This is a genomic window from Pseudomonas sp. FeS53a, from assembly GCF_000931385.1.
Taxonomy (GTDB): Bacteria; Pseudomonadota; Gammaproteobacteria; order Pseudomonadales; family Pseudomonadaceae; genus Metapseudomonas; species Metapseudomonas otitidis.
In genome coordinates this window covers 1-42,390 of sequence record NZ_JYFT01000017.1, presented here as the reverse complement: position 1 = coordinate 42,390, position 42,390 = coordinate 1, and the positions used below count along the sequence as shown (strand labels likewise).

General features: G+C 66.1%; 42 protein-coding genes. 19 read left to right on the top strand and 23 right to left on the bottom strand.

What is annotated here, in order from left to right; translation table 11 throughout:
- From SZ55_RS06870 to SZ55_RS06855, 4 genes are all read right to left on the bottom strand, one after another.
- A partial coding sequence (locus SZ55_RS06870) for a beta-ketoacyl synthase N-terminal-like domain-containing protein (RefSeq protein WP_044403359.1) occupies positions 1–345 on the bottom strand: 345 nt, incomplete at its 3' end.
- Between the two features lie 88 nt (positions 346–433).
- On the bottom strand, positions 434–1,309 hold the full coding sequence (locus SZ55_RS06865) for an oxygenase MpaB family protein (protein ID WP_044403357.1): 876 nt from the start codon (positions 1,307–1,309) through the stop codon (positions 434–436).
- A 117-nt stretch (positions 1,310–1,426) separates the two neighbouring features.
- Complete coding sequence (gene acs, locus SZ55_RS06860) at positions 1,427–3,364, bottom strand: acetate--CoA ligase (RefSeq protein ID WP_044403355.1); 1,938 nt, start codon at positions 3,362–3,364, stop codon at positions 1,427–1,429.
- Positions 3,365–3,427: 63 nt separating this feature from the next.
- The gene (locus SZ55_RS06855) at positions 3,428–4,492 is read right to left on the bottom strand and encodes a DJ-1/PfpI family protein (RefSeq protein ID WP_044403353.1); all 1,065 of its coding nucleotides are present in this window, start codon (positions 4,490–4,492) and stop codon (positions 3,428–3,430) included.
- 108 nt (positions 4,493–4,600) lie between these two features.
- Here SZ55_RS06855 and SZ55_RS06850 point away from each other — a divergent pair, with 108 nt between their 5' ends.
- The gene (locus tag SZ55_RS06850) at positions 4,601–5,566 is read left to right on the top strand and encodes a GlxA family transcriptional regulator (protein WP_044403352.1); all 966 of its coding nucleotides are present in this window, start codon (positions 4,601–4,603) and stop codon (positions 5,564–5,566) included.
- 33 nt (positions 5,567–5,599) lie between these two features.
- Here the strand turns inward: SZ55_RS06850 and pgi are convergent, their stop codons facing one another.
- The 11 genes from pgi to dksA form a co-directional block, all read right to left on the bottom strand.
- Positions 5,600–7,264 (bottom strand): glucose-6-phosphate isomerase, encoded by a 1,665-nt coding sequence (pgi, locus tag SZ55_RS06845; protein ID WP_044403350.1) that lies wholly within the window; start codon positions 7,262–7,264, stop codon positions 5,600–5,602.
- 82 nt (positions 7,265–7,346) lie between these two features.
- Positions 7,347–7,727, bottom strand: a complete 381-nt coding sequence (gene panD / locus SZ55_RS06840; RefSeq protein ID WP_003457244.1) for an aspartate 1-decarboxylase — start codon at positions 7,725–7,727, stop codon at positions 7,347–7,349.
- A gap of 50 nt (positions 7,728–7,777) precedes the next feature.
- Positions 7,778–8,638 (bottom strand): pantoate--beta-alanine ligase, encoded by an 861-nt coding sequence (panC, locus tag SZ55_RS06835; RefSeq protein WP_044403341.1) that lies wholly within the window; start codon positions 8,636–8,638, stop codon positions 7,778–7,780.
- Entirely contained in the window at positions 8,635–9,435 is an 801-nt protein-coding gene (gene panB / locus SZ55_RS06830; protein WP_044403339.1) for a 3-methyl-2-oxobutanoate hydroxymethyltransferase, read from the bottom strand. Before panB ends, panC begins: the two co-directional genes overlap by 4 nt.
- A 103-nt stretch (positions 9,436–9,538) precedes the next feature.
- On the bottom strand, positions 9,539–10,048 hold the full coding sequence (folK, locus tag SZ55_RS06825) for a 2-amino-4-hydroxy-6-hydroxymethyldihydropteridine diphosphokinase (protein WP_044403337.1): 510 nt from the start codon (positions 10,046–10,048) through the stop codon (positions 9,539–9,541).
- Position 10,049: 1 nt separating this feature from the next.
- Entirely contained in the window at positions 10,050–11,450 is a 1,401-nt protein-coding gene (locus SZ55_RS06820; protein ID WP_044403335.1) for a polynucleotide adenylyltransferase PcnB, read from the bottom strand.
- Positions 11,451–12,136: 686 nt separating this feature from the next.
- On the bottom strand, positions 12,137–13,555 hold the full coding sequence (locus SZ55_RS06815; protein ID WP_044403333.1) for a sigma-54-dependent transcriptional regulator: 1,419 nt from the start codon (positions 13,553–13,555) through the stop codon (positions 12,137–12,139).
- 23 nt (positions 13,556–13,578) lie between these two features.
- A complete protein-coding gene (locus SZ55_RS06810; RefSeq protein WP_044403331.1) occupies positions 13,579–16,533 on the bottom strand; it encodes a sensor histidine kinase in 2,955 nt (984 codons plus the stop codon).
- The gene (locus tag SZ55_RS27920) at positions 16,517–16,693 is read right to left on the bottom strand and encodes a hypothetical protein (protein WP_003095129.1); all 177 of its coding nucleotides are present in this window, start codon (positions 16,691–16,693) and stop codon (positions 16,517–16,519) included. Before SZ55_RS27920 ends, SZ55_RS06810 begins: the two co-directional genes overlap by 17 nt.
- A gap of 62 nt (positions 16,694–16,755) precedes the next feature.
- A complete protein-coding gene (gene gluQRS, locus SZ55_RS06800; RefSeq protein WP_044403329.1) occupies positions 16,756–17,643 on the bottom strand; it encodes a tRNA glutamyl-Q(34) synthetase GluQRS in 888 nt (295 codons plus the stop codon).
- Positions 17,644–17,697: 54 nt separating this feature from the next.
- On the bottom strand, positions 17,698–18,141 hold the full coding sequence (gene dksA / locus SZ55_RS06795; protein ID WP_044403327.1) for an RNA polymerase-binding protein DksA: 444 nt from the start codon (positions 18,139–18,141) through the stop codon (positions 17,698–17,700).
- Positions 18,142–18,335: 194 nt separating this feature from the next.
- On the opposite strand from dksA, the gene SZ55_RS06790 reads away from it, so the two are divergent.
- On the top strand, positions 18,336–19,514 hold the full coding sequence (locus SZ55_RS06790) for a pyridoxal phosphate-dependent aminotransferase (RefSeq protein ID WP_044403325.1): 1,179 nt from the start codon (positions 18,336–18,338) through the stop codon (positions 19,512–19,514).
- Complete coding sequence (sfsA, locus tag SZ55_RS06785) at positions 19,511–20,218, top strand: DNA/RNA nuclease SfsA (protein WP_044403323.1); 708 nt, start codon at positions 19,511–19,513, stop codon at positions 20,216–20,218. Before SZ55_RS06790 ends, sfsA begins: the two co-directional genes overlap by 4 nt.
- On the opposite strand, the gene SZ55_RS06780 is transcribed toward sfsA, so the two are convergent.
- The gene (locus SZ55_RS06780) at positions 20,202–20,537 is read right to left on the bottom strand and encodes a Rieske (2Fe-2S) protein (RefSeq protein WP_044403321.1); all 336 of its coding nucleotides are present in this window, start codon (positions 20,535–20,537) and stop codon (positions 20,202–20,204) included. The genes sfsA and SZ55_RS06780 overlap by 17 nt on opposite strands.
- A 264-nt stretch (positions 20,538–20,801) precedes the next feature.
- On the opposite strand from SZ55_RS06780, the gene SZ55_RS06775 reads away from it, so the two are divergent.
- Genes SZ55_RS06775 through deoD form a run of 7 tightly spaced genes read left to right on the top strand, consistent with a single transcriptional unit; the run spans position 20,802 to position 27,079 of the window.
- Complete coding sequence (locus SZ55_RS06775) at positions 20,802–21,860, top strand: hemin-degrading factor (RefSeq protein ID WP_442963692.1); 1,059 nt, start codon at positions 20,802–20,804, stop codon at positions 21,858–21,860.
- Positions 21,861–21,920: 60 nt separating this feature from the next.
- Positions 21,921–22,817 carry a heme/hemin ABC transporter substrate-binding protein gene (locus SZ55_RS06770; protein ID WP_044403319.1) on the top strand — a complete coding sequence of 299 codons (897 nt, stop codon included), beginning with the start codon at positions 21,921–21,923 and terminating at the stop codon, positions 22,815–22,817.
- 50 nt (positions 22,818–22,867) lie between these two features.
- Positions 22,868–23,851, top strand: coding sequence for a FecCD family ABC transporter permease (locus tag SZ55_RS06765; protein WP_162484933.1), 984 nt, complete (start codon positions 22,868–22,870; stop codon positions 23,849–23,851).
- A complete protein-coding gene (locus tag SZ55_RS06760; RefSeq protein ID WP_044403315.1) occupies positions 23,851–24,618 on the top strand; it encodes a heme ABC transporter ATP-binding protein in 768 nt (255 codons plus the stop codon). Before SZ55_RS06765 ends, SZ55_RS06760 begins: the two co-directional genes overlap by 1 nt.
- A 19-nt stretch (positions 24,619–24,637) precedes the next feature.
- Entirely contained in the window at positions 24,638–25,522 is an 885-nt protein-coding gene (locus tag SZ55_RS06755) for a ChaN family lipoprotein (protein WP_044403313.1), read from the top strand.
- 30 nt (positions 25,523–25,552) lie between these two features.
- Entirely contained in the window at positions 25,553–26,332 is a 780-nt protein-coding gene (gene deoC / locus SZ55_RS06750) for a deoxyribose-phosphate aldolase (RefSeq protein WP_044403311.1), read from the top strand.
- Positions 26,333–26,371: 39 nt separating this feature from the next.
- Positions 26,372–27,079, top strand: a complete 708-nt coding sequence (deoD, locus tag SZ55_RS06745; protein ID WP_044403310.1) for a purine-nucleoside phosphorylase — start codon at positions 26,372–26,374, stop codon at positions 27,077–27,079.
- A 292-nt stretch (positions 27,080–27,371) separates the two neighbouring features.
- Here deoD and SZ55_RS06740 read toward each other — a convergent pair whose 3' ends face one another.
- From SZ55_RS06740 to SZ55_RS06725, 4 genes are all read right to left on the bottom strand, one after another.
- Complete coding sequence (locus SZ55_RS06740; protein WP_044403309.1) at positions 27,372–28,172, bottom strand: Crp/Fnr family transcriptional regulator; 801 nt, start codon at positions 28,170–28,172, stop codon at positions 27,372–27,374.
- 103 nt (positions 28,173–28,275) lie between these two features.
- Positions 28,276–28,548, bottom strand: coding sequence for a TfoX/Sxy family protein (locus SZ55_RS06735; protein WP_044403307.1), 273 nt, complete (start codon positions 28,546–28,548; stop codon positions 28,276–28,278).
- Positions 28,549–28,661: 113 nt separating this feature from the next.
- The gene (locus SZ55_RS06730) at positions 28,662–29,009 is read right to left on the bottom strand and encodes a pentapeptide repeat-containing protein (protein WP_044403305.1); all 348 of its coding nucleotides are present in this window, start codon (positions 29,007–29,009) and stop codon (positions 28,662–28,664) included.
- Between the two features lie 78 nt (positions 29,010–29,087).
- The gene (locus SZ55_RS06725; RefSeq protein WP_044403303.1) at positions 29,088–30,647 is read right to left on the bottom strand and encodes a bifunctional aminoglycoside phosphotransferase/ATP-binding protein; all 1,560 of its coding nucleotides are present in this window, start codon (positions 30,645–30,647) and stop codon (positions 29,088–29,090) included.
- A gap of 115 nt (positions 30,648–30,762) precedes the next feature.
- Here SZ55_RS06725 and mrcB point away from each other — a divergent pair, with 115 nt between their 5' ends.
- From mrcB to SZ55_RS06710, 3 genes are read left to right on the top strand one after another with little or no spacing between them, the layout of a single operon-like run.
- A complete protein-coding gene (gene mrcB, locus SZ55_RS06720) occupies positions 30,763–33,081 on the top strand; it encodes a penicillin-binding protein 1B (RefSeq protein ID WP_107330811.1) in 2,319 nt (772 codons plus the stop codon).
- A 16-nt stretch (positions 33,082–33,097) separates the two neighbouring features.
- On the top strand, positions 33,098–33,853 hold the full coding sequence (locus SZ55_RS06715) for a tetratricopeptide repeat protein (RefSeq protein WP_082078160.1): 756 nt from the start codon (positions 33,098–33,100) through the stop codon (positions 33,851–33,853).
- A complete protein-coding gene (locus SZ55_RS06710; protein WP_044403298.1) occupies positions 33,853–34,182 on the top strand; it encodes a YqcC family protein in 330 nt (109 codons plus the stop codon). Before SZ55_RS06715 ends, SZ55_RS06710 begins: the two co-directional genes overlap by 1 nt.
- A gap of 17 nt (positions 34,183–34,199) precedes the next feature.
- Here SZ55_RS06710 and SZ55_RS06705 read toward each other — a convergent pair whose 3' ends face one another.
- Positions 34,200–34,679 (bottom strand): DUF4124 domain-containing protein, encoded by a 480-nt coding sequence (locus SZ55_RS06705; protein ID WP_044403296.1) that lies wholly within the window; start codon positions 34,677–34,679, stop codon positions 34,200–34,202.
- 408 nt (positions 34,680–35,087) lie between these two features.
- On the opposite strand from SZ55_RS06705, the gene SZ55_RS06700 reads away from it, so the two are divergent.
- Both SZ55_RS06700 and ilvN read left to right on the top strand, forming a co-directional pair.
- Complete coding sequence (locus SZ55_RS06700) at positions 35,088–36,812, top strand: acetolactate synthase 3 large subunit (RefSeq protein WP_044403294.1); 1,725 nt, start codon at positions 35,088–35,090, stop codon at positions 36,810–36,812.
- Positions 36,813–36,814: 2 nt separating this feature from the next.
- A complete protein-coding gene (ilvN, locus tag SZ55_RS06695; protein WP_044403291.1) occupies positions 36,815–37,306 on the top strand; it encodes an acetolactate synthase small subunit in 492 nt (163 codons plus the stop codon).
- A 52-nt stretch (positions 37,307–37,358) separates the two neighbouring features.
- On the opposite strand, the gene ilvY is transcribed toward ilvN, so the two are convergent.
- On the bottom strand, positions 37,359–38,240 hold the full coding sequence (ilvY, locus tag SZ55_RS06690) for an HTH-type transcriptional activator IlvY (RefSeq protein ID WP_044403290.1): 882 nt from the start codon (positions 38,238–38,240) through the stop codon (positions 37,359–37,361).
- 123 nt (positions 38,241–38,363) lie between these two features.
- On the opposite strand from ilvY, the gene ilvC reads away from it, so the two are divergent.
- The 4 genes from ilvC to msrQ all read left to right on the top strand — a co-directional run bounded on the left by ilvC (position 38,364) and on the right by msrQ (position 42,036).
- Positions 38,364–39,380 (top strand): ketol-acid reductoisomerase, encoded by a 1,017-nt coding sequence (gene ilvC / locus SZ55_RS06685; protein ID WP_044403288.1) that lies wholly within the window; start codon positions 38,364–38,366, stop codon positions 39,378–39,380.
- Between the two features lie 147 nt (positions 39,381–39,527).
- Positions 39,528–40,343: a CDP-diacylglycerol--serine O-phosphatidyltransferase gene (pssA, locus tag SZ55_RS06680; RefSeq protein WP_044403286.1), complete on the top strand. Its 816-nt coding sequence runs from the start codon at positions 39,528–39,530 to the stop codon at positions 40,341–40,343.
- A gap of 62 nt (positions 40,344–40,405) precedes the next feature.
- The gene (msrP, locus tag SZ55_RS06675) at positions 40,406–41,410 is read left to right on the top strand and encodes a protein-methionine-sulfoxide reductase catalytic subunit MsrP (RefSeq protein WP_044403283.1); all 1,005 of its coding nucleotides are present in this window, start codon (positions 40,406–40,408) and stop codon (positions 41,408–41,410) included.
- Positions 41,410–42,036, top strand: coding sequence for a protein-methionine-sulfoxide reductase heme-binding subunit MsrQ (gene msrQ, locus SZ55_RS06670; RefSeq protein ID WP_044403281.1), 627 nt, complete (start codon positions 41,410–41,412; stop codon positions 42,034–42,036). Before msrP ends, msrQ begins: the two co-directional genes overlap by 1 nt.
- Before the next feature lie 80 nt (positions 42,037–42,116).
- Here the strand turns inward: msrQ and SZ55_RS28620 are convergent.
- On the bottom strand, positions 42,117–42,390 hold a 274-nt coding region (locus SZ55_RS28620; RefSeq protein WP_236692398.1), incomplete at its 5' end, for a hypothetical protein.

The window sequence follows — 42,390 nt, the reverse complement described above, 5'->3', positions numbered from 1 at the left end:
CTGGCCGCCGGCGATCACCACCTCGGCATCGCCGCAGCGAATGGCCTGGGCCGCGAGGTKCAGGGCCTTGAGGCCGGAGCCGCAGACCTTGTTCAGGGTCAGGGCCGGCACCGCGTGGGGCAGCCCGGCGAGGATGGCGGCCTGGCGGGCGGGGTTCTGGCCGGAGCCTGCGGTGAGCACCTGGCCGAGGATGACCTCGTCGACCTGGGCCCCGTCGAGGCCGGTCTGGGCCAGCAACTGGCGGATCACGGCGGCGCCCAGCTCCGGCGCGGGGATGTTGGCCAGCGAGCCCTGGAAGCTGCCGACGGCGGTACGGGTGGCGGCAACGATGACGACGTCTTGCATGTATCAAGTCCTCGAATCAGCGGAGCAGATCAGTCTGTGACCGGAAGGGTTGCAATGGTCGCACAGCGAACGTGCGCCAACCAGTCACTCAGTACGTGGGCAGCCCCATGCGCCGTCGGGCCTTGTGCGCGGCGCTGTCGCGCATGGCCCAGCGCACCATGGAGGCGGTGCGTTGCACGCCGCTGTGCACCAGCGGTCGCTGCCAGGCGGGCAGTTCCAGGCCCAGCAGCCTTTGTGCCCAGTCGGGCAGCAGGGCGATCCCGCCCTGCATCATCAGGTGGCCGACCGGCTTGGCCAGGGCGCTGGGGGCCGGGGCGTTGCGCAGCAGGCGGACCACCTCGCGGGTGCGGTCGTCGCACAGCAGCTGCGGGCGCATCCGCTCCAGGTAGGCGGCGATGGCCTGGCGCGAGCGCGGCACGTCGCGGGCGCCCAGGCGTTCGGCCACCAGGGCGATCTCGTCGTAGTAGCGGTCCTGGTCGGTCGGGGAGAGGGTCGGGTCGAGGTAGGCCAGGTAGCCCTGGAGGAAGCAGCTGACTTCCGCCACGTGCACCCAGGTCAGCAGGTCGGGATCGCTGGCGGCATAGGGCCGACCATCCGGGGCGGTGCCCGTCACCTGCAGGTGGATGGTCTTCACCTTCTCGATCAGCCGCTCGGCATCCTCGCGGCCGGCATAGGTGGTACCGGAGATGAACAGGCTGGTGCGGCGCAGGCGGCCGAGCATGTCCTCGCGGAAGTTGGAGTGGTCCCACACGCCGGCCAGCGCCAGGGGGTGCAGCATCTGCAGCAGCAGGGCACTGATGCCGCCGGTCATCATCGAGGTGAAGTCGCCGTGTACCCGCCAGACCACGGAGTCGGGGCCGAACAGGCCGGGGTCGCCCCTGGGGTTCTCCAGGTCGAGCAGGCCGAGGGAGGCGCCGGTGAGGCTGTGGATCTGGCGTTCGATGCGGGTGCGTATGAGGTTCATGGCGGGCAACGCTACAGCGTACTCGCGCTCCGCTACAAGCAGCGGCATCTCGCAGGCCCGGTGCCGGAATGAAAACGCCCGACCGCCTTGCGACGGCCGGGCGCGGGTGGAGCGCGGTCAGCGGTGGAGGCGGGCGTCGATCAGGTTCTGCACGACCGAAGGGTCGGCCAAGGTCGAGGTGTCGCCCAGGTTCTCCAGCTCGTTGCAGGCGATCTTGCGCAGGATGCGCCGCATGATCTTGCCGGAGCGGGTCTTCGGCAGGCCGGGGGCCCACTGGATCAGCTCGGGCTTGGCGAAGCTGCCGATCTCCTTGCTGACCAGGGCGAGCAGTTCTTTCTTCAACTCCTCGCTGGGCTCCAGCCCCTTCATCGGGGTGACGAAGGCGTAGATGCCCTGGCCCTTGAGGTCGTGGGGGTAGCCCACCACGGCGGCTTCGGCCACGGCATCGTGCAGCACCAGGGCGCTTTCCACTTCGGCGGTGCCGATGCGGTGGCCGGAGACGTTGATCACGTCGTCGACGCGGCCGGTGATCCAGTAGTAGCCGTCCTCGTCGCGGCGGGCGCCGTCGCCGGTGAAGTAGTAGCCGGGGTAGGCGGAGAAGTAGGTCTCGATCATCCGCTTGTGGTCGCCGTAGACGGTGCGGATCTGGCTCGGCCAGCTGGCCTTGATGGCCAGGACGCCGGAGCCGGGGCCTTCGATCTCGTGGCCCTTCTCATCCAGCAGCACCGGCTGCACGCCGAAGAACGGCCGGGTGGCGGAACCGGGCTTGAGGGCAGTGGCGCCGGGCAGGGGGGTGATGAGGATGCTGCCGGTCTCGGTCTGCCACCAGGTGTCGACGATGGGGCAGCGGCGCTCGCCGACCACGTTGTAGTACCACTCCCAGGCTTCCGGGTTGATCGGCTCGCCGACGCTGCCGAGCAGGCGCAGGCTGCTGCGGTCGGTGCGGCGCACCGGCTCCTCGCCTTCGCGCATGAGGGCGCGCAGGGCGGTGGGCGCGGTGTAGAAGATGTTGACCTTGTGCTTGTCGATCACCTGCCAGAAGCGCGAGGCATCCGGGTAGCTGGGCACGCCCTCGAACACCAGGGTGGTGGCGCCGTTGGCCAGCGGGCCGTAGACGATGTAGCTGTGGCCGGTGACCCAGCCGACGTCGGCGGTGCACCAGTAGATGTCACCCTCGTGGTAGTCGAACACGTACTTGTGGGTCATCGCCGCGCCCAGCAGGTAGCCGCCGGTGGTGTGCAGCACGCCCTTGGGTTTGCCGGTGGAGCCGGAGGTGTAGAGGATGAACAGCGGGTCTTCGGCGTCCATCCATTCCGGTTCGCAGGCCTCGGCGGCGCCTTGCAGGGCCTCGTGGTACCAGAGGTCGCGGCCTTCCACCCAGCCCACCTCGCCCTGGGTGCGTTGCACCACGACCACGGTGGACACGTCCGGGCACTCCTTCAGCGCCTTGTCGACGTTCTGCTTCAGCGGCACGTACTTGCCGCCGCGCACGCCTTCGTCGGCGGTGATCACGGCACGGCAGTCGGCATCGAGGATGCGGTCGCGCAGGGAGTCCGGGGAGAAGCCGCCGAACACCACCGAGTGCACGGCACCGATGCGGGCGCAGGCCAGCATGGCGTAGGCGGCCTCGGGCACCATCGGCATGTAGATGCACACCCGGTCACCCTTCTTCACGCCCCGCGCCTTGAGCACGTTGGCCAGGCGGCAGACGTTGCTGTGCAGCTTGCGGTAGGTGATGTGGGCGGATTCGGTGGGGTTGTCGCCTTCCCAGATGATCGCGATCTGCTCGGCGCGGGTGTCCAGGTGGCGGTCGATGCAGTTGTAGGCGACGTTCAGCTTGCCGCCCTTGAACCAGCGCGCTTCGCCCTTGGCGAGGTCGCTGTGGTGCAGCTCGTCCCAGGGTTTGAACCAGTGGAGGAAGCGGGTGGCCTGCTCGCTCCAGAAGGTCTGGGGCTCATCCACGGATTGGCGATAGAGGCGCTGGTAGGTGTCGTTGTCGATATGGGCGCGTTGGCGCACGTCTTCAGGCACGGGGTGAAGGCTGATCTCGTACATGGCGAATTCCTTGTTGTTGTTTGCCGAGATGGCGACAAGGTTGCCTGCAACGCCGGGCCGCCTTCAAGGGGCGCGAAGGGGCTTGTAGGGATATTCCAGCTGGGCTGCGACCACGTCTGCAGTGGCGCTGCCGTAGCGTGCGTCGATGGCCTGCAGGGCTTCGTCCAGTACGGCACCGGGCAGGGCCTGGGGGGCAGGCAGTTCGACGGTGTCCTCGGCTTCGGCGGCATCGGGCAGCAGCTCCAGGCCGTGGAGGCTGGTGACGGGCGTGCTGGCGCTGCCCACCACGCGGGTGCGGAAGGTCCGGGCCCAGGCATCCACCTGCAGTGCCAGGGCCGCTTCGTCCATCCCGGGGGCCAGCGTCACGGCCAGGGTCTCCTGGCGCCAGGGCAGCAGCCAGTTGCCGGCGGCGGTCAGGTAGCCCCGGGGGCCGAGGGCGAAGCCGAGGCTGTGGTGCTCGGCGGACCAGCGCTCCACACCGATCTCGCGGCCGACGGCGTGGGCCTTTTCGTCCCCGGCGATGGCCGCCACCAGGGCCAGGGAGGCGGGCAGTGCAGCGCTGACGCCGGAGGTGGTGACGAGGTTGCCGTCGGCCAGGTAGCGGCGGTCCTCCTGCCACTGGGTGCGCGGGTAGTCGGCCTGCCGTTCGTCGCGGGAGTACCAGTGCCCGGTGGCCCGGCGGCCGTCCAGCAGGCCGGCCTGGCCCAGCACCAGCACGCCATCGCAGATGCCGACAACGGTGGCGCCCCGTGCCGCCTGTTCGGCGACGAAGCGGGTGAGGCGCGGGTCGTCGCTGTGGTGCACGGCAGGGACGATGAGATAGTCCGCCCCGTCCGGGTAGCGCTGTTCGAAGGCATCGACGGTTGCCTGGGCGCGCATCCGCAGTGCCGGCATCAGCTGCACGGGGCCGGGCTGGGTGGACAGGGCGATCACCTCGCCCACCTGGGCGCGGCTGAGTACCGAGAAGGGCACGAGGAGATCCACCAGTTCGGTCATGCCGTTCTCGGCGACCACAGCGATCACCGGCTGCGTCCGCCCGAAGCGGGGGTGGTAGGGCGGCAGGGCGTCGTCCGCCAGGGCCGGGGTGGTTAACAGCAGGCTTGCGAGGATCAGCAGCAGGGTGCGCATGGGTGTTCTCCGTCAGTGGGTCACAGTCTGCGGATCGGCAGACTGTCGTGAATGACGTCGATGGGTGAATATCTGCCAACTTTTTCCGTCTGTTCCGAGGGGTGTGGCATGGCCGGCCATCAGGTGGTGCTCGTGGTGTTTCCGGACTTCCAGCTGCTCGATGCGACCGGGCCGGCGGAGGTGTTCGCGGCGGCCAGCGAGGCACTGCCCAAGGGCGAGGGCTATGCCCTCAGGCTGCTGTCGCCCGAGGGTGGGCTGGTGCGCTCCAGCACGGGCCTGGCGCTGATGACGGAGCCCCTGCCGGCCGCCGATGAGCTGGCCGGGGCAACGCTGCTGGTGGCGGGTGGGCATGGCGTGCAGCGTGCGATGGGTGGGGGCGCGCTGGCGCGCTGGTTGGCCGCTGTGGCGCCTGCCGCCGCACGTTGCGGCTCGGTGTGCACCGGGGCCTTCCTCTTGGCCCAGGCAGGCTTGCTGGACGGGCGGCCGGTGGTGACCCACTGGCGCTATGCCGAGCTGCTGCAGCGCCTGTTCCCTCGGCTGCAGGTGCTGCAGGAGTCCCTCTTCGTGGAGGCGGGCCGCATCTACAGCTCGGCTGGCGTCACGGCGGGCATGGACCTGTGCCTGGCCCTGGTGGAGGCGGATCACGGCCGTGAGCTGTCATTGCAGGTGGCCAAGGGGCTGGTGATGTACCTGCGGCGCCCGGGTGGCCAGCGCCAGTTCAGTGCGGAGCTGCTGGCCCAGCAGGCCCGGCAGGGCAGCCTGGCGGAGCGGCTGGCGGACTGGGTGCGGGGGCACCTGCGGGAGGCGCTGGATGTGGAGACGCTGGCGGCGCAGATGGCGGTGTCGTCCCGCACGCTGCACCGGCATTGCCTGGATGAGCTGGGGATAACGCCGGCGCGGCTGGTGCTGCAGCTGCGGCTGGAGAAGGCCTGTCGGTTGCTGGAGGCGGGAGAGGGGGCGTTGAAGCGGGTGGCGCTGGAAACCGGCTTCGGCAGTGAGTACAACCTGCGCCGCGCCTTCGTCCAGGCTCTGGGGGTAACGCCCAGCGAGTACCGCGAGCGCTTTTGCCGCTGACACCCCGCCGCGCTGGGCGGCGGGGTGCTTCGATCAACCGCGGTGACGGCCGCGGAAGAAGTCGATCAGGCCCTGGGTGGAGCCGTCTTCGGCGGGGTTCTCTTCGCTGCCCACCAGGCGCGAGTAGACCGCCTTGCCCAGCTCCTTGCCCAGCTCCACGCCCCACTGGTCGAAGGCGTTGATGCCCCACAGCACGCTCTGCACGTACACCTTGTGCTCGTACATGGCGATCAGCGCGCCCAGGCGACGGGGGCTGATGCGCTCCATCACCAGGGTGTTGCTGGGGCGGTTGCCGGGGATGACCTTGTGCGGCGCCAGGCGCTGCACTTCGGCTTCGTCCAGGCCCTTGGCGCGCAGTTCGTTCTCGGCCTCCTCGCGGGATTTGCCGAGCATCATCGCCTGGCTCTGGGACAGGCAGTTGGCGAACAGCCACTGGTGGTGGTCGGCCACCGGGTTGTAGCTGGACACCGGGACGATGAAGTCCGCCGGGATCAGGTGGGTGCCCTGGTGCAGCAGCTGGTGGTAGGCGTGCTGGCCGTTGCAGCCGACGCCACCCCAGATCACCGGGCCGGTGCCGGCGGTCACCGGGGTGCCGTCCTGGCGCACGCTCTTGCCGTTGGACTCCATGTCCAGCTGCTGCAGGTGGTCGGTGAAGTTGCGCAGGTAGTAGTCATAGGGCAGGACCGCATGGCTGCGGGCGCCCCAGAAGTCGTTGTACCAGACGCCGAGCAGGCCGAGGATGACCGGAATGTTGCGTTCGAAGGGGGCGGTCTGGAAGTGCTGGTCCATGCTGTAGGCGCCGGACAGCAGCTCCTTGAAGTTGGAGATGCCGATGGACATGGCGATCGGCAGGCCGATGGCCGACCACAGCGAGTAGCGCCCGCCGACCCAGTCCCACATCGGGAAGATGTTCTCTTCGCGGATGCCGAAGGCCAGCGCGGCCTCCTTGTTGCTGGAGACGGCGATGAAGTGGCGGTACAGCTCCTGCTCACTGCCGCCCTGGGCCAGGTACCAGGCGCGGGCGGCCTGGGCGTTCTTCAGGGTCTCCAGGGTGCCGAAGGACTTGCTGGAGACGATGAACAGGGTGGTCTCGGCGTTGAGCTTGCAGGCCAGCTCGCGGAATTCGCTGCCGTCGACGTTGGCCAGGTAGTGGCAGCGCACGCCCTTCTGGGCGAACGGCAGCAGCGCTTCGGACACCAGCTGCGGGCCGAGGAAGGAGCCACCGATGCCGATGTTCACCACGTCGGTGATGGGCTTCTCGGTGTAGCCGCGCCACAGGCCGTTGTGCACGTAGCCGACCAGCTCGGTCATCTGGTGCAGCACGCGGTGCACCTCGGGCATCACGTCCTTGCCGTCCACCCGCACCTTGTCGCCGATGGGCCGGCGCAGCGCGGTGTGCAGCACCGGGCGTCGCTCGGAGGCGTTGATCATCTCGCCGCGGAACATGGCCTGGATGGCTTCGCCCAGCTGGGCCTCCTCGGCGAGCTTCACCAGCAGGGCGAGGGTGTCGGGGCGCAGCAGGTTCTTCGAGTAGTCCAGCAGCAGGCCGCAGGCGCTGAGGCTGAAGCGCTTGAAGCGCTCGGCGTCGTCCTGGAAGGCCTGGCGCATGCTGAACCCGGCGAGCTCCTCGCGGTGCGCGCGCAGGGCGCTCCAGCTGTCCAGGCGGGTGACGTCGAGCGGTGTCAGGTGGTGGTTCATGAGGTGCCTTTCAAACAGTGATCGAGGGTATGAACACTAAAAAGCCCGGAGTGTTCCGGGCTTGGAGTCTAGCGTGTGGGCGTCAGGCCACCTGGACGGGAATCGCATTGCTGGTGTGGCTGAGCTCGTTGCCCGGGGCCATGTACAGCATGCGCGGCTTGAAGTTGGCCAGCTCGGCCTCGCTGTAGTGGGCGTAGGCGCAGATGATGACGCGGTCGCCCACCTTAGCCTTGTGCGCGGCGGCGCCGTTGACCGAGATCATCCGCGAGCCGTTCTCGCCACGGATGGCGTAGGTGGTGAAGCGCTCGCCGTTGTCGACGTTGTAGATCTGGATCTGTTCGTACTCGCGGATGCCGGCGAGGTCGAGCCACTCGCCGTCGATGGCGCAGGAGCCTTCGTAGTCGAGGACGGCATGGGTGACTTCGGCACGGTGCAGCTTGGCCTTGAGCATGATGGCGTGCATGGCGTTTTCCTTGTTTATCCGGTGGGCCCTCGGGCGGGGCCCTGCACGGGTCAGGCGTTGTCGTCGAGGTTGAAGGCGAGGTTGTCGATCAGCCGGGTGTTACCGAGGTAGGCCGCGGCGAGGAGCACCAGGTGACGGTCGCCGGGCTGGGCGGTGCGCAGGGTATGCGATTCGCGCAGCTCCAGGTAGTCGGGACGCAGACCGGCGCCGGCGAGGGCGCTACGGCCTTCCTCCAGCAGGGCGGCATGGTCGCTGCGACCGGCGCGGACGCCCTCGGCCAGCTGGCGCAGGGTGGCGTAGAGGGTCGGGGCGATGGCGCGCTGGGCGGCGTCCAGGTAGCCGTTGCGAGAGGACAGCGCGAGGCCGTCCTCGGCACGGACGGTGGGCTCGCCGATGATCTGGATGGGCATGTTCAGGTCGCGCACCAGCTTGCGGATCACCGCCAGCTGCTGGAAGTCCTTCTCGCCGAACACGGCCAGGTCCGGCTGGACCATGTTGAACAGCTTGCTGACCACCGTGGCGACGCCTTCGAAGTGGCCCGGGCGACTGGCGCCACACAGGCCCTCGGAAACGAGGGGGACGTTGACGCGGGTCTGGCCGTCCATGCCGTCGGGGTACATCTCTTCCACGTCGGGGTGGAACAGCAGGTGGCAACCGGCGGCCACCAGCTTCTCCTGGTCGGCGGCGAGGGTGCGCGGGTATTTGGCGAGGTCTTCGCTGGGGCCGAACTGCAGCGGGTTGACGAAGATGCTGGCGATCACGAAGTCGGCGCGCTGGCTGGCCTTCTCCACCAGGGCGACGTGGCCCGAGTGCAGGTTGCCCATGGTGGGCACGAAGCCGATGCGCTTGCCTTCGCTGCGGGCACGGGCAACGGCCGCGCGCAGTTCACGGACGGTCTTGACGGTGATCATGCGGCGAATCCGTGCTCGGCGGCGGGGAAGGTGACGTCCTTGACGGCGCGTACATAGGCGGCGAGGGCGCCCTGGATGCTGGTCTGGCCTTCCATGAAGTTCTTCACGAACTTGGGCGTGCGGCCGGTGAGGGACAGGCCGAGCATGTCGTGCAGGACCAGCACCTGGCCGTCGGTGGCGCTGCCGGCGCCGATGCCGATGACCGGGATCTTCACCGACTGGGTGATTTCAGCGGCCAGTTCGCTGGGCACGCATTCCAGCAGCAGCATGGCGGCACCGGCCTGTTCCAGGGCCATGGCGTCGGCACGCAGCTGGCGCGCCTGGGCTTCCTGGCGGCCCTGCACCTTGTAGCCACCGAGGATGTTCACCGCCTGGGGGGTGAGGCCGAGGTGGGCGCAGACCGGGATGCCGCGTTCGGCCAGCAGGCGGATGGGCTCGGCGAGCCAGGCGGCGCCTTCGAGCTTGACCATGTGCGCACCGGCCTGCATCAGCGCGGCGCAGTTGGCGAAGGTCTGCTCCAGGGTGGCGTAGGCCATGAACGGCAGGTCGGTGATGATCAGCGAGCCCTGGTTGCCACGCTTCACGGCGGCGGTGTGGTAGGCCATGTCGGCGACGCTGACGGGCAGGGTGCTGTCATGGCCCTGCAGGACCATGCCGAGGGAATCGCCCACCAGCAGGACGTCGGCGCCCGCCTGGCTGGCGGCCTGGGCGAAGGTCGCGTCGTAGGCCGTGAGCATGGCGATTTTCTCGCCTTTCTGCTTCAGCTCTTGAAGGGTGGTCAGGGTCACATCAGGCATGAAAACGTCCTCATCGGTACCGATTCTGCACCGGTACGGGGCAACGGGACGCTTATAGTCCCGATGGGGGGGCATGGTGTCAATTGCAGGTGTTACCGAGCTGTTACGGCGTTACCGCCAGCGCGGAAAGGCCCTCGATGCGCTCCAGCCCGGCGTAGGGGCAGGCGTCCAGCAGGGCCTGGAGCGGCCGGCCGTCGGGCAGTTGCAGGTCGGGTGCGATCTCGGCCAGGGGATACAGCACGAAGGCGCGGGCGTGCATGTGGTAGTGGGGGACCTGCAGGCGCGGCTCGTCGATCTGCCGCTGGCCGAACAGCAGGATGTCCAAGTCGAGGGTGCGCGGGCCCCAGCGCTCGTCCTTGCGTACGCGCCCCTGGGACAGTTCGATGGCCTGCAGGGCGTCGAGCAGGTCCAGGGGGGCGAGGTCGGTGTCCAGCGCGGCAACGGCATTGCTGTAGCGGGGCTGGTCCGGTGGGCCGAGGGGGTCGCTGCTGTAGAGGGACGACACGGCGCTGAGCTGCGTGCCGGGGAGGGCGGCCAGGCCCGCCAGGGCATTGCGCAGCTGGCTGGCCGGGTCCGACAGGTTGCTGCCCAGCCCGATGTAGACGCGCTCCATCTTATTCGCCAGCCGGGGCGCTGCCTTCGCTGCGGGGGCCGCGCTTGCGACGGCCGCCGCCACGGCGACGCTTGCGCGGTGCGGCACCGCCTTCGTCGCGGCTGCTGAGGTCGCGGATCATGGCGCGGCGTTCGCTGTCGCTGGCGTCCTGGTAGTCGGTCCACCAGTCGCCCAGGCCGCCGGTTTCCTCGCCCGCGCTTTCACGCAGCAGGAGGAAGTCGTAGCCGGCGCGGAAGCGGGGGTTCTCCAGCAGCAGGTCGGCACGCTTGCCGCTGCGGCGGGGCAGGCGCTCCTGCATGTCCCAGATCTCGCGGATCGGGATAGTGAAACGCTTGGGAATGGCGGTGCGCTGGCACTGCTCGAGGATCAGGCCGTGGGCGGCTTCCTGGATCGCCGGGATCGGCGGCATGCCCTTTTCCTGCAGCAGGGCGGCACGGACGGGCAGGGCCGGCCAGAGCAGGGCGGCGAAGAGGAAGGCCGGGGTGACCGGCTTGCCGAGGCGGATGCGCTCGTCGGTGTTGGCCAGGGCCTGGCGGATCAGGGCGCCAGCGTACTCGGGGTCGCGCTCCAGGGAGGCGGCGGCCGCCGGGAACAGCGGGGCGAAGAGGTCGTACTCCAGCAGCAGTTCGAAGGTGCGCTCGGCCTTGCCGCCGAGGAACAGCTTGAGGACTTCGTCGAACAGGCGTGCGGAGGGGATGTCCCGCAGCATGGGGGCCAGGCGACGGATCGGTGCGGCGCTGTGCTTCTCGATCTCGAAGCCCAGCTTGGCGGCGAAGCGTACGGCTCGCAGCATGCGCACCGGGTCTTCCAAGTAGCGCTGTTCGGGGTCGCCGATCAGGCGGATCAGGCGGTTGCGGATGTCGTGCACGCCGTGGGCGTAGTCGAGCACGCGCTCGGTGACCGGGTCGTAATAGAGGGCATTGATGGTGAAGTCGCGGCGTTGCGCGTCTTCTTCCTGGTTGCCGTAGACGTTGTCACGCAGGATGCGGCCGCTTTCGTTGCGCGAGGACTGGTTGCTGTCTTCGTCATCACCCTGGGGGTGGTTGGCGCGGAAGGTCGCGGTCTCGATGATTTCCCGGCCGAAATGCACATGGACCAGCTTGAAGCGGCGGCCGATCACCCGGGCATTGCGGAACTCGGCACGCACCTGCTCGGGGGTCGCGTTGGTGGCGACATCGAAGTCTTTAGGGTCCAGGCCCAGCATGAGGTCACGGACGCAGCCGCCGACCAGGTAGGCCTGGTAGCCCGCCTTCTGCAGGCGTTCCACGACGTTCACCGCGTTACGGCTGATGTCCGCGCGGTCCAGCGCGTGCTGGCGGTTGCTCAGGACTTCAGGTGTGCTGCGGGGATGCTGGGTGCGGCGCAGGGGAGAGCGAAAGGACTGGATCAGCTTCTTCAGCATGGGAGGCACTGTGTGTGGGATGGGCGGCCGGAACGAATGAGAGACCGCACGATGGGCGCGGATTCTAGCACTGGGCGGGGGGATGGTGAAGGAAGCGGCGGGAGTGTGTCAAAGCTACTGGGGGAGCCGAAGCTCCCCCCCAAACTGGTGCGTGCTTTGTTTTTATTATTGAGCCGGGCTTGCTGTTCTTTTTGTTTGACCCGTACCAGCAGATTCGTGATCTCTGGATATGCCCTCGAATCGAGGGTCAAGAGCAAACGGATTGCTTTGGATGCTGATGGTGCCGTGATCATTCGATCCAACCAGTTCGGGTGCTGCCTGAGTAAGCAGTTTTATTGTTCTCGGCCTGGTCGTGGGGCGAGCCCCAATGGCAACTCCTCTCCAAAAGAATCAGTTAGCTGCGCCTCCGCGGTTTTGTTCTTGTTGTGCTGGAGTCGGTGCGTATTGTTCTTGTTGTGGGGTTACTACGGTTTTTATTGTTGTTGTGCCAGAGATAAAGCAGTTGCCGTGCCAACTTTTGAAAATCCTTTAAAATCAACGAATTGCGTAAAACAGGGCATGGCGGTGAGGTACAAAAAAGCCGGGTTTCCGTTACCGACTCACCCGGCTTTTGTTACGAGAGGTTTTTGCGGTAACAGCCTGGGGAACTCCTAACCGTTCCCACGGTCACGCGCAACCTCGGGCGGTCAGGAGGTGGCAGCCCCCGATTTGCGCCGGGGGATGCCCAGGCGCTGGCGGCGTTCCCACAGGCATTTGCGGCTGATGCCCAGCTTGCGGGCCAGTTCGGTCTCGGTCATGTGGTCCTGATGCTCGAGGACGAAATGCTGGAAGTAGTCCTCGAGGGACAGGTCTTCCGTGGGTTCGTGGGTGCTGGCGGCCGTGGCCTGGGTGGGGCCGTCGAGGAAGTCGTCGTCCTCCAGGTCGGCCAGCTCGATGTCGATGCCCAGCAGGTCTGCCGAGATATCCGGGCTCTCGCAGAGAATCACCGCACGCTCGATGGCGTTCTCCAGTTCACGCACGTTACCGGGCCAGGAGTAGTGGCGGATGGCTTGTTCCGCGTCGTGGGCGAAGCGCAGCTCTTCGCGCCCCATGCGGGTGCACTGGCGCGCCAGGAAGGCGCGGGCGATTTCGATCACGTCGTTACCGCGTTCGCGCAGCGCGGGCAGCTTCAGGGAGATGACGTGGAGGCGGTAATAGAGGTCTTCGCGGAACTGGCCGGTCTTGGCCAGCGTCTTGAGGTCGCGGTGGGTGGCGGCAATCAGGCGCACATCTACCTTCTGCGACTGGACCGAGCCGACACGGCGGATCTCGCCTTCCTGCAACACCCGCAGCAGGCGCGCCTGGGCTTCCAGGGGCAACTCGCCGATTTCGTCGAGGAACAGCGTGCCGCCGTCGGCCGCTTCGACCAGGCCAGCGCGGCCGGCGGTGGCGCCGGTGAAGGCGCCCTTCTCGTGACCGAAGAGTTCGGATTCGATCAGGGTTTCGGGAATGGCTGCGCAGTTCACCGAGATCATCGGCGCCTTGGCACGGCGGGAGAGGTTGTGCAGGGCACGGGCCACCAGTTCCTTGCCGGTCCCGGATTCGCCCTGGATGAGCACCGTGGAGTCGGTGGGGGCGACCTTGCGGATCTTACTGTAGAGCTCCTGCATGGCGGAGCAGGAGCCGATGATGCCGATTTCGCCATCGGCCTGAGGCGCGCTGCTCTTCTCCTGGGTGTGGGCCGGGGCACGTTCGGCTGGGGCCGCCTTGTTCTCCTGGCGGTCCTTGATGATGCGGGCGACGGCCTGGAGCATTTCGTCGTGGTCGAAGGGCTTGGCGATGTAATCCACCGCGCCCATCTTCATCGAGTCCACCGCCGAGCGCAGGCTGGCGTAGCTGGTCATGATCAGCACCGGGGTGCCCTGGGCCAGCTTGATCAGTTCGGTACCGGGGGCGCCGGGCAGGCGCAGGTCGCTGACGATGAGGTCGAAACCGGGGATGCTGTAGCGCTCCTGGGCCTCCTGGACAGACCCGGCTTCACTGACCTGGTACTGGTTGCGCTCGAGCAGGCGGCGCAAGGCGGAACGGATGATGGTTTCGTCTTCGACGATCAGGATATGTGGCATTCGGTTCAGCTCTCTCGACAGTCTCAGATGGCAGCGCTGGGCGCTTCGGCGAAGCGTGGCAGTGTCACCCTGAAACGGGTGCCGCGCTGCTGCTCGGGGTCGGCCGGGCTTTCTATGGTGATGTGGCCATAATGCTCTTCCACGATTGAATAGACCAGCGCAAGCCCCAGCCCGGTCCCCTTGCCGGGGTCCTTGGTGGTGAAGAAGGGCTCGAACAGCCGGTCCATGATCGCCTTGGGAATCCCGCTGCCTTCGTCCTCCACGATCAGCTCCACGGCATGGTCGGAGATGGCGCTGCGCACGCGGATCGCACCGCCCTCGGGCGAGGCGTCGCGGGCGTTGGACAGCAGGTTGATCAGCACCTGGGCCAGGCGCTGGGGGTCACCCTCGACGATGTGGTGCGGGTCGCAGAGGTTGAAGAACTGCACATCGACGCTGCGCCTGTTCAGGGACAGCAGGCCGATGGCTTCCTGGGCGACGTCCGCCAGGCACACCGGTTCCGTGGCCTGCTGGCGGGCGCCGGCGTGGGCGAAGCTCATGAGCGACTGCACGATGCGCGACACCCGTTTGGTCTGCTCGAGGATCTGCCCGCTGATCTCGGTCAGCTCGGCGTCGCCCTCGCGCTCTTCCCGCAGGTTCTGCGCCAGGCAGGCGATGCCGGTGATGGGGTTGCCGATCTCGTGGGCGACCCCGGCGGCCAGGCGGCCGATGGACGCCAGCCGCTCGGAGTGCACCAGCTTGTCTTCCAGCAGCAGCGTGTCGGTCACGTCTTCCACCAGCACCACCAGGCCACTGTTACCGGGGGCCAGTGGCTCGTCGATGGCGGCCTTGTGCAGGTTCAGCGAGCGCACCTGGCCTTCCAGCGGCAGGCGCTGCTTGTGCAGGTGTTCGTCGGGCTGGCTGATGAAGCTTTCCAGCAGGCCCCGCCAGGGATCGCTGATGGCGGAGAGCCGCGAGCCGACCACGCGCTGCGCGGGAATCTCGGTCAGCTCCTCCATGGCGCGGTTCCACATGAGGATTTCCTGGTCCTTGGCCAGCGAGCACACCCCCATCGGCAGCTCCTGCAGCGTGCGGCGGTGGTAGCGGCGCAAGGCGTCGAGCTCGGCGGCCAGGCCGGTGAGCCGGGAGTGGTAGTCCTCCAGGCGGCTCTCGATGAAGTGGATGTCCTCGGTGACGTAGCCCTCGCTGCCGGATTTGTACGGCAGGAAGGTCTCCACGATGTCCTGTGCCACGCTCGGCCCCATCAGCCCGGAGAGGTTGGCTTCGATGCGGTCGCGCAGGCGGCGCAGGGCGTAGGGGCGGCGTTCGTCGAACGGCAGGTGAAGGTCGCGCAGGGCCTGCTCCACCTCCTTCTGTGCGGTCTTCGCACCCAGCGGCTTGGCCAGTTGCTCGGAGAACTCCTGGGGTGAGGCTGCCACCAGTTCGCGGCGTTGCGGTCGGCGCACGTTGTCCACGGCGCAGGCCTCGGCGGCACCACGTTCCTCGGGGCTGGCCTCGGTGAACAGCGAGACCAGGGTGAACACCAGCACGTTGGCCGCCAGCGAGGCGATGGCCGCGATGTGCCAGCTGGTGTCGTCGAGCACGTAGATGGCGTTGAACAGCGGCACGTAGATGCCCTGCAGGTTGCCCAGCAGGGGCAGCAGCATGGAGAACATCCACACGCCGATGCCCGCCATCAAGCCGGCGATGAAGCCCCGGCGGTTGGCGGTCGGCCAGTACAGCACCGAGAGCGCGCCGGGAAGGAACTGCAGGGTGGCGACGAAGGCGACGATGCCCAGGTTCGACAGGTCCTGCTCGGCGCCGAGCAATAGATAGAAGCCGTAGCCGGCCATGATGATGGCGACGATCAGCGCCCGGCGGGTCCACTTCAGCCAGCGGTAGATGTTGCCTTCCGACGGCGGTTGGTAGAGCGGCAGCACCAGGTGGTTCAGTGCCATGCCGGAGAGCGCCAGGGTCAGCACGATGATCAGGCCGCTGGCGGCAGAGAGCCCGCCGATGTAGGCCAGCAAGGCGAGGGCATCGCTGTTCACTGCAATGCCCAGGCCCAGGGTGAAGTATTCCGGGTTGGTGGTGGCGCCGAGCTTGAGGCCGGCCCAGAGGATCAGCGGTACCGCCAGGCTCATCAGCAGCAGGAACAGTGGCAGCCCCCAGCTGGCGCTGACCATGGCGCGGGGATTGAGGTTCTCGGTGAAGGTCATGTGGTACATGTGCGGCATGACGATGGCCGAGGCAAAGAACACCAGCAGCAGCGTGCGCCACGGGCCTTCCTGCAGGGGGGTGTGCAGCGTCGAGAGCGCCGCCTGGTTCTGCAGCAGCCACAGCTCCAGTTCGTGAGGTCCGCCGAACACGCCGTAGAGCGCATAGAGGCCGATGCCGCCGAGGGCGGTCAGCTTCACCAGTGACTCGAAGGCGATGGCGAACACCAGCCCCTCGTGCTTCTCCCGCGTGGCGATGTGGCGCGCGCCGAAGAGGATGGTGAACAGCGTGATCAGCGCGCAGAAGCCCAGGGCGACCCTGTCGTGCACCGGCTCGCGGGTGAGGATGCCGATGGAGTCGGCCACCGCCTGGATCTGCAGGGCCAGCAGGGGCAGTACGCCGATCAGCATGAACAGGGTGGTCAGTGCCCCGGCCCAGGTGCTGCGGAAGCGGAAGGCGAACAGGTCGGCCAGGGACGAGAGCTGGTAGGTGCGGGTGATCCGCAGGATCGGGTAGAGCAGCACCGGCGCCAGCAGGAAGGCCCCGGAGATGCCCAGGTAGCTGGCCAAGAAGCCGTAGCCGTACTGGTAGGCCAGCCCCACCGTGCCGTAGAAGGCCCAGGCACTGGCGTACACGCCGAGGGACAGGGTGTAGGTGAGCGGGTGGCGGACGATGCGACGCGGAACGAAACCGCGATCGCTCAACCAGGCGACTCCGAACAGGGCAAAGAGGTAGGCCGCGCTGATGAGGATCAGCTGGCTCAGGCTAAAGCTCGTCAGCATCGCGTTGACTCTGCAGGATGAAGGTCACCACGATCAGGATCAGCCAGAGCAGGTAGGGGCGATACCAGGCCCCGTTGGGGTCGATCCACCAGTCCATGATGGCCGGGGAAAACAGGTAGATCCCCACCACCAGGAGCAGTACCAGTCGGTAGATATACATGCCGCATCTCACATCGAGGGTGCGGCGATGGTAGCGAATGCCCCGTGCCGGTGCGAGTGCGCTCAGCGCAGCTGGGCTTCGGCCAGGGTGCGGGTGCGGGGGATGCGCGTGGCGTCCCAGTGGGCGATGCCCCAGTCCAGGGCTTCGCGGGGCGTGCCGCCGGCGAGGTCTTCCGGTGGCTGCTGGCCGAGGGCACGCAGGGCGCGGGCCAGCAGTGGTGCGGCACGGTCGGCCGGCAGGGGCGGCGAGCGGTAGGACTTGCCGAGCTTGTGGCCGTCCGGCTGGATGATCAGCGGCACGTGCAGGTAGCGTGGCTGCGACAGGCCCAGCAGCTCCTGCAGGTACAGCTGGCGTGGCGTTGAGTCCAGCAGGTCGGCGCCGCGCACCACGTCGGTGATGCCTTGCCAGGCATCGTCCAGCACCACGGCCAACTGGTAGGCATAGAGGCCGTCGCGACGGCGGATGACGAAGTCCCCCACCTCGCGGCCCAGTTGCTGCTGGTACAGGCCCTGCACCCGGTCGGTGAAGCGGTAGACCAGCTCCGGTACGCGCAGGCGTATGGCCGCATCGGCCTGGGCGTGGCAGGCGTTGCGGCAGAAGCCGGGGTAGATGCCGTGATGGCCTTCGAGCTGCTTGCGCGAGCAGGTGCAGGCGTAGGCCAGCCCCTGGGCGAAGAGCCGGTCGATCACCTGGGCGTAGGCGTCGTGGCGGTCGCTCTGGCGCACCAGCTCACCGTCCCATTCGAAACCGTAGGCCTCCAGCGTGGAGAGGATTGCCACCTGGGCACCCGGCATCTCGCGGGGCGGGTCCAGGTCTTCCATGCGCAGCAGCCAGCGACCGCCGACAGCGCGGGCATCGAGGTAGGAGGCGAGGGCGGCAACCAGGGAGCCGAAGTGCAGGTAGCCGCTGGGGGTTGGAGCGAAGCGGCCGACGTAGGAAGACGGAGGCATGCGGGCGTGAGCCTGTTGAAACGAAACGGGGCGCCGTAGCGCCCCGTTCTGGGATCAGGAACCGAGTTGCTTTTCCTTGATTTCCGCCAGGGTCTTGCAATCGATGCAGAGGGTGGCGGTGGGGCGCGCTTCGAGGCGGCGGATGCCGATCTCGACGCCGCAGGAATCGCACCAGCCGTACTCGTTGTCTTCGATCAGCTGGAGGGTCTCGTCGATCTTCTTGATCAGCTTGCGCTCGCGGTCACGGGCACGCAGTTCCAGGCTGAATTCTTCTTCCTGGCTGGCGCGGTCGGCCGGATCGGGGAAGTTGGCCGCTTCGTCCTGCATGTGGTGGACGGTGCGGTCGACCTCTTCCATCAACTCGACCTTCCACCTGTTGAGGATATTGGTGAAGTGAGCGCGCATGCGGTCGCTCATGTACTCCTCACCCTTGGTTTCCTGATAGGGCTCGAAACCACGGATCAGTTGGCTGCTCGTTTGCTTAGCTTTGGTGGGCATGAATGGCCGCCTCTCACTTTCTCTAATCCATTTCGCAGGAAGCTGGTCCGTCGCCGACACTGCCGGCCCTGCGGCTGCAAGCGGGCGAACTTACCAGAACGGTTCAGGCCACGCCACTCCCAGTTATCGCGGTTGCTGCGGGCGTCCCGAAGCATTGGTTAGAATCCGCGCTTTGTGTCGATGAGGGAAGGCCGATGGCCCAGTCATACAGTGCACGCAGCCGTGCCATAGAACCCTTCCACGTCATGGCGCTGCTGGCCCGCGCCAACGAGTTGCAGGCCGAAGGGCACGACGTGATCCACCTGGAGATCGGCGAACCGGACTTCACCACCGCCGCCCCCATCGTCGAGGCCGGGCAGGCCGCGCTGGCCGCCGGGCATACGAGGTACACCGCGGCCCGTGGCCTGCCGGAGCTGCGCCGCGCCATCGCTGGCTTCTACGGGCAGCGCTACGGGCTGGACATCGACCCCGAGCGCATCCTCATCACCCCCGGCGGCTCGGGCGCGCTGCTGCTGGCTTCGAGCCTGCTGGTCGACCCGGGCCGGCACTGGCTGCTGGCCGACCCCGGCTACCCCTGCAACCGGCACTTCCTGCGCCTAGTGGAGGGCGCGGCCCAGCTGGTGCCGGTGGGCCCCGAGACCCGTTACCAACTGACCCCGCACCTGGTGGAGCGCCACTGGGATGCCCAGAGCGTCGGCGCCCTGGTGGCCTCGCCGGCCAACCCCACCGGCACACTGCTGCACCGGGACGAGCTGGCGGCACTGTCCGACAGCCTCCGGGGATTGGGCGGACACCTCGTGGTGGACGAGATCTACCACGGCCTCACCTATGGCGTGGACGCCGCCAGCGTGCTGGAGGTGGATGACGACGCCTTCGTGCTCAACAGCTTCTCCAAGTACTTCGGCATGACCGGTTGGCGCCTGGGTTGGCTGGTCGCCCCGCGGGAAGCGGTACCGGAGCTGGAAAAGCTGGCGCAGAACCTCTACATCAGCGCACCCTCGATGGCCCAGCACGCCGCGCTGGCCTGCTTCCGCGAGGACACCCTGGCGATCCTGGAGGCGCGTCGCGCCGAGTTCGCCCGCCGCCGCGACTACCTGCTGCCCGCCCTGCGCGAGCTGGGCTTCGGGATCGCCGTCGAGCCGGAAGGGGCCTTCTATCTATATGCAGACGTTTCGGCCTTCACCCAGGACGCCTATGCGTTCTGCCAGCACTTCATCGAGACCGAGCATGTCGCCTTCACCCCCGGCCTGGATTTCGGCCGGCACCTGGCCGGCCAGCACGTGCGCTTCGCCTACACCCAGAGCCTGCCGCGCCTGGAAGAGGCGGTCGCGCGCATCGCCCGTGGCCTGCAGAGCTGGGCGGCGCGAGCGTGAGGTTCGATCCGCCGCTTGAAGAGGGCCGGCTGCTGCGGCGCTACAAGCGCTTCCTGGCCGACATCGAGACCGCCCAGGGGGAGCAGTTGACGATCCACTGCCCGAACACCGGTTCGATGCTCAATTGCATGAGCGAAGGCTGTCGGGTGTGGTTCAGCCGTTCCAACGATCCCCGGCGCAAGTTGCCCGGGACCTGGGAGCTGGTGGAGACGCCACAGGGCCGCCTGGCCTGCATCAACACCGCGCGGGCCAACCCGCTGGTGGAGGAGGCCTTGCTGGCGGGGCGGATCCCCGAACTGGCGGGGTTCACTGCGCTGAAGCGGGAAGTCGCTTATGGCGTGGAGAACAGCCGTGCCGACTTCCGCCTCGACTACCCCACGGGTGCGCTCTACGTCGAGGTGAAGAGCGTCACCCTCGGCTTCGAGGGCACGCCCGTCGCGGCCTTCCCCGATGCAGTAACCACCCGGGGTGCCAAGCACCTGCGGGAGCTGGCGCACCTAGCGCGGGAGGGGACCCGTGCCGTGCAGCTGTATTGCGTGAACCTCTCCGGCATCGACGCCGTGCGGCCGGCACGGGAGATCGACCCGCACTACGCCCAGGCCCTGGCTGATGCCCACGAGGCCGGGGTGGAGGTACTGGCCTACGGCGCGGAGTTGAGCCCCGAAGGCATGGTGTTGACCCGCCGCCTCAGCCTGCAGCTGTAGGCGTAGCCTCCAGCCAGATGCCCTGTCCGTCCTCCCGGCAGGGCAGGGCGCGCAACGCCTGGCCCACGCAGGGGCCGGTAACGCATTCACCGGTCTCGATCAGGAACAGCGCACCGTGGGTGGCGCACTGGATCAGGCTGCCGCTGGCATCGAGGAACTGGTCCGGCTGCCATTCCAGCGGGATCCCCCGATGCGGGCAGCGATTCTCGTAGGCGTAGACCTGCCCGTCCCGGCGTACCAGCAGCAGCTTCCTATCGTCCACCGTCATCCCGCGGCTCTGGCCTTCCGCCAGGGCGCCGGGTTCGCACAGCCATTTCATCAAGGGCACCTCCATCACGGGGAGGCATTATCCCGCACCGCCGGAAGTCGCCAAGAGGGGAGCGCGTCCTTGCGCTTGAAAGGAAAGGGACACGGATTCTTTACCGTCGGCAGCCTGCTCGTTCGTCATGTCACTGCAGAAGGCGTCGAAGTCAGGTCGGGGCGCACCTTACGTCCCTTGACTTGCAAATGCAAATAATTATCAATTTGTGCGCGGTGCCCATCTTTCGCCGCCCGGTTGATCCGTGATTAGAGGAGCCCTTCGATGATGCCGTCCGTTGCCCCCACGCGTTCTCCCCTCTACCAGGCCTGGCAGGCGCTGCGCGGGGAGCAGCCCCACCTGCGCGCCCGCGATGCCGCTCGCCAGCTGGGCGTCAGCGAGGCCGAACTGGTCGCCGCGCGCCTGGGTGTCGACGCGGTGCGCCTGCGCCCGGAGTGGCCGGTGCTGCTGCCGGCCCTGGAAGCCTTGGGTCCGGTGATGGCGCTGACCCGCAATGAGCACTGCGTCCACGAGCGCCATGGCCCGTACCGCGAGGTGACGATCAGCGGCAATGGCCAGATGGGGCTGGTGGTGTCGCCCGATATCGACCTGCGGCTGTTCCTGGCGGGCTGGGCCAGTGTGTTCGCCATCGCCGAGGACACCCCGCGCGGCACCCAGCGCAGCCTGCAGGTGTTCGACAGGCAGGGCATGGCGGTGCACAAGGTCTTCCTGACCGAGCGCAGCGAAGTTTCTGCCTGGGCGCCGCTGGTGGAGCGCTTCCGTGCCGAGGCGCAGTGCGCCGAGCTGGACCTGCAGCCGCTGCCGGAGGCCGAGCCGCCCCGGCCCGATGCGGCGATCGACGTCGCCAGCCTGCAGGCGGGCTGGGCCAACCTGAAGGACACCCATCACTTCTTCGCCCTGCTCAAGCAGCACGGCGCCGCGCGCACCCAGGCCCTGCGCCTGGCGGGCGCCGAATGGGCCGAGCCGCTGGCCCCGGCCGAGTTGCCGCGCCTGCTGGAGCGGGTCGCCGAGCAGGCGGTACCGGTGATGGTGTTCGTCGGTAACCGCCACTGCATCCAGATCCACACCGGCCCGGTGCAGAACCTGCGCTGGATGGACAGCTGGTTCAACGTCCTCGACGCGGATTTCAACCTGCACCTGCAAACCACCGGTGTCATCGAACTGTGGCGGGTGCGCAAGCCCAGCAGCGACGGTGTGATCACCAGTTGGGAAGCCTTCGACGCCGGGGGCGAGCTGGTGCTGCAACTGTTCGGCGCCCGCAAGCCTGGCCAGCCCGAGCGCCCGGACTGGCGCGCCCTCGCCGAGTCGGTGCCGGCGCGCTGACCCGGCCCTCTTTCATGACGCCCCGGGTCCGGGGCCTGCACTGCTACATAAGGAGTCGATATGCCCGCCCCGAGACACCTCGCCGGCCTTTGTGCCGGCCTGCTTTTCTGTTCCCTGGCGTCGGCCGATGCCCTGCCCCAGCGCTGGGTGAGCGCGGGAGGGGCGGTCAGCGAATGGGTGGTGGCGCTGGGGGGCGAACCGCGGCTGGTCGGCGTCGACACCACCAGCCAGCACCCGGAGCGCCTCAAGCGCCTGCCCAGCGTCGGCTACCAGCGGCAGCTGGCGGCGGAAGGGCTGCTGTCCCTGCGCCCCGAGCTGCTGGTGGGCACCGAAGAAATGGGGCCGCCGCCGGTGCTGGCGCAGGTGAAGGCGGCCGGGGTGCAGGTAGAGCAGCTGTCCTCGCAGCCGGAACTGGCGGCTCTGGCCCACACCCTCGAACGCCTGGGCGCGTTGCTCGGTGACTCTGCACGGGCTGAGCAAGCCCGGATCGACTATGTGGCGCGGCTGGACAGCCTGGCGGCCCATGTCCGCGAGGCCCAGGGAAAACAGACTGCGCCACGCGTGCTGCTGCTGGTGGGGCATGCCGGCAGCAACCCGCTGGCGGCTGGCAAGGGCACCTCGGGCGCCTGGATGATCGAGCGCGCCGGTGGCTTCAACGTGGCCGATCATTCCGGCTACAAGGCCCTGTCCAACGAGGCATTGGCGGCCCTCGACCCGGAGGTGGTCGTCGTGGCCGACCGGGCGCTGGTGGGCGAAGCCGCGCGGGAGGCGCTGCTGCGCCAGAACCCCACCCTGGCGCTCACCCGGGCCGGGCGCGCGGGCCGCTTCCTGATGCTGGACCCGACCTTGCTGGTGGGCGGACTGGGCCCCCGGCTGCCGGATGCGCTGGCGGCGTTGTCCGCCGGCTTTTATCCTCAGGCCCCCGCCCCGGATGCTGAGCACCGAGCCACCCCATGAAGCCCGTGTTGTCGCCACGCCTGCTGTTCATCGGCCTGTCCCTGCTGCTGCTGGTGGCGCTGTGGCTGTCCCTCGCCCTGGGGCCGGTGAGCCTGCCGCTGGATGCGACCCTGCGGGCGCTGCTGCGCCTGGTGGGCGTGCCGCTGGACGGTGACGGGCTGGAGCAGGCCGAACTGATCCTGGCGCAGATCCGCCTGCCGCGAACCCTGCTGGGGCTGGCGGTGGGGGCCGTCCTGGCGGTGTCCGGGGTGGCGATGCAGGGGCTGTTCCGCAACCCCCTGGCCGACCCAGGCCTGGTGGGCGTCTCCAGTGGCGCGGGGCTGGGCGCGGCCGTGGCCATCGTCGGTGGCGCGGCGCTGGGCGGTCTGCCGGAGGCTCTGGCGCCGTACCTGCTGTCCATCAGTGCGTTCGCCGGCGGTTTCCTGATTACCGCTCTGGTCTATCGCCTCGGTCGGCGCGACGGGCAGACCAGCGTGGTGACCATGCTGCTGGCCGGCATCGCCCTCAACGCCCTGGCCTTCGCCACCATCGGCCTGTTCACCTACCTGGCCGACGACGCCACCCTGCGCACGCTGACCTTCTGGAACCTGGGCAGCCTGAACGGCGCCAGCTACGCACGCTTGTGGCCGCTGTTGGTGGTGGTGCTGGCGGTGATCGCCTGGCTGCCGCGCCGGGCCAGCGCATTGAATGCGTTGCTGCTGGGCGAGTCGGAGGCGCGGCACCTGGGGTTCGATGTGGAGCGCCTCAAGGGCGAGCTGGTGTTCTGCACCGCGCTGGGCGTCGGTGCGGCCGTGGCCGCCTCGGGGCTGATCGGCTTCATCGGGCTGGTCGTGCCGCACCTGGTGCGCCTGCTGGCCGGGCCGGACCATCGTGTGCTGCTGCCGGCTTCTGCCCTGGCGGGGGCCAGCCTGATCCTGTTCTCCGACCTGGCCGCGCGACTGGTGCTGTCGCCGGCGGAGCTGCCCATCGGCATTGTCACTGCCCTGGTGGGGGCGCCGCTCTTCCTTTACCTGCTGCTGCGAGGGCGCGCGTGATGCTACGTGCCGAAGGGCTGTCGATCCGGCGAGGCCATACGGTGGTGCTGGAGGGAGTTGACCTGGCCGTCCGGCCGGGCGAGGTGCTGGGTGTGCTCGGCCCCAACGGGGCAGGCAAGAGCACCCTGCTTGGCGCGCTGTGCGGCGAACTGACGCCGGCGAGCGGGCAAATGCTGCTGGCGGGCCGCCCGCTGGCTGGCTGGAAGGGCCCCGAGCGGGCTCGGCAACTGGCGGTATTGCCGCAGAGCTCCAGCCTGGGCTTTGCCTTCTCCGTCGAGGACGTGGTGGCCATGGGGCGCCTGCCCCACGCCACCGGCCGCGCGAGGGATGCGGAAATCGTCGGCGAGACCCTGCACGCGGTGGATGCCGCTCACCTGGCGGGGCGCAGCTACCTGGCCCTGTCCGGCGGTGAGCGCCAGCGTGTGCACTTGGCCCGGGTGCTGGCGCAGCTCTGGCCGGGCGGGGAGGGGCAGGTGCTGTTGCTGGACGAGCCGACCTCGGCGCTCGACCCCCTGCACCAGCACACCACCCTGCAGGCGGCCCGGGCATTCGCCCGGCGCGGCGTGGCGGTGCTGGTGATCCTGCATGACCTCAACCTGGCGGCGCGCTACTGTGATCGCCTGTTGCTGCTGGCCGAAGGGCGTCCCCAGGTGCTGGGAACCCCGGAGGAGGTGCTTCGGGCCGACACGCTGGAGGCGGTGTTCGGGCTGGAGGTGCTGGTGCAGCGCCACCCGGAGCGCGGGCATCCCCTGATCGTTGCGCGCTGAGCATGCTTGCGAGGTCGACATGAGGTTCATCCTGGTCTGCGGTTTTCTCCTGCTGGCGGCCTGCCAGTCGCTCCCTCCCGTGCCGGCCTGGCAGAGCCCGGAGGGGCGGCAGCACCCGGACCTGGGCGTCATCCTCGACCTGCGTGACGGGCGCCGCCTCTCCCCGGACGAACTGGTGGACGCCCTGGCGCCGGTGCCCCGGGTGCTGGTGGGTGAGCAGCACGACAACCCGGACCACCACGCCCTGGAGCTGTGGCTGCTGCAGGCGCTGGAGCAGCGTCGGTCCCAGGGCAGCCTGCTGATGGAGATGCTCACGCCGTCGCAGCAGGCCAGGGTCGATGCCGTTCGCGGTCAGTCGGTGGCGGACCTGCCCAAGGCCCTGGATTGGGAAGGCGGATGGGACTGGTCGCTCTACGGGCCGCTGGTGCGCCATGGGGTGGCCCAGCCCTATCCACTACTGGCGGCCAATCTGGATCGTGATGAGATCCTTGCCATCTACCGGCAGCCGCCGCGCCTCGAGGGCGCTGCTGCGACGGCGCCGGCCGTGCAGGCCAAGCTGACGGAGCAGGTGCGCCAGTCTCATTGCGGGTTGCTGCCGGAGAGCCAGTTCCCACCCATGGTGGCGGTGCAGCAGCAGCGGGACCGGCGCATGGCCGAGCGCCTGCTGGCCGCCCCGGCGCCGGCGCTGCTGGTGGCCGGCAGCTACCATGCCCGGCGCGATCTTGGGGCGCCGCTGCACCTGGCGGACCTCGGGCTGGAGCCTGACCAGGCGCGGGTGGTGATCCTCGCCGAGGCCGGCAAGGCCGTTGATGCCGCCGAGGCGGATTTCGTCTGGTACACCGCTGCCGTCACCCCGATGGACCACTGCGCCGAGATGCGCAAGCAGATGCACACGCGCCCTTGAATCCACCCTGTTGGCGATCCCGGAGCCCGTATGGCTGAACTGAACGACCCTGAGCTGGCCACCCTGGCGGTCCGCCTGCTCGACCTGACCTCCCTCAACGACACGGATGACGAGGCGACCATCGCGGCTCTTTGCGCCCGTGCGCTGACGCCCGTTGGGGCGGTGGCTGCCGTCTGCATCTACCCGCGCTTCATCGGCTTCGCCCGGCGGCGCCTTGATGCGCTGGGTGCCGAAGCCGTGCGCGTGGCCACCGTGGCCAACTTTCCCCAGGGTGGCGTCGATGTACGGCGAGCACTGGAGGAAACCCGGGCGGCCGTGGCCGATGGGGCGGACGAGGTGGACCTGGTCTATCCCTATGCCGCATTGCTGGCGGGCGATGCCCAGCCGGGGCGCGATCTGGTGGCGGCGTGCCGGGAGGCCTGCGGGGATCGGGCGTTGCTCAAGGTGATTCTCGAGACCGGGGCGCTGGCGCGGCCGGAGCTGATCCGCCAGGCCAGCCGTGATGCGATCACGGCGGGTGCCCAGTTCATCAAGACCAGCACCGGCAAGGTGCCGGTCAACGCCACGCCGGAGGCGGCATCGCTGATGCTCGGGGTCATTGCCGAGCACGGCGGTATGGTGGGCTTCAAGGCGGCCGGCGGCTTGCGGACCCTGGCGGATGCGCGCTGCTACATCGAGCTGGCACGGGCGACGCTCGGCGCGCAGTGGGTAACGCCCGGGCATTTGCGGCTCGGTGCCTCGGGCCTGCTGGCCGAGTTGCTGAAGAGCCTGGGTGAAGCGGGCGAAGCCGGAACAGGCGCTGGCTACTGAGTCATTCCCACCTTCCCAACGTTCCCGAGCGAGGCTGTCATGACCACACCCCACATCAACGCCCGGCCGGGTGACTTTGCCGAGACCGTGCTCATGCCCGGTGACCCGCTGCGGGCCCGGGCCATCGCCGAAACCTTTCTGGAAGACGTGCTAGAGGTGAACGCGGTGCGCAACATGCTCGGCTATACCGGCCGCTACCGAGGGCAGCGTGTTTCGGTGATGGGGTCGGGCATGGGCATCCCCTCCATCTCGCTCTACGCCCATGAGCTGTTCAGCCAGTTCGGCGTGCAGCGAATCATCCGCGTGGGCAGTTGCGGGGCCTTGCAGCCGGACGTCCACCTGTACGACCTGGTGATTGCTCAGGGCGCGTCCACCGATTCCGGCGTCAACCGCAAGCGCTTCGGCGGCTTCGACTTCGCCGCGCTGGCGGATTACCGCTTGCTGGCGCGTGCCGTGAATCGAGCCGATGAAATGGGAATGACCGTGCACGTGGGCAATGTGTTTTCCGCCGACCTGTTCTACGAGCCGGCGGCCGACTGGATGGTGCCCATAAGCCGGATGGGCATCCTCGCCGTGGAGATGGAGGCGGCGGGGTTGTATGGCGTGGCCGCGGAACTGGGGCGTGAGGCCTTGGCCGTGCTGACAGTGAGCGACCAGCTGCTGACGGGGGAGCGCCTCGGGGCTCAGGCGCGCCAGGAAGGGCTCCACGACATGACCCGGCTGGTGCTTGAAGGCGTGATCGTCTGAGGGCGGTAAACCCAGGTGGGGCGAGGCTTCCAGCGGTTTTCTGCAGGCAAAAAAAGACCCGGCAAACTGCCGGGTCAATAACCGTGATTAGCCTGATGAGGAGATAATCTGAAGAGTCCGACTGCTTGGTCTCTCAGCTTACCGGCTGATCTCGCGACCAGTTGTGGTAATAATAACAATTCTCATTTCGTGGTCAAGCGCAGGATGTAAAAAAATTCGTCAGAACAGGATGAACGGTCATCAGCCATGAAAAAGCCCGGCATGTGCCGGGCTTATTGTAGGGCTCTGTGGATCAGCCTTCCGGGTTCGCCTGGCGCTGCTGGGTGATTTCCTTGTTCAGCAGGTCGATGCGCCGGGCCATGCTCTCGATGAGGCTGTGGGCGATGCGCGGGTTGCTCTGCATCAGGCTGAGGAACTGGTCCTTGGGGATCACCATCACGGTGCAGGGCTCGCTGGCGATGACGGTGGCGCTGCGCTTCTCGCGGGTGAACACCGCCATGGCGCCGAAGATCTCGTCCTTCTGCACGTCGCCGACCTTCTGGCCGTCGACGAAGGCTTCGGCATGGCCTTCGATGATGATGAAGACGTGGTCGGCCTCGTCGCCCTGATGGATCAGTTCTTCGCCGGCGGCGAAGTGCTGGAAGCCGGTGGAGGGGCGGATTTCCGGCTGTTTCAGTCGGGCCAGAGCATCCGAAAGCAGGGCGGTGTGACCGATCAGGTACTGGATGAAGAGTTCCTGGCGCTGCTCATCGGCATAGATGTGCTTGAACACAGCGCTGCGGGAATAGGGGATGAGGCTGACGGGCTCGTCGCTGCGGTAGCGGCAGCTGGGCAGTTCGATGCCTTGGCGCAGGCCCACCAGATCGCCCTCCTGGAGGTAGAACAGCGGACGTTCGTCGACCAGGGCGTGCAGCAGGCCATTCTCGATGATGAACAGCTGATTGCCGGGCAGCTCCCGGTTCAGGTCCTCGACCGACTCGAAGGAGAGCGGGGGGCCGGAAGGTTCAAGCCCGTCGAGCAGCTGGCTGGGAATGCTTTGCAGTCGGTTGATCAGCTGGTCGGCGTAAGCAGGTTGCTCCCCGAGTAGGTACATGTCGGTAAATTCCTTGGACTGACTGGACTTGGACGCACGAACGTCCCTGAAACAATAGGGCGCATCGGTACGAACGTAAATCACCGAACGCCGGTGTTGTGAGCTAGCTCCTGTTGTTTTGCGGGAAAGACTCGAGCTCTCCGTTGAGCTGGGCCTTGTGGCCCGGGGGCAGCTCGTTCCAGTGCACGTCCAGCAGGGCTCCTTCGATGGCGTAGAGGAGCACTTTGGAGGCGCGGAAGCCACGGGCCTTTACCGCCCGATAGGCGCCCACGGCACCCAGGCGGCGAAGGTCGGACGCGTTATGGATGCCTACCGCGTGCAGCCACTGCGCCGAGGTCTTGCCCAGGTTCTTCAGGTTCTGCAATTCATCGTTCATCGAGCCTCCTTGCAATGGGTGCGCGAGAGGACAGGTTTCCCGGTGTCGCGCCCAAGAGTGTAGCGGGCGGTCAGGCGGACGTGGCCGCATGACATCACCCGCTCGACGGTTGGTCAGCGGTGGGTGTTGTAGCGCAGGCGGGTGCCGAAATTCACCGACATGAGCAGCTCGTCCGCCGCCAGTTCGGTGGGGAAGTAGGCGCCCGAGATCTGTGCGTGAGCGATGCTGGCGCCCTGCAGCTGGGATTCGCGGAAGTCGATGCCGCGCAGGTCGGCACCTCGGAAGTAGGCGTCGGTGAAGTCGACGCCACGGGCATCCAGGCCGCGCAGGTCGACGCCGCGGAAGTCACCGCCGCGCATGTCGACGGTGCCGTCGGCTGGTTTCTGGGCGTTGAAGCCCGCGATGTCGTCGTTGCGGAGGAGGAGGTAGAGAGGCGAGTCGAGCTGATGGGGAAGTGTCATGGCGGGGCTCGTCCGTTGAGGGTTCCCCGGGAGTATAGAAGGTGCGGCAGGAATTCCCTGCCGCACCTTGGGAGGGGCTCAGAGCCCCGGCAGGAACTGGCGGATGCGCTCGACGAGGGTGTCCAGGCTCTTGGCCTGGTGGGTGTCGACGCGGGTGCTGTGGGCTTGCTCTTCGCTGTCGAGGGCCTCGCGACTGGCGTGCTGTGCCTGTACCACCTCCAGGGTGGCGTCGGACGGGTCGGTGCCCTGCTGGCGACGCTGCTCCAGCCAGCCGCCAATGACCGCGTCCGGGGCCTGGCAGTCGAGGATCAGGAACGCGGTGCCGGCCTTCTCGGCCACGGCGCGAGCGCCCTGGCGCTGGGCGCGCTTGAGGTAGGCGGCGTCGAGCACCACCGGGAAGCCGGCGCTCAGTACCTGCTCGGCCAGCTCGTGCAGGCGCTGGTAGGTGGCCTCGGTGGATTCGGGGCTGTAGATGCCGCTGTTCAGTTCGCCGTCTTTCCCCGGCTGCTCGCCGAACAGGCGCTTGCGCTCCACGTCCGAACGCAGGCGGATGGCACCCAGGGCTTCCACCAGACGCAGGGCGACGTGGCTCTTGCCGACCGCAGAGACGCCGTGGGTGATAGCGAGGAAGCGCAGCGGGATGGCGCTATAGCTCTCTGCCAGGTTGGCGTAGTTGCGGTACTGGCGCAGGGTGGCGGCGCGCTGCACGGCATCGGTCTGGTGGGCGAGGCTGAACAGGGCGACCTTGGCGCGCACCAGGGCGCGGTAGGCCTTGTAGAAGTTGAGCAGGGCCAGGCCGCGGTAGTCGCCGGTTTCCTCGAGGTAGCGGCTGACCAGGCGGCGGGAGAGCGACTTGAGGCCACGGTCTTCGAGGTCCATCGCCAGGAAACCGATGTCGGCATAGACGTCGGTGAAGCGGAAGGGCTCGTTGAACTCGATGCAGTCGAACAGCACCACTTCGCCATTGATGAGGGTGGCATTGCCCAGGTGGATATCGCCGTGGCACTCACGGATGAAACCGTCGCGCTTGCGCTCGGCCAGCAGCGGCTTGAGGCGCTCGAAGCTGCTCTGCGCCCAGGCTTCCAGGGCGTCGAGTTGCTGCAGGTCGGCCTTGGCCTCGAGCATCGGGCGGATCTGGTCGAAGTTCTGCTGCACCGGCTGCATCACGGCTTCGGGCGTGCCCAGCGGGTGCTTCTCGTCCACGCGGGGGGCTTCGAGGTGGAACCGGGCGATCTGCTCGGCCAGGGCATCGACGTGGGCCGGGCTCAGTTCACCGCGGGACTGGATCTCGCTCAGCAGGTTGCTTTGCGGGAACTGCGCCATGCGGATGGCGTACTCGATCACCGGGCCTTCGCCTCCCAGGCGGGGGGCCGACTCGCTGCCGGTGATGGCCACTACATCCAGGTAAAGGTCATGGGTCAGGCGCTGGTTGAGGCGGACTTCCTCGGTGCAGAAGTGCTGGCGGTCTTCCAGACGGGTGAAGTCGAGGAAGCCGAAATTCACCGGCTTCTTGATCTTGTAGACGTAGGGACCGGTGAGCAGCACCCAGGAGATATGGGTTTCGATGACGCTGAAGGCTTCCACCGGATGGGGGTAGAGGCTCGGGTCCTGAAGGGCTTGGATCAATTGTTGGCTCACGGTCGTTCCTTGTTCTGGCACGTGCAGAGGCGGGCATTATGGGTGCTGTGCGCCACTCTGCAAACCGTCAGGGGGCGCCTTCTGGCGCTGGGCAAAGTGCGTATAATGCGCCGCCATGACTCGTTCCCGATCCCCCCGCTCCCGTAAGAAACCCCGTTCCAGTGGCTTGCGCAGGCTCTTCGGCTGGGCTTTCAAGCTCAGCCTGGTGGGCCTGGTCGTCCTGGCGGGCTTCGCCGTCTATCTGGATGCCATCGTCCAGGAAAAATTCTCCGGCAAGCGCTGGACCGTGCCGGCGAAGGTCTATGCACGGCCCCTTGAGTTGTTCGTCGGGCTGAAGCTGGCCAAGGACGACTTCCTCAAGGAGCTCGACGCCCTCGGCTACCGTCGGGAGAGCGCTTCCAACGGGCCGGGTTCGGCCTCGGTGGCCGGCTCGACGGTGGAGTTGAACACCCGTGGCTTCCAGTTCTACGAGGGGGCTGAGCCTGCGCGGCTGATCAAGGTGCGCTTCTCAGGTGACTACGTGGCAGGGCTCAGCCAGGGCAGCGGTGCCAACCTGGCGGTCGCGCGCTTGGAGCCGCTGCTGATCGGCGGCCTCTATCCCGCCCACCACGAAGACCGGATTCTCATCAAGCTGGACCAGGCGCCGCCCTACCTGGTGGATACGCTGGTTGCGGTGGAGGACCGAGAGTTCTTCAACCACTGGGGCGTCTCGCTGAAGTCCATCGCGCGGGCCATCTGGGTCAACGCCACCGCCGGCCAGTTGCGTCAGGGCGGCAGCACCCTGACCCAGCAGTTGGTGAAGAACTTCTACCTGACCAACGAGCGCAGCATCACCCGCAAGGCCACTGAGGCGATGATGGCCGTGTTGCTGGAGATGCATTACGACAAGCGCGAGATCCTCGAGGCTTACCTGAACGAGGTGTTCCTCGGTCAGGACGGCCAGCGCGCGGTACACGGTTTCGGCCTCGCCAGCCAGTATTTCTTCAGCCAGCCGCTTTCCGAGCTCAAGCTGCATCAGGTGGCGCTGCTGGTGGGGATGGTCAAGGGTCCGTCCCAGTTCAACCCGCGCCGCAACCCCGAGCGCGCGCTTGAGCGCCGGAACCTGGTGCTGGACCTGCTCGCCGAGCAGGGCGTGGTCACGGCCGAGGAGGCTGCAGCGGCGAAGGCCAAGCCCCTGGGCGTGACGCCGCGCGGCAGCATGGCCGACAGCTCCTATCCGGCGTTCCTCGATCTGGTCAAGCGCCAGCTGCGGGAGGACTACCGAGACGAGGACCTGACCGAGGAAGGGCTGCGCATCTTCACCAGCTTCGACCCCATCCTCCAGTCCAAGGCCGAGACGGCCCTGGAAGAGACGCTCAAGCGCCTGGCAGGCCGCAAGGGCGTGGACGAGGTGGAGTCCGCGATGGTGGTGAGCAATCCGGAGACCGGCGAAATCCAGGCCCTGATCGGCAGCCGCCAGCCCCGCTTCGCAGGCTTCAACCGGGCCATTGATGCGGTGCGCCCGGTCGGCTCGCTGATCAAGCCCGCTGTCTACCTGACGGCGCTGGAGCGGCCCAGCCAGTACACCCTGACCAGTTGGGTGCAGGATGAGCCCTTCTCGGTGAAGGGGCAGGACGGCCAGGTCTGGACGCCGCAGAACTACGATCGCCAGGCCCACGGCACGATCTTCCTCTACCAGGGGCTGGCCAACTCCTACAACCTCTCCACGGCCAAGCTCGGCCTGGACATCGGTGTGCCGAATGTCCTGAAGACCCTGGAGCGCCTGGGCGTGTCCCGCGAGTGGCCGGCGTATCCGTCCATGCTGCTGGGCGCTGGTGCGCTCAGTCCGATGGAAGTGGCGACGATGTACCAGACCCTGGCCAGCGGCGGTTTCAATACCCCGCTGCGGGGCATTCGCAGTGTGCTGACGGCGGAGGGTGAACCGCTCAAGCGCTACCCCTTCCAGATTCAGCAACGCTTCGATCCGGGTGCCATCTACCTGGTGCAGAACGCCATGCAGCGTGTGATGCGCGAAGGTACGGGGCGCTCCGTCTACAGCCAGTTGCCGGCGTCCCTGACCCTGGCGGGCAAGACCGGCACCACCAACGATTCGCGTGACAGCTGGTTCGCCGGTTTCAGCCAGGACCTGCTGGCAGTGGTGTGGCTTGGCCGCGACGACAACGGCAAGACGCCGCTGACCGGTGCCACGGGTGCGCTGCAGGTGTGGACCAGCTTCATGCGCAAGGCCGATCCGCTGCCGCTCGACATGCCCATGCCGGAGAACGTCGTCCAGGCATGGATCGATCCGCGTACCGGCCAGGGCTCCGATTCGAGCTGCCCGGGTGCGGTGCAGATGCCTTATATTCGCGGCAGTGAGCCCGCCCCTGGCCAGGCCTGTGGAGCGGGTGCGCCGGTGGACTCGGTGATGGACTGGGTCCGCGGCTGGATGCAATGAACCAAGAGGACCTGATGTGAACAAAGGCTGGATTCCTGCGGTTACCGTCGCACTCATGCTCGGTGGTTGCGCCACCCCTCAGCGCAATGCCATTCCTGTCGTCGACTCCGGTGGCCCGATGTCCGAGCAGGAAGAGGGCGCGGGCGGTTACCGTGCGCCCGTGCAGGCTGCCCAGCCTCGCTATGAGCCGCAGGATGCGGGCGTCGTGGTGATGGTTCCGGGGGCCGCTTCCGGCTCGTCCGCACAGGCCATGCCGGCACCGAGTGCGCCCATCAGTGGTTCGGTGACCTCTGGCCCGATCACTCCGGGGCCGCTCGTCACTGGCCCTGCAGCAGGCGTTTCGGCACCTGCCGCCAGCCCCAATTACGGCAGCACCTATTCCGCCCCGAGCGCGCCGTCCATGCCGAGCGGCATCCCCTCCAGTGGTGGCCTGGCTGCCGACGAGCAGCTGGATGGCCCGGTGCTGGCCTTGCTGACCACTGCCCAGCAGCAACAGGGTGGCGGTGATCTCAACGGTGCTGCGTCCAGTCTCGAACGTGCACAGCGCATCGCTCCTCGTGAGCCTCAGGTGCTCTACCGCCTGGCGGAGGTCCGCCTCGCCCAGGGGGACGCTGCCCAGGCCGAGCAGCTGGCACGGCGTGGTCTGAGCCTGTCCAACGGGCGTCCTTCCCTCCAGGCGGGCCTTTGGGAGCTGGTGGCCAAGTCTCGCGAGCGTCAGGGTGATCCGGCAGGTGCTGCCCAGGCACGTCAGCGCGCTCGGGTCAGCTCCTGATGGACGTGCGCCTGGCCGAGGTGGCTGATCAGCTGCTGCTGATCGAGCGTGAGCTCCGCTTGCTCGGCTGGTGGGCGGAGCAGCCGCCCAGTGCCGAGGCGCTGGCGAGCCAGGCGCCGTTCTGCGTCGACACGATGGCGTTCGAAGAGTGGCTGCAGTGGATCTTCCTGCCGAGGATGAAGGTGATCCTCGAGGCCGGTGCCGAATTGCCTCGGGTATCCGGCATCCTGCCCATGGCCGAGATGGCCTATCAGGAACGTGCAGGGAACGTGCGGGGGCTTCTCGAAGCGCTCGGCGCTTTCGATCGGTTGATCGGCAGCGCCGGCTGAGCAGGTCGGGCGGTGCGTTACTGGCAGTTCTCGGCGATGGCCTTCTGTGTTTCCTTGAGGCGGGACTGACGCTCTTCTTCAGTCAGGCGGCGAACCTCTCCCTTGTCTTCCACGCGCAGGCGCGGGTTGTTCTGCATCTGTGCCAGGTTGGTGCGCAGCTGGGTGCAGTATTCTTTGCGCTCGGCTTCCTGCTTGGCGACGTCCTTCTTCACTTTCTCGTCGATGGCTTTTTGCTCGTCCTCGCTGGCAGGCTTGGCCTGAGTGGGCGCCTTGGCCGGCTCTTCGGCTTTGTTGAGAACCGGGTAGGGGTTCTCGAAGCTCGCCTTCGGCTCCTTGGGCTCGGCCTTGCCGGTGGAGACCTGGGTCGAATCCTGGCCTTGCGGAGGTTGTGCGCCGAAATGCGTGACACCCTGGGCATCGACCCACTTGTAGACCTGGCCGGCCATGGCCGAGGTGCTGAGGGCGAGAACCAGGCCTGCGAAAATCATGCGATGCATGGGGGTTCCTTAATAAGAAGGGGAGTCCGGCGGTAACTATAACCAAAGTCCCGTGGCTGTGATCCAGCGTGTGTCACAGCATTTCGCGCGATATTCCGTTAGGGATGACTTGACTTGCGGGGCCCTAATCCGAAGAATCCAGGGTTCGCTGTTCCAGTGGGCCGGCCGCAAGTCGGAAGCTGTAGCAGTCGATGAGGTGCACACCCGCGCCGACCCGCATCACCCTGCAACGCGTTACCTCGCGCTGGGTGGGAAAGCCCCGCAACAACTCTCAGGGGCCGCCCCAATGCTTGTTCTGCCAGTGGCTGACGTAGTCGGCGACCACCAGTCGCTCATGCCCTGTAGACGAGCAATCCTTTCAGGCTGTCCGGTCGCGGGCAGTATTCTGGCGTTCTAGAGGTGATAAACGTGGAGCTCTTATCTGGCGCTGAAATGGTCGTCCGCTCCCTGCGTGACGAAGGCGTTAAGTACATTTACGGGTACCCGGGCGGTGCCCTCCTGCATATCTACGATGCCCTGTTCAAGGAAAGCGACGTGACCCACATCCTGGTCCGTCACGAGCAGGCTGCTACTCATATGGCTGACGGTTACGCCCGTGCCACCGGCAAGGCCGGTGTGGTGCTGGTGACTTCCGGCCCCGGTGCCACCAACGCCGTTACCGGCATCGCCACCGCGTACATGGACTCCATCCCGATGGTGATCCTGTCCGGCCAGGTGCCAAGCAACATGGTGGGTACCGACGCGTTCCAGGAGACCGACATGGTCGGTATCTCCCGCCCGATCGTGAAGCACAGCTTCATCATCAAGCACCCGTCCGAAATCCCCGAGGTGATCAAGAAGGCGTTCTACATCGCCCAGTCGGGTCGTCCGGGACCTGTAGTGGTCGACATTCCCAAGGACATGGGCGACCCGACCCAGAAGTTCGAGTACAGCTACCCGAAGAAAGTGAAGCTGCGCTCCTACAGCCCGGCCGTTCGGGGGCACTCGGGGCAGATCCGCAAGGCTGCCGAGCTGCTGCTGGCTGCCAAGCGCCCGATCCTTTATTCGGGCGGCGGCGTCATCATGGGCGGCGCATCCGAGTCGCTGACCGAGCTGGCCAAGATGCTCAACCTGCCGGTGACCAACACCCTGATGGGGCTGGGCGCGTTCCCGGGCATGGATCGTCAGTTCGTCGGCATGCTCGGCATGCACGGCAGCTACACCGCTAACCTGGCGATGCACCATGCGGACGTCATCCTGGCCGTGGGTGCCCGTTTCGATGATCGCGTGATCAACGGTGCGAGCAAGTTCTGCCCGAACGCCAAGATCATTCACATCGACATCGATCCGGCGTCCATCTCCAAGACCATCAAGGCCGACATCCCGATCGTGGGGCCGGTCGACAGCGTGCTGACCGAGATGGTCGCGATCCTCAAGGAAATCGGCGAGACGCCGAACCGCGAGACCGTTGCCAGCTGGTGGAAGCAGATCGACGAGTGGCGTGGTGACCGTGGCCTGTTCCCCTATGACAAGGGCGACGGCAGCATCATCAAGCCGCAGACCGTCATCGAGACGCTGTGCGAAGTCACCAAGGGCGATGCCTACGTCGCATCCGACGTGGGTCAGCACCAGATGTTCGCGGCCCAGTACTACCGCTTCAACAAGCCCAACCGCTGGATCAACTCCGGTGGCCTCGGCACCATGGGCTTCGGCTTCCCCGCTGCGATGGGCGTGAAGCTGAACTTCCCGGATGCCGACGTGGCGTGCGTGACCGGTGAGGGCAGCATCCAGATGAACATCCAGGAGCTGTCGACCTGCCTGCAGTACGACCTGCCGGTGAAGATCGTCAACCTCAACAACGGTGCGCTGGGCATGGTCCGCCAATGGCAGGACATGCAGTACAACAGCCGCTATTCCCATTCCTACATGGAATCGCTGCCGGACTTCGTCAAGCTGGTCGAGGCCTACGGCCACGTGGGCATGCGTATCACCGATCTCAAGGACCTGAAACCGAAGATGGAGGAGGCGTTCGCACTGAAGAATCGCCTGGTGTTCCTCGATATCCAGGTGGATCCGAGCGAGCACGTCTATCCGATGCAGATCCGGGATGGCGCCATGCGTGATATGTGGCTGAGCAAGACGGAGCGGACCTGACCATGCGACACATCATTTCCCTGTTGCTTGAGAACGAACCCGGAGCCCTGTCCCGCGTCGTCGGCCTGTTCTCCCAGCGCAACTACAACATCGAAAGCCTGACCGTAGCGCCGACCGAAGACCCGACCCTGTCTCGTCTTACCCTGACGACCGTGGGCCAGGACGACGTGATCGAGCAGATCACCAAGAACCTCAACAAGCTGATCGAGGTGGTGAAGCTGGTCGACCTGTCGGAGAGCGCGCACATCGAGCGCGAGCTGATGTTGGTTAAGGTGAAGGCCACTGGCGCCCAGCGCGCCGAGGTCAAGCGCACCACCGATATCTTCCGTGGGCAGATCGTCGACGTGACCAGCAGCGTCTACACGATCCAGCTCGCCGGTACCAGCGACAAGCTCGATAGCTTCATCCAGGCGATCGGCACCAGTTCGATCCTCGAAACCGTGCGCAGTGGCGTGACGGGCATTGCCCGCGGCGACAAGGTGCTGAGCATCTGATTGCTGTTGAATGGAAAACCCCGCCTTGTGCGGGGTTTTTTATTGCCTGGATTTATTGGCGGCGATTCCAGAAGGCGGCGATAAGCGGATCCTTCAGGCGCTTTTCCAGGGCGAACAGGCCGATGTCGTAGGCGGCCAATGGCGGTTGGATATCGTAGAGGCGTATGCGTCCGGCCAAAGGGCTGTTGTCGAGGACGATCTGCGGGACCACGCCAATCCCGAACCCAAGGCTCACCATGCTGACGATGGCTTCGTTGCCGCTGACCTGAGCATAGATGTTGGGCTTGATGCCATGACTTTTCAGCCAGCGGTCGGTACGGGTCCGGGCGAGGCCCTCTTCCGAGAGAATCATCGGCACGTCCTTCCAGCTTTGCGCCGTAGGCTGATGCAGTTGTTCCTCGGTCAGCAATTGGGGTGATTGCGGGCCGATGAAGCGCAACTCGGAGCGGGTGATCGACTGGAAGTCGATGCCGGCTGGCAGGTTGTCGGGCCGGGCGCCGATGGCGAGGTCTTCCAGCCCCTGTTGCACCCGTTCGACGGCCTTTGCCGGGTCGCCGGTGTGCAGCTTCATCTCGATGCGCGGGTAGTCCTGGCGGAAGCTGCTGAGGATGTCGTAGAGGAAGCTGTAGCTCGCCGTCACCGAGCAATACAACGACAGCTCGCCGTGCAGGTCCTGCTGGTCCTGCATGAGACGTTGGCGGATGGCATGCCAGCCACTCATGACCTCGCTGGCGTATTCGCGGAACTGCTGGCCCTCGCGAGTCAGCTGCACCGAACGGCTGTCGCGCACGAACAGGGGGGCACCCAGTTCCTCTTCGAGCTGCTTGATGCTGCGGCTGAGTGCTGAGGGGCTGACATGCTGCTCCCGGCTGGTCTTGCCAAAGTGCAGGTTGTCTGCCAGGGAGAGAAAGAGCCTGAGAGCGTGGCTGTCCATGTATATTTCATTTATCGGCACGTTGCGTTGCGAATATATCATTTTACGCAATGAGACGGATCGCTTAATGTGCCCTTGTCGCGGTGTGCGCACCCCATTCCTTTCGTTATAAGAGCCAGAAACATGAAAGTTTATTACGACAAAGATTGCGATCTCTCCATCATTCAGGGCAAGAAAGTCGCCATCATCGGTTACGGCTCCCAGGGCCATGCCCAGGCTTGCAACCTGAAAGACTCCGGCGTCGACGTCACCATCGGCCTGCGCAAGGGTTCCGCCACCGTCGCCAAGGCCGAAGCCCATGGCCTGAAGGTCACCGACGTTGCCAGCGCTGTTGCTGCGGCCGACCTGGTGATGATCCTGACCCCGGACGAATTCCAGGGCCAGCTGTACAAGAACGAGATCGAGCCGAACATCAAGAAAGGCGCCACCCTGGCCTTCTCCCACGGCTTCGCCATCCACTACAACCAAGTCGTACCGCGTGCCGACCTCGACGTGATCATGATCGCGCCGAAAGCTCCGGGTCACACCGTGCGCTCCGAATTCGTGAAGGGCGGTGGTATCCCTGACCTGATCGCCATCTACCAGGACGCTTCCGGCAATGCCAAGAACGTTGCCCTGTCCTACGCCTGTGGCGTGGGCGGCGGCCGCACCGGCATCATCGAAACCACCTTCAAGGACGAAACCGAAACCGACCTGTTCGGTGAGCAGGCCGTTCTGTGCGGTGGCTGCGTCGAGCTGGTCAAGGCCGGCTTCGAAACCCTCGTCGAAGCGGGCTATGCCCCCGAGATGGCCTATTTCGAGTGCCTGCACGAGCTGAAGCTGATCGTTGACCTCATGTACGAAGGCGGTATCGCCAACATGAACTACTCGATCTCCAACAACGCCGAATACGGTGAGTACGTGACCGGTCCGGAGGTCATCAACGCCGAATCCCGTGCGGCCATGCGCAACGCTCTGAAGCGTATCCAGAACGGCGAATACGCGAAGATGTTCATCCAGGAAGGCGCATCCAACTACGCCTCCATGACGGCCTACCGCCGTAACAACGCTGCTCACCCCATCGAGCAGGTTGGCGAGCGTCTGCGCGCAATGATGCCGTGGATCGCCTCCAACAAGATCGTCGACAAGGCCAAGAACTGAGTTCTGGTCCATGCATGAAGAAACGCGGCCTTGGCCGCGTTTTTTCATTGGGGCGCCCGCATCTGGTATAAAGCGACATCGCTGGGCCCGGTAGTTTCTGCCTTCGGCCCGGCTAAATTCATCTGCATATCTGCAAGGATGTTGTTCATGAGTGACCGTCCCGAAGAGCCCGGCAAGGCTCCAGAACCTGAAAGCCTCCTGCCCATCGACGAGCATGTCGAGGAAGGGCACGACGATCAGGGGCGCAAGGTTCGCCATCGCGGTATCTACCTGCTTCCCAACCTGTTCACCACGGCCAACCTGTTCGCCGGCTTCTACGCCATCATCAATGCCATGAGCGGTAATTTCTCCGTTGCAGCGGCGACCATTTTCGTGGCGATGGTCCTCGATAGCCTGGATGGGAGAGTGGCTCGCCTGACCAACACGCAAAGTGCTTTCGGTGCCGAGTACGACTCGTTGTCGGACATGGTGGCCTTCGGTGTGGCTCCGGCATTGCTGGCGTTCGAGTGGGCCTTGAGTGGCCTCAACAGCGTCGGACTTACCGTTGCCTTCATATATGTCGCCGGAGCTGCGCTCCGCCTGGCCCGTTTTAATACCCAGATCGGCAAGACCGACAAGCGCTACTTCATCGGCCTCGCCAGTCCGGCGGCGGCGGGGGTCGTGGCCGGCACGGTGTGGGCGTTCAGTGACTTCGGTATCAAGGGCTCCAACATGTCCTTCATCGTCGCCATGCTGGTGGCGGCTGCGGGCATGCTGATGGTCAGCAATATCAAGTACTACAGCTTCAAGGACCTGGATCTGAAAGGGCGCGTACCTTTCGTGGCGATCCTCGTGGTGGTGTTGGCCTTTGCCGTGGTCTTCAGTGATCCGCCGCGTATCCTGCTGTTGATCTTCCTGGCCTACGCTGCTTCCGGTCCGGTGCAATACTTGCTCCAGATGCGCCGCCGCCAACACGTCGAGTGATGTAATTTTCCCGCGGCTCCGCAGTCTACTGGCCAAACCGAAGCCGTACTGCGGAGTCCCCGATGCTTATCAAGGTTTCACCTCCCTCTATCGCTCGCGAAAGCGAGGTCGCTCCTGAATCCATCTATCTGTCCCGTCGCACCTTCATGGCAGGTGTGGGGGCTGCCGCTGCACTTGCTGGCTTGCCTGTGCGCGCAGACGGGCCAGGTGACTATCCCGATGTAGAGCCTGCGCCGACTCCCGCCTGGTTAGAGGAGAAGTTGTCGGCTGCTCGTTGGCGGGCAAGCGTGCCGGGCAATGAGCCTATTACCCCGTTCGCCGACGCTACCCACTACAACAACTTCTACGAGTTCGGCACCAACAAAGGTGATCCTGCCCGCTATGCAGGCGCGCTTGCTGTCGAGCCATGGACAGTCAAGGTGGATGGCGAAGTCGGAAAACCGGGCAGCTTCGGTCTGGAGGACCTGGTCAATCCCCATCAGTTGGAGGAGCGCATCTACCGGCTCCGCTGTGTAGAAGGGTGGTCCATGGTCATTCCCTGGCTTGGCTTTCCGTTGGCGGAGCTGTTGAAACGGGTCGAGCCCACTTCCAAGGCACGCTTCGTCCGTTTCGAGGCACGAGTCGAGCCGGAGCAAATGGCGGGTGTGCGTTCGGGGTTGTCCCTTATCGACTGGCCATACGTTGAGGGCTTGCGCATCGACGAAGCGATGCATCCGCTTACCTTGATGGCTGTTGGTATGTATGGGCGAGTGCTGCCCAACCAGAATGGAGCGCCGTTGCGTCTGGTGGTGCCTTGGAAGTATGGCTTCAAGAGCATCAAGTCCATCGTCCGCATCAGTCTGACGGAGGAGCAGCCTTCGACGACTTGGCAGCTGATCGCGCCGAACGAGTACGGCTTCTATTCGAATGTGAACCCGGATGTAGACCATCCCCGCTGGAGCCAGGCGCATGAGCGGCGCCTGCCGAGTGGCCTGTTCAATCCCAATGTGATTCCGACACGGCTTTTCAATGGCTATGAGGAGGTCGCTGGCCTCTACGCCGGGCTCGATCTGCGGAAGAACTACTGATGCGTTATTGGCAATGGAGGTTCGTTGTCTTCCTCGGCGCTCTGGTGCCTCCGGTGTTATGGCTATATCAGGCGTGGATCTTCGCCCTGGGGCCTGATCCGGGAAAGGCGCTCGTCGACAGGTTGGGCTTGGGTGTTCTCTGGCTGTTGCTGATCACTCTCAGCATGACCCCTCTGCAGAAGATGACCGGGTGGGGTGGATGGATTGCAGTCAGACGCCAGCTTGGTTTGTGGTCCTTCTTCTATCTATGCCTACACATAACGGCTTATGCCATCTTTCTGCTCGGGCTCGATCTGCAGCAGTTGGCGAGCGATCTGGGGAAGCGCCCCTATATCTTCGTGGGGGCAGTAGCCTTTGCAGGGCTTCTGATTCTGTCGCTGACGTCCAACCGCTACAGCATCCGGCGGCTTGGGAGGCGCTGGAAGCTGATTCACCGGAGCGTCTATGGAATCCTGGGGCTTGGCCTGCTCCATATGCTCTGGGTCGTGAGGGCTGACATGACCGAATGGGCAGCGTATGCGGTGTTGGGTGCTGTGCTTATGGGGTTGCGGCTACCTGGTGTTGCGAAGCTTCTGCCAAGGATCTTCCGGGGCGCGCTGAGAGTTGATGGAAATATTTCAAAATAGGTGTTGACGCCGTGGCTGAGGTCTCTATAATGCGCACCACTCCCACGGCGGACAGCGAAAACTCCTTTAAAATCAATGAGTTAAGTGTCTGAGGTGGGGTGCGGTTCCGGAGTGGTTGCGGATTCGCGGTGATTGATCTGCCAGCCAGGTTGATTGCTGAAGAGGGGTGTTGACAGCGAGCTTGAATGCTGTATGATTCGCCTCCCGCTGATGTTGAAGAGTGTTTCGACGGATGCGCAAGTTGTTGAGTAGAAAGAAAAAATTCTTCGAAAAACAGCTTGACAGAAAGAAAGGCTGCTGTAGAATGCGCGGCCTCGGTTGAGGCGAAAGACTTGATCGAAACGCTCTTTAAAA

Coding starts and splice junctions, on each gene's coding strand:
- gluQRS (WP_044403329.1), bottom strand. CDS start 17,643: ATGCCTCCGTCTTCCTACGTCGGCCGCTTCGCTCCAACCCCCAGCGGC.
- msrQ (WP_044403281.1), top strand. CDS start 41,410: ATGCGTTATTGGCAATGGAGGTTCGTTGTCTTCCTCGGCGCTCTGGTG.
- SZ55_RS06730 (WP_044403305.1), bottom strand. CDS start 29,009: ATGACACTTCCCCATCAGCTCGACTCGCCTCTCTACCTCCTCCTCCGC.
- SZ55_RS06740 (WP_044403309.1), bottom strand. CDS start 28,172: ATGTACCTACTCGGGGAGCAACCTGCTTACGCCGACCAGCTGATCAAC.
- SZ55_RS06760 (WP_044403315.1), top strand. CDS start 23,851: ATGCTACGTGCCGAAGGGCTGTCGATCCGGCGAGGCCATACGGTGGTG.
- SZ55_RS06855 (WP_044403353.1), bottom strand. CDS start 4,492: ATGCGCACCCTGCTGCTGATCCTCGCAAGCCTGCTGTTAACCACCCCG.
- SZ55_RS27920 (WP_003095129.1), bottom strand. CDS start 16,693: ATGTATATCTACCGACTGGTACTGCTCCTGGTGGTGGGGATCTACCTG.
- SZ55_RS06820 (WP_044403335.1), bottom strand. CDS start 11,450: ATGCTGAAGAAGCTGATCCAGTCCTTTCGCTCTCCCCTGCGCCGCACC.
- SZ55_RS06815 (WP_044403333.1), bottom strand. CDS start 13,555: ATGCCACATATCCTGATCGTCGAAGACGAAACCATCATCCGTTCCGCC.
- deoC (WP_044403311.1), top strand. CDS start 25,553: ATGGCTGAACTGAACGACCCTGAGCTGGCCACCCTGGCGGTCCGCCTG.
- ilvY (WP_044403290.1), bottom strand. CDS start 38,240: ATGGACAGCCACGCTCTCAGGCTCTTTCTCTCCCTGGCAGACAACCTG.
- mrcB (WP_107330811.1), top strand. CDS start 30,763: ATGACTCGTTCCCGATCCCCCCGCTCCCGTAAGAAACCCCGTTCCAGT.
- SZ55_RS06850 (WP_044403352.1), top strand. CDS start 4,601: ATGGCCGGCCATCAGGTGGTGCTCGTGGTGTTTCCGGACTTCCAGCTG.
- deoD (WP_044403310.1), top strand. CDS start 26,372: ATGACCACACCCCACATCAACGCCCGGCCGGGTGACTTTGCCGAGACC.
- ilvN (WP_044403291.1), top strand. CDS start 36,815: ATGCGACACATCATTTCCCTGTTGCTTGAGAACGAACCCGGAGCCCTG.
- ilvC (WP_044403288.1), top strand. CDS start 38,364: ATGAAAGTTTATTACGACAAAGATTGCGATCTCTCCATCATTCAGGGC.
- pssA (WP_044403286.1), top strand. CDS start 39,528: ATGAGTGACCGTCCCGAAGAGCCCGGCAAGGCTCCAGAACCTGAAAGC.
- SZ55_RS06780 (WP_044403321.1), bottom strand. CDS start 20,537: ATGAAATGGCTGTGCGAACCCGGCGCCCTGGCGGAAGGCCAGAGCCGC.
- pgi (WP_044403350.1), bottom strand. CDS start 7,264: ATGAACCACCACCTGACACCGCTCGACGTCACCCGCCTGGACAGCTGG.
- SZ55_RS06755 (WP_044403313.1), top strand. CDS start 24,638: ATGAGGTTCATCCTGGTCTGCGGTTTTCTCCTGCTGGCGGCCTGCCAG.
- SZ55_RS06705 (WP_044403296.1), bottom strand. CDS start 34,679: ATGCATCGCATGATTTTCGCAGGCCTGGTTCTCGCCCTCAGCACCTCG.
- panD (WP_003457244.1), bottom strand. CDS start 7,727: ATGCACGCCATCATGCTCAAGGCCAAGCTGCACCGTGCCGAAGTCACC.
- SZ55_RS06775 (WP_442963692.1), top strand. CDS start 20,802: ATGATGCCGTCCGTTGCCCCCACGCGTTCTCCCCTCTACCAGGCCTGG.
- SZ55_RS06790 (WP_044403325.1), top strand. CDS start 18,336: ATGGCCCAGTCATACAGTGCACGCAGCCGTGCCATAGAACCCTTCCAC.
- SZ55_RS06865 (WP_044403357.1), bottom strand. CDS start 1,309: ATGAACCTCATACGCACCCGCATCGAACGCCAGATCCACAGCCTCACC.
- panC (WP_044403341.1), bottom strand. CDS start 8,638: ATGATCACCGTCAAGACCGTCCGTGAACTGCGCGCGGCCGTTGCCCGT.
- SZ55_RS06810 (WP_044403331.1), bottom strand. CDS start 16,533: ATGCTGACGAGCTTTAGCCTGAGCCAGCTGATCCTCATCAGCGCGGCC.
- msrP (WP_044403283.1), top strand. CDS start 40,406: ATGCTTATCAAGGTTTCACCTCCCTCTATCGCTCGCGAAAGCGAGGTC.
- acs (WP_044403355.1), bottom strand. CDS start 3,364: ATGTACGAGATCAGCCTTCACCCCGTGCCTGAAGACGTGCGCCAACGC.
- SZ55_RS06770 (WP_044403319.1), top strand. CDS start 21,921: ATGCCCGCCCCGAGACACCTCGCCGGCCTTTGTGCCGGCCTGCTTTTC.
- panB (WP_044403339.1), bottom strand. CDS start 9,435: ATGCCTGATGTGACCCTGACCACCCTTCAAGAGCTGAAGCAGAAAGGC.
- SZ55_RS06735 (WP_044403307.1), bottom strand. CDS start 28,548: ATGAACGATGAATTGCAGAACCTGAAGAACCTGGGCAAGACCTCGGCG.
- SZ55_RS06710 (WP_044403298.1), top strand. CDS start 33,853: ATGGACGTGCGCCTGGCCGAGGTGGCTGATCAGCTGCTGCTGATCGAG.
- folK (WP_044403337.1), bottom strand. CDS start 10,048: ATGGAGCGCGTCTACATCGGGCTGGGCAGCAACCTGTCGGACCCGGCC.
- dksA (WP_044403327.1), bottom strand. CDS start 18,141: ATGCCCACCAAAGCTAAGCAAACGAGCAGCCAACTGATCCGTGGTTTC.